The 56,782-nt window shown below is 70.1% G+C and carries 47 protein-coding genes and 1 pseudogene (1 of these 48 only partly in view); 22 read left to right on the forward strand and 26 right to left on the reverse strand.

From position 1 onward, the window contains the following. Positions 1–55 (forward strand): annotated as a pseudogene (locus B5F23_RS03215) (IS256 family transposase) (it extends 1,097 nt beyond the left edge of the window). A gap of 411 nt (positions 56–466) precedes the next feature. On the opposite strand, the gene B5F23_RS03220 reads toward B5F23_RS03215, so the two are convergent. Together B5F23_RS03220 and B5F23_RS03225 are read right to left on the reverse strand one after the other, a co-directional pair. Then, positions 467–2,191, reverse strand: a complete 1,725-nt coding sequence (locus B5F23_RS03220; protein ID WP_087351748.1) for an NADH-dependent [FeFe] hydrogenase, group A6 — start codon at positions 2,189–2,191, stop codon at positions 467–469. Continuing rightward, positions 2,185–4,011 carry an NAD(P)-binding protein gene (locus B5F23_RS03225; protein ID WP_087351750.1) on the reverse strand — a complete coding sequence of 609 codons (1,827 nt, stop codon included), beginning with the start codon at positions 4,009–4,011 and terminating at the stop codon, positions 2,185–2,187. Before B5F23_RS03225 ends, B5F23_RS03220 begins: the two co-directional genes overlap by 7 nt. Before the next feature lie 277 nt (positions 4,012–4,288). Here B5F23_RS03225 and B5F23_RS03230 point away from each other — a divergent pair, with 277 nt between their 5' ends. Beyond that, on the forward strand, positions 4,289–4,864 hold the full coding sequence (locus tag B5F23_RS03230; RefSeq protein ID WP_087351752.1) for a hypothetical protein: 576 nt from the start codon (positions 4,289–4,291) through the stop codon (positions 4,862–4,864). 28 nt (positions 4,865–4,892) lie between these two features. Here B5F23_RS03230 and B5F23_RS03235 read toward each other — a convergent pair whose 3' ends face one another. From B5F23_RS03235 to B5F23_RS03255, 5 genes are all read right to left on the reverse strand, one after another. After that, positions 4,893–7,364, reverse strand: a complete 2,472-nt coding sequence (locus tag B5F23_RS03235) for a homocysteine S-methyltransferase family protein (protein ID WP_087352058.1) — start codon at positions 7,362–7,364, stop codon at positions 4,893–4,895. A 259-nt stretch (positions 7,365–7,623) separates the two neighbouring features. Next, positions 7,624–8,337, reverse strand: coding sequence for a vitamin B12 dependent-methionine synthase activation domain-containing protein (locus B5F23_RS03240; RefSeq protein WP_143786348.1), 714 nt, complete (start codon positions 8,335–8,337; stop codon positions 7,624–7,626). Positions 8,338–8,339: 2 nt separating this feature from the next. Then, positions 8,340–9,209 (reverse strand): methylenetetrahydrofolate reductase, encoded by an 870-nt coding sequence (locus B5F23_RS03245; RefSeq protein ID WP_087351756.1) that lies wholly within the window; start codon positions 9,207–9,209, stop codon positions 8,340–8,342. A gap of 79 nt (positions 9,210–9,288) precedes the next feature. Beyond that, complete coding sequence (locus tag B5F23_RS03250; protein WP_158096106.1) at positions 9,289–10,122, reverse strand: HAD family hydrolase; 834 nt, start codon at positions 10,120–10,122, stop codon at positions 9,289–9,291. Between the two features lie 237 nt (positions 10,123–10,359). Continuing rightward, on the reverse strand, positions 10,360–10,857 hold the full coding sequence (locus B5F23_RS03255) for a prepilin peptidase (protein WP_158096107.1): 498 nt from the start codon (positions 10,855–10,857) through the stop codon (positions 10,360–10,362). 288 nt (positions 10,858–11,145) lie between these two features. Here B5F23_RS03255 and B5F23_RS03260 point away from each other — a divergent pair, with 288 nt between their 5' ends. The 5 genes from B5F23_RS03260 to epsC all read left to right on the forward strand — a co-directional run bounded on the left by B5F23_RS03260 (position 11,146) and on the right by epsC (position 15,624). Further along, a complete protein-coding gene (locus B5F23_RS03260; RefSeq protein WP_087351762.1) occupies positions 11,146–12,246 on the forward strand; it encodes an acyltransferase family protein in 1,101 nt (366 codons plus the stop codon). A 63-nt stretch (positions 12,247–12,309) separates the two neighbouring features. After that, a complete protein-coding gene (locus B5F23_RS03265) occupies positions 12,310–13,488 on the forward strand; it encodes a cation diffusion facilitator family transporter (RefSeq protein WP_087351764.1) in 1,179 nt (392 codons plus the stop codon). Between the two features lie 48 nt (positions 13,489–13,536). Further along, a complete protein-coding gene (pth2, locus tag B5F23_RS03270; protein ID WP_087351766.1) occupies positions 13,537–13,971 on the forward strand; it encodes an aminoacyl-tRNA hydrolase in 435 nt (144 codons plus the stop codon). 106 nt (positions 13,972–14,077) lie between these two features. Next, positions 14,078–14,998 carry a cysteine synthase A gene (cysK, locus tag B5F23_RS03275; RefSeq protein ID WP_087351768.1) on the forward strand — a complete coding sequence of 307 codons (921 nt, stop codon included), beginning with the start codon at positions 14,078–14,080 and terminating at the stop codon, positions 14,996–14,998. Further along, positions 14,995–15,624, forward strand: coding sequence for a serine O-acetyltransferase EpsC (epsC, locus tag B5F23_RS03280; RefSeq protein WP_241145783.1), 630 nt, complete (start codon positions 14,995–14,997; stop codon positions 15,622–15,624). The genes cysK and epsC overlap by 4 nt, the downstream gene beginning before the upstream one ends. An 18-nt stretch (positions 15,625–15,642) precedes the next feature. Here the strand turns inward: epsC and B5F23_RS03285 are convergent, their stop codons facing one another. From B5F23_RS03285 to B5F23_RS03300, 3 genes are read right to left on the reverse strand one after another with little or no spacing between them, the layout of a single operon-like run. Continuing rightward, positions 15,643–16,122 carry a GNAT family N-acetyltransferase gene (locus tag B5F23_RS03285; protein ID WP_087351770.1) on the reverse strand — a complete coding sequence of 160 codons (480 nt, stop codon included), beginning with the start codon at positions 16,120–16,122 and terminating at the stop codon, positions 15,643–15,645. Then, a complete protein-coding gene (locus B5F23_RS03290; RefSeq protein WP_087351771.1) occupies positions 16,112–17,338 on the reverse strand; it encodes an ATP-grasp domain-containing protein in 1,227 nt (408 codons plus the stop codon). The genes B5F23_RS03285 and B5F23_RS03290 overlap by 11 nt, the downstream gene beginning before the upstream one ends. Further along, positions 17,339–18,787, reverse strand: a complete 1,449-nt coding sequence (locus tag B5F23_RS03300) for an alpha/beta hydrolase-fold protein (protein ID WP_158096108.1) — start codon at positions 18,785–18,787, stop codon at positions 17,339–17,341. 174 nt (positions 18,788–18,961) lie between these two features. Here B5F23_RS03300 and B5F23_RS09805 point away from each other — a divergent pair, with 174 nt between their 5' ends. From B5F23_RS09805 to B5F23_RS03320, 5 genes are all read left to right on the forward strand, one after another. Next, the gene (locus B5F23_RS09805) at positions 18,962–19,360 is read left to right on the forward strand and encodes a hypothetical protein (protein ID WP_162607512.1); all 399 of its coding nucleotides are present in this window, start codon (positions 18,962–18,964) and stop codon (positions 19,358–19,360) included. A gap of 70 nt (positions 19,361–19,430) precedes the next feature. After that, on the forward strand, positions 19,431–20,912 hold the full coding sequence (locus B5F23_RS03305; RefSeq protein ID WP_087351776.1) for a DUF1846 domain-containing protein: 1,482 nt from the start codon (positions 19,431–19,433) through the stop codon (positions 20,910–20,912). Between the two features lie 5 nt (positions 20,913–20,917). Beyond that, positions 20,918–21,508 (forward strand): HAD family hydrolase, encoded by a 591-nt coding sequence (locus B5F23_RS03310; protein ID WP_087351777.1) that lies wholly within the window; start codon positions 20,918–20,920, stop codon positions 21,506–21,508. Positions 21,509–21,652: 144 nt separating this feature from the next. Beyond that, complete coding sequence (locus B5F23_RS03315; RefSeq protein WP_087351779.1) at positions 21,653–22,501, forward strand: Cof-type HAD-IIB family hydrolase; 849 nt, start codon at positions 21,653–21,655, stop codon at positions 22,499–22,501. Further along, on the forward strand, positions 22,498–23,508 hold the full coding sequence (locus B5F23_RS03320; protein ID WP_087351781.1) for an asparaginase: 1,011 nt from the start codon (positions 22,498–22,500) through the stop codon (positions 23,506–23,508). Before B5F23_RS03315 ends, B5F23_RS03320 begins: the two co-directional genes overlap by 4 nt. A 123-nt stretch (positions 23,509–23,631) precedes the next feature. Here the strand turns inward: B5F23_RS03320 and B5F23_RS03325 are convergent, their stop codons facing one another. Further along, positions 23,632–25,392 carry a Tat pathway signal sequence gene (locus tag B5F23_RS03325; RefSeq protein WP_241145784.1) on the reverse strand — a complete coding sequence of 587 codons (1,761 nt, stop codon included), beginning with the start codon at positions 25,390–25,392 and terminating at the stop codon, positions 23,632–23,634. Positions 25,393–25,578: 186 nt separating this feature from the next. Between B5F23_RS03325 and B5F23_RS03330 the strand changes: the two genes are divergently transcribed. Genes B5F23_RS03330 through B5F23_RS03345 form a run of 4 tightly spaced genes read left to right on the forward strand, consistent with a single transcriptional unit; the run spans position 25,579 to position 29,810 of the window. After that, a complete protein-coding gene (locus B5F23_RS03330) occupies positions 25,579–26,769 on the forward strand; it encodes an ABC transporter substrate-binding protein (protein WP_143786350.1) in 1,191 nt (396 codons plus the stop codon). Position 26,770: 1 nt separating this feature from the next. Next, positions 26,771–27,823: a FecCD family ABC transporter permease gene (locus tag B5F23_RS03335; protein ID WP_087351785.1), complete on the forward strand. Its 1,053-nt coding sequence runs from the start codon at positions 26,771–26,773 to the stop codon at positions 27,821–27,823. Then, positions 27,820–29,010, forward strand: coding sequence for an ABC transporter ATP-binding protein (locus B5F23_RS03340; protein WP_087351786.1), 1,191 nt, complete (start codon positions 27,820–27,822; stop codon positions 29,008–29,010). The genes B5F23_RS03335 and B5F23_RS03340 overlap by 4 nt, the downstream gene beginning before the upstream one ends. After that, entirely contained in the window at positions 29,007–29,810 is an 804-nt protein-coding gene (locus B5F23_RS03345; RefSeq protein WP_087351788.1) for an SDR family NAD(P)-dependent oxidoreductase, read from the forward strand. The genes B5F23_RS03340 and B5F23_RS03345 overlap by 4 nt, the downstream gene beginning before the upstream one ends. A gap of 30 nt (positions 29,811–29,840) precedes the next feature. On the opposite strand, the gene B5F23_RS03350 is transcribed toward B5F23_RS03345, so the two are convergent. Beyond that, entirely contained in the window at positions 29,841–30,722 is an 882-nt protein-coding gene (locus B5F23_RS03350) for a DMT family transporter (protein WP_206392215.1), read from the reverse strand. A gap of 106 nt (positions 30,723–30,828) precedes the next feature. On the opposite strand from B5F23_RS03350, the gene B5F23_RS03355 reads away from it, so the two are divergent. Further along, on the forward strand, positions 30,829–31,317 hold the full coding sequence (locus B5F23_RS03355; protein WP_087351793.1) for a prolyl-tRNA synthetase associated domain-containing protein: 489 nt from the start codon (positions 30,829–30,831) through the stop codon (positions 31,315–31,317). A gap of 141 nt (positions 31,318–31,458) precedes the next feature. Here the strand turns inward: B5F23_RS03355 and B5F23_RS03360 are convergent, their stop codons facing one another. After that, positions 31,459–31,893: a DUF1016 N-terminal domain-containing protein gene (locus B5F23_RS03360; protein WP_087351795.1), complete on the reverse strand. Its 435-nt coding sequence runs from the start codon at positions 31,891–31,893 to the stop codon at positions 31,459–31,461. A 371-nt stretch (positions 31,894–32,264) separates the two neighbouring features. On the opposite strand from B5F23_RS03360, the gene B5F23_RS03365 reads away from it, so the two are divergent. After that, a complete protein-coding gene (locus B5F23_RS03365; protein WP_087351797.1) occupies positions 32,265–32,750 on the forward strand; it encodes a GNAT family N-acetyltransferase in 486 nt (161 codons plus the stop codon). A gap of 41 nt (positions 32,751–32,791) precedes the next feature. Here B5F23_RS03365 and B5F23_RS03370 read toward each other — a convergent pair whose 3' ends face one another. Together B5F23_RS03370 and B5F23_RS03375 are read right to left on the reverse strand one after the other, a co-directional pair. Next, a complete protein-coding gene (locus tag B5F23_RS03370; RefSeq protein WP_087351799.1) occupies positions 32,792–33,193 on the reverse strand; it encodes a DUF5655 domain-containing protein in 402 nt (133 codons plus the stop codon). Positions 33,194–33,316: 123 nt separating this feature from the next. Then, a complete protein-coding gene (locus B5F23_RS03375; RefSeq protein ID WP_087351802.1) occupies positions 33,317–34,930 on the reverse strand; it encodes a peptide chain release factor 3 in 1,614 nt (537 codons plus the stop codon). Between the two features lie 257 nt (positions 34,931–35,187). Between B5F23_RS03375 and B5F23_RS03380 the strand changes: the two genes are divergently transcribed. Continuing rightward, positions 35,188–35,685, forward strand: a complete 498-nt coding sequence (locus B5F23_RS03380; RefSeq protein WP_087351804.1) for a hypothetical protein — start codon at positions 35,188–35,190, stop codon at positions 35,683–35,685. Positions 35,686–35,698: 13 nt separating this feature from the next. On the opposite strand, the gene B5F23_RS03385 is transcribed toward B5F23_RS03380, so the two are convergent. After that, positions 35,699–36,559, reverse strand: coding sequence for an ABC transporter transmembrane domain-containing protein (locus B5F23_RS03385; RefSeq protein ID WP_087351806.1), 861 nt, complete (start codon positions 36,557–36,559; stop codon positions 35,699–35,701). A gap of 266 nt (positions 36,560–36,825) precedes the next feature. On the opposite strand from B5F23_RS03385, the gene B5F23_RS03390 reads away from it, so the two are divergent. Beyond that, positions 36,826–38,052, forward strand: a complete 1,227-nt coding sequence (locus tag B5F23_RS03390) for a putative ABC transporter permease (RefSeq protein WP_087351807.1) — start codon at positions 36,826–36,828, stop codon at positions 38,050–38,052. A gap of 346 nt (positions 38,053–38,398) precedes the next feature. On the opposite strand, the gene lgt is transcribed toward B5F23_RS03390, so the two are convergent. The 4 genes from lgt to tyrS all read right to left on the reverse strand — a co-directional run bounded on the left by lgt (position 38,399) and on the right by tyrS (position 43,491). After that, positions 38,399–39,220 (reverse strand): prolipoprotein diacylglyceryl transferase, encoded by an 822-nt coding sequence (lgt, locus tag B5F23_RS03395; RefSeq protein ID WP_087351810.1) that lies wholly within the window; start codon positions 39,218–39,220, stop codon positions 38,399–38,401. A gap of 16 nt (positions 39,221–39,236) precedes the next feature. Next, positions 39,237–39,473, reverse strand: a complete 237-nt coding sequence (locus tag B5F23_RS03400) for a NifU family protein (protein WP_087351812.1) — start codon at positions 39,471–39,473, stop codon at positions 39,237–39,239. A gap of 59 nt (positions 39,474–39,532) precedes the next feature. Continuing rightward, on the reverse strand, positions 39,533–42,070 hold the full coding sequence (locus tag B5F23_RS03405; RefSeq protein ID WP_087351814.1) for a U32 family peptidase: 2,538 nt from the start codon (positions 42,068–42,070) through the stop codon (positions 39,533–39,535). A 203-nt stretch (positions 42,071–42,273) separates the two neighbouring features. Then, positions 42,274–43,491: a tyrosine--tRNA ligase gene (gene tyrS / locus B5F23_RS03410; RefSeq protein WP_087351816.1), complete on the reverse strand. Its 1,218-nt coding sequence runs from the start codon at positions 43,489–43,491 to the stop codon at positions 42,274–42,276. 227 nt (positions 43,492–43,718) lie between these two features. Between tyrS and B5F23_RS03415 the strand changes: the two genes are divergently transcribed. After that, positions 43,719–45,899, forward strand: coding sequence for a transglycosylase domain-containing protein (locus B5F23_RS03415; RefSeq protein ID WP_087351818.1), 2,181 nt, complete (start codon positions 43,719–43,721; stop codon positions 45,897–45,899). Positions 45,900–46,009: 110 nt separating this feature from the next. Here B5F23_RS03415 and B5F23_RS03420 read toward each other — a convergent pair whose 3' ends face one another. After that, the gene (locus B5F23_RS03420; RefSeq protein WP_087351820.1) at positions 46,010–46,441 is read right to left on the reverse strand and encodes an arginine repressor; all 432 of its coding nucleotides are present in this window, start codon (positions 46,439–46,441) and stop codon (positions 46,010–46,012) included. A 138-nt stretch (positions 46,442–46,579) separates the two neighbouring features. Between B5F23_RS03420 and B5F23_RS03425 the strand changes: the two genes are divergently transcribed. Continuing rightward, entirely contained in the window at positions 46,580–47,653 is a 1,074-nt protein-coding gene (locus B5F23_RS03425) for a hypothetical protein (protein ID WP_087351823.1), read from the forward strand. Between the two features lie 205 nt (positions 47,654–47,858). On the opposite strand, the gene B5F23_RS03430 is transcribed toward B5F23_RS03425, so the two are convergent. The 5 genes from B5F23_RS03430 to pheS form a co-directional block, all read right to left on the reverse strand. Further along, positions 47,859–49,580 carry a phospho-sugar mutase gene (locus B5F23_RS03430; RefSeq protein WP_087351825.1) on the reverse strand — a complete coding sequence of 574 codons (1,722 nt, stop codon included), beginning with the start codon at positions 49,578–49,580 and terminating at the stop codon, positions 47,859–47,861. 168 nt (positions 49,581–49,748) lie between these two features. Next, positions 49,749–51,968 (reverse strand): THUMP domain-containing protein, encoded by a 2,220-nt coding sequence (locus B5F23_RS03435; protein ID WP_087351827.1) that lies wholly within the window; start codon positions 51,966–51,968, stop codon positions 49,749–49,751. A gap of 111 nt (positions 51,969–52,079) precedes the next feature. Further along, the gene (locus B5F23_RS03440; protein WP_087351829.1) at positions 52,080–52,742 is read right to left on the reverse strand and encodes a hypothetical protein; all 663 of its coding nucleotides are present in this window, start codon (positions 52,740–52,742) and stop codon (positions 52,080–52,082) included. Between the two features lie 97 nt (positions 52,743–52,839). After that, complete coding sequence (gene pheT, locus B5F23_RS03445) at positions 52,840–55,308, reverse strand: phenylalanine--tRNA ligase subunit beta (protein ID WP_087351831.1); 2,469 nt, start codon at positions 55,306–55,308, stop codon at positions 52,840–52,842. Between the two features lie 48 nt (positions 55,309–55,356). Next, on the reverse strand, positions 55,357–56,436 hold the full coding sequence (gene pheS, locus B5F23_RS03450; protein ID WP_087351833.1) for a phenylalanine--tRNA ligase subunit alpha: 1,080 nt from the start codon (positions 56,434–56,436) through the stop codon (positions 55,357–55,359). Positions 56,437–56,782: the final 346 nt, after the last annotated feature.

Here is a 56,782-nt window from a genome sequence, read left to right on the forward strand (position 1 = left end):
CGTCGTCGAGAGCGAATGGGGCTCCCGCCGATACCTGGACGTGACGCTGCTGTAGGAGTGGCCGCACCGTGAGGCGGGCCTATAGGAAAGTTCGCAAGAATCTTGACGGTACCGGGGCGGCAGGCTGCTTACGAATCCGGGGTTATGGCAATGCGGGGTGTTGGGGCTGCTTACGAATCCCGGGTTATGGCAGCGCGAGGCGGCGGAACGCTTAGTAATTCGGGGTTATGGCACTTATCGCCGGGCGAGAAGAACCTTTTTGCTGCTTGAGCCGTGCCACAACCCGGGATTGTTAAGCAGGTTTGGCGCGCTCGCTGCCATAACCCGGATTGTTAAGCAGCTCAGGGGTTCTTCTCGCCATGACGCGGATTCTTTGAGCGCGGCCCAGCCGCCAACACAAAACGGCCCGCACCGCGGGGGGTGACGGTGCGGGCCGAAAAAGACACGGAGGGAACGCCCTCTCACATCAGTGCATGGACCAGGCGAAGTGGTCGGTGTGCAGGAGCTCCTCGGCGCGCTCGGAGAGCGGCTCGCCAAGGTAGTCCCGGTAGATTGCCTCGATGGAGGGGTTCTCGTAGGAGTTGCGCAGCTTTGCCTTGCGGTCGAGCCCCCACAGCACGTCGCCGCGCACGCCGGCGAGCTCCTCGCCGTCGTGGATGGGCTGGCCGCCGCCGCCCGCGCAGCCGCCCGGGCAGGCCATGACCTCCACGAAGTCGTAGCTCACCTCGCCGGCCGCGAGCGCGTCGAGCAGCTTGCCGGCATTGGCCAGGCCGCTCACCACGGCAACGCGAACCGGGGTGCCCGCCAGGTCGAACGTGGCCTCCTTCCAGCCCTCGAGCCCGCGGACCGCGGAGAACGCGTCCGGGCGCGGGGTCTCTCCGGTGACCACGTGGTAGGCCGTGCGCAGCGCCGCCTCCATGACGCCGCCCGTGGCCCCGAAGATCACGCCGGCGCCGGTGGCCGTGCCGAGCGGGTCGTCGAAGTCCTCCTCGGGCAGGGTCGTGGCGTCGATGTGCTCCGCGCGGATCATGCGGTCGACCTCGCGCGTGGTGATGGACACGTCCACGTCCGGGTCGCCGCAGGCGTCGACCATCGTGGGGATGGCGACCTCGGCCTTCTTGGCCGTGCACGGCATGATCTCCACGCAGAAGATGTTGTGGGGGTCGATGCCCTTGAGCTCGGCGAAGTAGCTCTTCGTCACGGCGCCGAACATCTGGCCCGGCGACTTTGACGTGGAGAGCTGCGCGGTGAACTCCGGGCGGACCGCCTTGACGTAGCGCACCCAGCCCGGGCAGCAGCTCGTGAACATCGGGAAGGTGTTCTCGTCTCTGTGCGCGAGCTTGTGGAGCAGCTCGCTTCCCTCCTCCATGATGGTGAGGTCGGCCGAGAAGTCCGTGTCAAAGACGTAGTCCACGCCCATCTGGCGCAGCGCGGCGACCAGGCGGCCGACGGTGGCCTCGCCGCGAGCGAGGCCGAGGCTCTCGCCCCAGGCGGCGCGCACGGCCGGCGCGATCTGCACCACGACGACCTTGTCCGGGTCGGCGAGGGCGTCGAAAACCCTGCCCGTGTCGTCGCGCTCGCGCAGCGCCCCGGTCGGGCAGTGGGTGATGCACTGGCCGCAGAGCGTGCAGTCGGACTCGGCGATCGAGCCGCCGCCGCGCACGTTCACGCTCGTGTGCGTGGCGCGGTTGGCGAGGTCCCACACCCCGAGGCCCTGGATCTTCTCGCACACCTGGATGCAGCGCAGGCAGTTGACGCACTTGTCGTTGTTGCGGATGAGCGGGAAGGACTTGTCCCACGGGTCGTGCATGAGGCGCTTCTCGTAGGGGAGCTCGGAGATGCCGAGGTCGTTGGCGAGCGTCTGCAGCGTGCAGTTGCCGGAGCGCACGCAGCTCGTGCACTCGGAGTCGTGCGTGGCGAGCAAGAGCTCCATGTTCATGCGGCGCGCCACGCGGACCTTGGGGCTGTTGGTGCGGACGACCATGCCCTCGAGCACGGTGTTGTTGCAGGCGGCGACGAGCTGGTCGATGCCCTCGATCTCGACGACGCAGATGCGGCAGGCGCCGATCTCGTTGAGCTCGCGCAGGTAGCACAGCGTTGGGATCTTGATGCCGACCTGGGCGGCGGCGTCGAGGATGGACGTGCCCTCGGTGACGCTCACGGCGCGGCCGTCTATGGTGAGGTTTACCACTGCTCGATCCTCCCCCCGCGGAACGCGCCAAAGCCGAAGTGGTCGCAGCGCAGGCAGCGCGAAGCCTCCTGGTGCGCCTCCTCGTCGGTGAGGCCGTTCTCGACGATGTCGAAGTCGTAGATCCGCTCGTGCGCCTCGCGCTCGCGCATCTCGCAGCGCGCGCAGCTGATCTTGCCCTTGAACTGGACGGGCGGCAGCTCCACGTCAAGCTCGATGGTGTGGTTGAAGCCGAGGTAGTTGTCGATGTTGCCGGCCGCGACCTTGCCCGCGTGGATGGCGCGGATGACGGTTGCCGGGCCGCTCTGGCAGTCTCCGCCGGAGAAGAGCCCGTCCTGGCCGGGCACGGCGCCGTCCGGGTCCGTGACGATGCGGCCCCACTTGCAGGGCACGCCCCGCTCCTCGAAGGTGGCCGAGTCGATGTCCTGGCCGATGGCGACCACCACGCGGTCGCACGGGACCACGACGTCGCCGCCCTCGGCGGGACGCGGCGCAGGGCGCCCGCGCTTGAGGCCGCCGATGATCTGAGGCTCCACCTTGAGCCCGCAGACGTGGCCGGCCTCGTCGACCATGACCTCCTTGGGCGCGTGCAGGTCCATGATCTCGCAGCGCTCGGCCTCGGCGCCGGCGATCTCCTCGTCCTGGGCGGTCATGTCCGCGACGCGGCGACGGTACGCGATGACCACGCGCTCGGCGCCGAGGCGTACGGAGGTGCGGGCCACGTCCATGGCCACGTTGCCACCGCCGACCACGGCCACGGTCAGGCCGCTGAAGTTGGGGGCCTTGTCGTCTCCCATGTCGCGCAGGAGCTTGACGGCGGACATGACGCCTTCGGCGTCCTCGCCCGGCAGGCCGAGCTTCTTGTCGGCGTGCGCGCCGATGGCCAGGTAGACGGCGTCGTACTCCTCGCGCAGGCGGCTCATCTCCTCGCCGTCCACCGCGTGGTTCTTCTCGACCTCTATGCCGCAGTCCAAGATCCACTGGATCTCGGAGTCGAGCTGCTCGCGCGGGAGGCGGTAGTTGGGGATGCCGTAGCGCAGCATGCCGCCGAGGTGGGCGCGCTGCTCGAAGATCTTGACCTTGTGGCCCATGAGCGTGAGGTAGTAGGCGCAGCTGAGGCCGGCCGGGCCACCGCCGATGACGGCGACGCGCTTGCCCGTGGCGGGCTTGATGTTGGGGCGGTAGTCCCCGGCGTGCTCCACGGCGTAGCGCTTGAGGCCGCGGATGTTCATCGGGTCGTCCACCATGCCGCGGCGGCAGTGCATCTCGCAGGGGTGCTCGCACACCAGGCCGCACACGAGCGGCAGCGGGTTGTCCTTGCGGATGAGGCGCACGGCCTCGGTGTAGCGGCCCGCCTCGACGAGCGCGATGTAGCCGGGGATGTCCACGCCGGCCGGGCAGCCGGAGACGCACGGCACCGTCTGGTGCTGCGAGAAGCCGCAGGCGTGCTTGGTGACGTGGTGCTCGAAGTCGTCCCGGAAGCCGCGGATGGCCATGAGGGCCACCTCGCCCGCCTCGTACCCGATGGCGCAGTCGCTCGACAGGTACACCGTGCGCGCGGTGGACTCGATGAGGTCGAGCGTCTCCATCGTCGCGCGGTTGTTGAGCACGTCGTTGAACAGGTGGCGGAGCATCCGCAGACCGTTTCTGCACGGCGTGCACTTTCCACAGCTCTGCGTGGCGCACATCGCCACGTAGGAGGCCGTGAACTCGACGGGGCACGGAGCCAGCGAGCTCACCGAGAGGCGCTTCTCGAGCATCTCGTGCATGCTCGACATGATCGCCTGGGACTCGCTCTGCTCCATGACGTGCATTCTTGCCATAGGCCCTCTCCTTGCACTGTATGGAGTCGTGCCGCATCCCCCCGGATGCGGCGCAGTTAAGTAACGATACGCTGCCTCGCGGGGCCTCGGGCACGCCCATTCGGCGAGAAGCGCGGGCGGGCGGCGAGCGGTCCTCGAGGTTCTTCTCGCCAGGTGAGCGGCATGGGGCCGCGGTCCACCGGGAGGGGCCGTGGCGACCGTCAGCCGAGAGGATGCTCCCCCCTGAACGAAAGCTGACATACTTCCCTCAAGGAAGGGAACTCTAGGAGGAGGACTCATGAAGAGAGGAACCATTCGCGCGCTCGTCGCATCCCTGGCGGTCGTCGTGGCCGTGAGCTGCGGGGTCGTGCTCGGGGGCTGCTCGTCGGCCAACCCCGAGCAGGCGATTCGCGACGACCTCACCGCAACGCTCGACGAGGTCAAGAACGTCGACGACGCCACCATCGAGGAGCTGATGGGCAGCGTCGACACCTCGCAGCTCGAGCCGTACGGCATCGACGGGACCGAGTTCGCGCGCTCGCTGCTCGACGGCTTTGACTACTCGATCGGCGACATCACGGTTGACGGCGACACCGCCACCGCGCAGGTCAGCATCACCTGCAAGTCCGCCATGGACCTCTACGACGAGCTCGAGAACATGATGACCGAGCTCAGCGAGGACCCGGACATCCTGAGCCTGCTCTCCGACGAGGAGGCCTTCAACGCCCGGATCGGCGAGCTTTTGATGGAGGCCATGGACTCGCTCGAGCCGTCCACCAAGGACCTCGAGCTCACCTACACCAACGCCGACGGCACCTGGACCATGGACAGCAGCTCCGCCGCCGAGCTCGGGCAGATATTCGCCACCGCGTAGGGCGCGCCCCGAGCGTCGCGCGGGGCGGCTACCCCAGCACCTCGCCCGCGATGCGCGCGGTGTCCGTGGCGTCACGGGCGTAGAAGTCGGCGCCCACCATCTGCGCGTACTCGGGCGTGAGGACGGCGCCGCCCACCACGACCTTGCACCACGGCGCGCGCTCGCGCAGCAGCTCGATGGTCTCCGCCATGGCGGGAACCGTCGAGGTCATGAGCGCCGAGAGCCCCACGAGGGGGGCGCGGCGCGCCACCACGGCATCCACCACGACCTCGGGCGCCACGTCGCGCCCGAGGTCGACGACTTCGAAGCCGTAGTTCTCGAGCAGCATGCGCACGATGTTCTTGCCGATGTCATGGATGTCCCCGTGCACGGTGCAGATGACGACCGGGCCCCTGCCCGACAGCGTCGCCCCGTCCGTCGAGGCCGTCTCGCGGATGACCTCGAAGCCCGCCTTGGCCGCCTCCGCGGCCGCCATGAGCTGCGGGAGGAAGAACGTCCCCGCCTCGAAGCGCCGCCCTACCTCGTCGAGCGCGGGCACGAGCACCTCGTTGATGGCAAAGAGCGCGTCGTGGGCGAGAAGAACCTCGCGCATGACGTCGGGCATCGCCGCCTCGCGGCCGGTCAGGACGAGCTCGCGCGCGCGGGAGACGGGGTCGGCCGGCGCCGCGGCATCCGGAGCCGGGAGCTTGACGTTCTTCTCGCCGGGCGCGGCTGCGGGCGCGGCGTCGCTGCGGTCCGCGTAGTGCTCCACGTAGAAGCGGGCCTGCTCGTCCTCGCCGGAGAGGACGCGCCAGGAGTCCACCACGTCCATCATGCGTCGCGCGCCCGGGTTGATGATCGCGAGGTCGAGCCCCGCGCCGAAGGCGGCCGAGAGGAACGTGGCGTTGACGAGCGGCCGGAAGGGCAGGCCGAAGCTGATGTTGGACACGCCGAGCACCGTGCGCACGCCCGTGAGCTCGGCCTTCACGGCGCGGATGGCATCCAGGATGGCGCGCGGGGCCGTCTGGTCGGTCGAGGCGGCCATGGCCAGGCAGTCGATGACCACGTCGTGGCGCGGGATGCCGAGCGCATCTGCCGCGGCCACGATCTTGCACGCCACCGCGAGGCGTCCCTCGGCCGTGGGCGGGATGCCGTCCTCGTCCAGCGTGAGGCCCACGACGGCACAGCCATAGTGCGCGGCGACGGGCAGCACGGCGGCGAGGCTCTCGGCCTTGCCGTTGACGGAGTTGATGAGCGCCTTGCCGGGGTAGCTGCGCACGGCGGCCTCGATGACGGCAGGGTCAGAGGCGTCTATCTGCAGCGGCAGCGTGGTCACGCCGAGCAGCTCCGAGACGAGCTGGCACATCACCGCACGCTCGTCGATCTCCGGCAGGCCCGCGTTGACGTCCAGGATCTGCGCGCCGGCGCGCTCCTGCGCGATGGCCTCCGCGAGCGGGTGGTCGTGGTTGCCGGAGCGCAGGGCCTCCTTCATCTTGCGCTTGCCCGTGGGGTTGATGCGCTCGCCGATGACGCCGACCTGGCCGGCCTCGAGCGCCACCAGGCGCTGCGGCCCGCAGACGGCAAAGCAGTCCCGCACGCGGTGCGGCGCCGGGCGGCGGGCGGCAAGAAGCGCGCGCTCAGCCGCGACGTGCTCCGGCGTGGTGCCGCAGCAGCCCCCCACGATGGTGACGCCCGCGTCGAGCATGACCGCCACGGCCGCCGCGTACTCGTCGGGCCCCACGTCATAGACGGTGACGCCGCCCTCCACGCGCGGCAGGCCGGCGTTTGCCTGCGCCATCACCGGGCAGCTCGCCCAGGGGAGCATCCGCTCCACGAGCGGCGCCACGTCGGCCGGCCCGAGCGAGCAGTTGACGCCCACGGCAGCAGCGCCGAGCGAGGAGAGCGTGAGCGCCGCCACCTCGGGCGTGGTACCGAGGAAGGTCCGGCCGTCCTCCTGGAAGGTCATCGTGACGAGGGCGGGAAGGCCCGAGTTCTCGCGCACGGCCAGCAGCGCCGCCTTTGCCTCGGCGAGGTCTGCCATGGTCTCGACCACGAAGAGGTCGGCGCCGGCGGCCTCGGCCGCGCGGACCTGCCGGGCAAAGAGCTCGTAGGCGTCCTCGAAGGCGAGCGGGCCCATCGGCGCGAGCAGCTGGCCGGTCGGACCGATGTCGGCGGCAACGTAGCGCGCCCCCGAGGCCCGGGCGCAGGCGACCGCGGCGCCAAAGACCTCCTCCACCGTGGCCGCGTCCCCCAGCTTGTCCGCGTTGGCTCCGAAGGTGTTGGTGGTCACCACGTCCGCGCCGGCGGCCACGTACGACGCGTGGATCTGGGTGACCTCGTCGGGGTTGGTGAGGCACAGCAGCTCCGGCAGCTCCCCGGCGGCGAGCCCGCGCGCCTGGAGCTGCGTTCCCATGGCGCCGTCAAAGAGCAGGAACCCCTCCCCGCGCAGCGCGGCGGCAAGGGGGCCGCCGGCCGGGCGGCGGGTGCGGTCGGTCGGGTCGGTGACGCTGGCATCAAGCATGGTGCCTCCCATCAGCATCTTTTCTGACATCTCATCGTAGCAGCGCCGGGCGCGCGCCCGGCGCGCGAGAACGTGCTGACTTTGGACGTTCTTCTCGCCCAAAGCGTCCGGGAACTGCACGTTCGAGAAGAACGTGCAGGTTGCGGACGGTTTCGGACGTCAAAGTGACCGGAAGCCGCACGTTCGAGAAGAACGTGCGGGTTGCGGACGGTTCCGACCCCAAAACCGTCCGGAAGCTGCACCGACCAGCCCGCGCGCCTCAGCTGCGACAAACCCGACCGGACCGCCGCAGCAGGCAGAAGTCGCGACACGGGCACGCGGCGCACGAGGCCCGGACCGTCCCGCGCGGGCGCTCGAAGAGGCCCACCACGGCGGTCACGCTCTTGGCGGGGGACATGAGCAGCGACCTGGAGAGCGTGATCCCGAGCGAGCGCTGCGCGTCCAGCGCCGCCAGCAGCACCGGCTGCGTCTCGAGCGGAAAATCGCCGTACCCAGGCGAGAAGCGCGACCCGCAGAAGAGCCCCCGAGCCGCCGCCTCGGCCACAAGGTCCGCCTCCGCGGCGTCCGCGGCCCGCTCGACCACGGCAGAGCCCGCCGCGTCGAGGATGACCTGCGCCACGCGGTCCGTGAGGGAGAGCCTGCGCAGCTCCGCGTCGAGGCCCATGCCCGCCGTCACGGCGAGCACGCCCACGGCAACCGCCCCGTCCAGGTGCTCGTCGATCGATCGGCCCACGAGCTCGAGCGCCGTGCCGGACAGCCGGACCACGGGTGCGCCGTCCCGCTCGTCGCGGCCCGCGACCTCAAAGACGCGCGTCACTCCCCGCGCGCGTGACACGGCAAGACAGCGCGCCACCACCTCGTCGATGCGCGCGTCGAGCCCCTCGTCGATCAGCTGGTCGCGATACCCCAGGTAGCGCAGCACCTCGCCGCGGTCGACCGAGCCGACCTCGTAGGTCCGGGCCGCCCCCGGCACGCTCACGCCCCCAGGTAGCCGCACGCGACGAGAGCCTCGCGCGCCGCGTGCGCCACGCCGGGCTTGTTCATGCTGTAGACGTGCAGGCCGTCGACACCGTTTGCGGCGAGGTCCACGAGCTGCTCGCAGGCGTACTCGATGCCCGCGCGCGCCTGGTCCGCCGGGTCGTCCCCCGCGAGCACGAGGCGCTTCACCACCTTGGCCGGAATCGAAGCGCCGCAGGTGAAGGCCATGCGCTGGATCTGCCGCACGCTCGTGAACGGCATGATGCCCGCCACGACCGGGAGGCGCACGCGGTGGCGCAGGCACTTCTCGCGGAAGCGGTAGAAGTCCTCGTTGTCAAAGAAGAGCTGGGACACCAGGTAGTCGGCGCCCGCCTCCTGCTTCTTGTACAGGCTCTCGAAGCTCTCCTGCTCGCTCGGCGACTCGACGTGGCCCTCCGGGTAGCACGCCGCCCCGATGCACAGGTCGCAGCCGCGCCCGCGAAGGTACGCGATGAGGTCGGAGGCGTGTGCGAAGTCGCGCTCCTCGCGTCCCGGGGCGCGGTCGCCGCGCAGCGCGAGCACGTTCTCTATCCCCGCCCCGTCGAGCGCCGCCACGTACGCGTCCACGTCGGCGCGCGTGGAGCCGAGGCAGGTGAGGTGCGCGAGCGCCGTCACGCCGAGGTCCCGCTCGATGGAGGCGGCTATGGGGACGGTGTTTGCGGAGTTGCCCGAGCCGCCCGCCGAGTACGTGACCGATATCCAGTCCGGCCGGTCCGCGGCCATCTCGCTCGCCACGACGTAGGCGCACTCGAGCGGCATCTCCCCCTTCGGCGGGAAGATCTCGAAGGAAAACGTCTGACCCCCGGCGAGCTTGTCTGCGATCCTCATGCCCGGCCCCTCTCTATGCGACGCGGTTGTGCCCATCTTACCCGTCCGCCGCCCCGGCCGCGCGCCTCGCCCCCGGGCGTCAGCCCATGAAGTCCGGCATCCTCCCGGCGCGCGTCGCCGCGGCGATGTCGAGCAGCGCGCGGGCCACCGACTCCTCCCGCGCCGGCCCGATCCGGTAGCGGGCGCACTCCAGCACCGCCGGCACCGCGTTGGCCACGGCCACCGAGTTCTCGTAGTGCCTGAGCACCGCGAGGTCGTTCTCCGCGTCGCCGAAGCAGCACACCTCCTCCGGGGAGAGCCCGAGCCGCTCCATGAGGAAGTCCCCGCCGTGGTCCTTGCCAAAGCCGTGTGGCGTGAGGTCTATGTGCGGCGTCCCGGGCATCGGGCACACGAAGTCGAGCTCGGCGAGCTCGGCGCCCAGCCACGCGGCCACCTCCTGGCAGCGGCCGAAGCTCCCCACGACGCGCACGTTCGCCTTGTAGCAGGACTCGAGCGGCACCTCGGGAAGGGCGCTCTCCACGCGCCAGAAGTTGTCCGGGTGCGCGAGCACGTACCCCAGGTCAGCCCCCACCGCGACCTTCTCGCCGCCGTACTCCACGACGAGGTAGGCGTCCGGCACGTCCGCGAGCAGCCCCGCCACGGCGACCAGCGCGTCACGCTCGATGGGCACCCGCTCGACGAGCTCCCCGTCGAGGTAGACCAGCTGCCCGTTGCTCGTCACCGCCGTGGCGCACGCCGCCTCGTCGCCGGCGAACATGGCCGGGAGGTCGCGGTAGATGCGCCCCGTGCACGGAACGAAGTGGACGCCGGCCGCCTGCGCCTCGTGGATCGCCTCGAGCGCAAACGGCGTGACCACGTGGTCCTCCCGCCAGATGAGCGTGGCGTCGAGGTCGGAGAGCACGAGCTTGATCACGTGAGGTCCCTTCGAAGCAGGCCGTGGACGGGCGCGTGCGCCGCGCGCACGCCCCATGCCGAGCGCCCGCACACGGCCTGCTGGAAGGAGCAGGCGCGACGGTCGGGGGCCGCCGCGCCCGAACACGTCGCACGCCAGGTGTTGGGGTTCCGGCACGCGACTCATTCTAGATATAACCGTCGGCGAGCGCCACGCCGCCCACAAAGTCGCAGACGGTAGGCCGGGGCAGCCAGAGGGTCACCGGCCTGCCCACAGGGGGAGAAGGACCACCGTGAGGGCGGCTAGGGCGATCGCGGGCGCAAGGGCAATCCCCTCCCCGCGGGGCGCGCCGCGCCCGAGCGCGAGGCTCACTCCCCGCGCCGCCAGCCACCAGAGCACCCCGAGCGCGCACGCCGCCGCGACCACCGCGAGCCCCGCGGCCGGCCCGACCCACGTCGCGACCGCGGCGAGCAGCTTGACGTCTCCGCCGCCCACGCCCGGCTCCCCACGCGCCCGCAGCGAGAGGAGCGCCGCGCCGAGCATGACCGCGAGCACCGCGAGGGCCCCGGCGAGGGCGTGCGCGAGCTCCCCGCACGCCGCAGCCCGGAGCGCGCCGGACAGCGCGGCCGCGGCGACGCAGCCGTTTGGCACGACGCGCCTCTCCAGGTCCGTGGCAGACGCCACGGCGAGCGCCGTCGCCAGCGCGGCGAGGCAGGCCGCGTCGAGCGCGGGCGGCGGCGCGTCGAGTGACGCCACCCGTGGCGCCCAGAGAGAAGCTCCCCACACAGTGACCACCCCCTTCGCGGCGCCCCGCGCCGCACGCGTCGTTCGGGCGATTCTAGGCGCACGCGTGCGCGCGGGTGCGCGCGCCCCCGCCCCGCACGCACCCGCAGGCGCCCGAAACACACGCCGCTACCTGCGACGAGACAGGCCGGGACAGCGCGCGATAGATTCGTGGAAGATTCGGGAACGGTCTATACTTGTCCCCCAGCAGCCCGGCCGCGACGAGCGGCGCGCGGGCCAGACGCCACACGAGAGGACCGCATGAGCCACAGGACCCAGACCCACAAGCAGCGCAACCCCCGCGTCGAGGCGCTGCGCCTGGTCGCCATCGTCGGCATCGCCATCTTCCACACCTTCCAGCCGTGGTTCGAGGCGGCCACCGACGGAAGCTGGGCGGCCAGCCCGCTCACGCTCGTCGCGGTCGGCCTCATCAGCCTGCTCGGCGCCTACGGCAACCACGTCTTCTTCCTCATCTCGGGCTACTACCTCCTGCCGAGGGCCGCGTCGGCGGCCGGAGGCGACCGCTACTGGACCGACCAGGCCCGGCGCACCGTCCGGCGCGCCCTCCCCATCCTTGCCACGGTCGTCGTCTACGCCCTCATCGCCCTCGCCGTGAGCACCTGGGTCACGCCGATCGACCGCGTCTCCCTGCACGAGACGAGCTGGCTGGTCGGGGGCCTCCAGTTCATCTGGGTCTACCTCGCCATCGTGGTCGCCACGCCCGTGATGGGCTGGGTCTGGAGCCGCGTCTCGCGCCCGAGGGCCGTCGTGGCGGCCATCGTGGTCGCGGTCTTCGCGGTCAACGCCTACATCGCCTTCGTCTCCCCCGGCAGCGACTCCCGCGGCCTGCTCGAGTGGCGCAAGCTCATGAGCGCCGTGAGCTACCTCGCGGCGTTCCTCGTCGGGGCGTGCCTCGCCGAGAAGAACCTCTCGCGCCCCGCGGCGCTGCTCGGCGCCTGCGGCGCCGCGGCGCTTCTCGCCGAGGGCGCGGCCGGCCTCACGTCCAACACGTGGCTGCTCGGCGCGCTCTCGTTCAAGTCGACCTCGCTCGTCTCGTTTGCGCTGGCCGTCGCGTCGCTCTCCCTCGCGGTCGCGCGGCCGGCCCCGGAGGCCGTCTCGCGGCCGGCGCGCCTCGTCTGCGCCGTGACCCCCTCGATCCTCGGCTCCTACGTGGCGCAGTCGATCTTCACCGCCGCCTGGCACCCCGCGATGGACGCGCTCTGCGCAGACGCGCTCGCGCTCGGCGGGGAGGCCGCCCTGCTTTTGGTGGGGATCGTGGCGAGCGTGGTTCTTCTCGCCGGCGTGTTTGCCTTTGACCGCCTCGTCAGGATCTCGGTGCTGAGGGCGCTCGGGCTGGCCTGAGGCCCCGCGGCTCCGCGGTGCGCGTATACTTTCCCCTGCCTTGCGCTTTGAGGGGAGTGTCTGATGACGAGCTGGCTTGTGAGGGTGTTCGTTCCCAACGCCGACGACGTGGGCGACCCGGCGGTCCGCACGCGCTACGGCCTGGTGGCGAGCGTCACGTGCATCGTCTGCAACGTGGCGCTGTGCCTGGGCAAGGGCGCGGTGGGGCTTCTCGCCGGATCCGTCTCCATCGTCGCGGACGCGCTCAACAACCTCTCCGACGCCTCGAGCAACGTGGTGAGCCTGCTCGGCTTCAAGCTGGCGAGCCGTCCCGCGGACGACGAGCACCCCTACGGCCACGGGCGCTACGAGTACCTGGCCGGCCTCGTGGTCGCCGTGCTCGTCTGCGCCATCGGCATCAACCTCCTTGGCTCCTCCGTCGAGAAGATCGCGCACCCCGAGCCCACCGAGTTCGGCCCGGCCGTCGTGGTGGTGCTCGTCGCCTCGATGGCCGTCAAGCTCTGGATGTCGACGTTCAACCGGCGCCTGGGGAGGGCCATCTCCTCGGAGACCCTCGAGGCCACGGCCGTCGACTCCAGAAACGACGTCATCTCGACCGCCGCCGTCCTCGCGAGCGCCGTCATCTCCCAGCTCACGGGCTTTGACCTGGACGGCTGGGCGGGACTTGCCGTGGGCGCCTTCATCTGCTGGAGCGGCGTGGAGCTCGTGCGCGAGGCGGTGAGCCCGCTTCTGGGACGCGTGCCGGACCCGGCCTACGTGGAGCGCATCCGCGCGCGCATCATGAGCTACCCGGGCGTGCTCGGCACGCACGACCTCATGGTCCACGACTACGGCCCCGGGCGGCAGTTCGCGAGCGCCCACGTCGAGATGGCCGCGGAGGGCGACCCGCTCGCCCAGCACGACCTGCTCGACAACATCGAGCAGGACTTCAAGGTCGAGGAGGGGCTGGTGATGACGCTGCACTACGACCCCATCGTCACCAACGACCCCGAGGTGCGCGACATGCGCCACTGGATCGACCTCGCCGTGAAGGGCATCGACGAGCGCCTCTCCATCCACGACCTGCGCTGCGTGCCCGGGCCCACGCACACCAACGTCATCTTTGACTGCGTGCGGCCGGCCGACTGCGCGCTCGCCCCCGGCGAGCTGCGCGAGAGGATCGGCGCGCTCGTGCGCGAGCGCTACCCGCGCGCCATCTGCAAGATCACGATCGACGACTCCTACGTCTCCTCCCGGCAGTGATGCGAAGGGGCCGTCCCCTCGCATCCCCCACGCCCAGAAAGGAAAGCCATGCCGTCCAGCAGCTACAGGGCAAAGCAGATGATCGTCATGCGCCGCGACCTCAAGATGCGCAAGGGCAAGATCGCCGCGCAGGCGGGCCACGCGTGCGTCGAGGCGGTCCTCATGGCACTCGTTCGCGAGGGGCGCGGCGCCGACGTCCGCGCGAGCGAGGGCTGGGCGTGGCTCGAGCACGACGAGGGCGACGTCACGCCGCTCACCGACTGGTTCGACGCCGGGGTGGCCAAGGTCTGCGTGTACGTGGACTCCGAGGAGGAGCTGCTCGACCTGGCCGACCGCGGCCGCGAGCTCGGCCACGCCGTGGCGCTCGTGCGCGACGCGGGCCACACCGAGTTCCACGGCGAGCCCACCTACACCTGCCTCGCCTTCGAGCCCCTCCCGGCGGAGACGATCGACCCGCTCACCGGCGACCTGCCGCTGTACTAGCCGCGGGCGCGCGATGCGCCGTGTTTCCGGCGCGTAATTCCTACTTGCTCGCAGGGATTACCAGTGCCACCCTAGGGGTGCCGAGAAGAACGACAAGGGAGGCACCATGCGCGTAGCACGCTCCGTCGAGGACCTCATCGGATCCACCCCGCTCGTGGACCTCTCAGGGCTCCTGGGCAAGGGCTGTGACGTGTGCCTGCTCGGCAAGCTCGAGTCCGCAAACCCCGGCGGCTCGGCCAAGGACCGCGTGGCGCGCGCCATGGTGGACGCCGCCGAGCGCGAGGGCCGGCTCACCCCGGGCGGCACCATCGTCGAGCCCACGAGCGGCAACACCGGCGTGGGGCTCGCCATGGTCGCGGCCGCGCGCGGGTACCACCTCGTCCTCACCATGCCCGACACCATGTCGGTGGAGCGCCGCGCGCTCGCCGCTGCCTACGGGGCCGAGGTCGTGCTCACCCCGGGCGCCGAAGGCATGGCCGGCGCCGTGGCGCGCGCCGAGGAGATCGCCGCGACCACGCCGAACGCCATCGTCGCCGGCCAGTTCGAAAACCCCGCCAACCCGCGCGCGCACTACGAGACCACCGGCCCGGAGATCTGGGCGGACACCGATGGCGCCGTGGGGGCCGTCGTGGCCGGCGTGGGCACGGGCGGCACCATCTCGGGCGCCGCGCGCTACCTCAAGGAGAGAAACCCCGAGGTCCTGGCCTTTGCCGTCGAGCCCGCGGAGTCGCAGGTGCTCGCCGGGGGCGCCGCCGGCCCCCACAAGATCCAGGGCATCGGCGCCAACTTCGTGCCGGAGAACTTCGACCGCTCGGTGGTCGACGAGGTCGTCCCCGTGAGCTCCGACGACGCCGTCACCACAAAGCTGCGGCTCGGGCGCGAGCTGGGGCTTCTCGTGGGCATCTCCTCGGGGGCGGCCGTGGCCGCGGCGCTCGCACTGGCGGGCCGCCCGGAGCTTGGCGGCCGGACCGTCGTTGCCGTCCTGCCGGACACCGGGGAGCGCTACCTCTCGATGGGGCTCTCGTGAGCGGCGAGAAGGACGGCGCGGCCCGCACGGCCACGCCCACGCTGCGCGAGCTCGTCCGCGAGGACGCCGAGGCCGCCTTCCGGCGCGACCCCTCCGCCGAGTCCGTCTCGGACGTCACGCGCTTCTCCGTGGGGTTTCGCATCGTGCGGGCCTACCGCCGGCAGCACTGGCTCTACGAGCGCGGGCACCGCACGCTCGCGCTCTGGCTCGCGCGCCGCTCGCGCATCCGCTACGGGGCCGACATCCACCCGGCTGCGACGATCGGACGGCGCTTCGTCGTGGACCACGGGATCGGCGTGGTCATCGGCGGGACCGCGATCATCGGGGACGACTGCCTCATGTACCAGGGGGCCACGCTCGGCATGACCGGAAAGCACGGCGGCAAGCGCCACCCCACCCTCGGCAGCAACGTCATGGTCGGCGCGGGCTCCATCGTGCTCGGCGCCATCACCGTGGGCGACGGGGCGCGCGTGGGCGCGGGGTCGGTCGTGGTGCGCGACGTGCCCGCCAACGTCACCGTGGTGGGAAACCCCGCCCACGTCGTGCGCACGCGCGCCTGCCCGCTCGTCGGGGACGTGGTCTGCCTCACGGACCGCACCGGTGAGACCTGGATCGAGGAGGGCTAGGCGCGCCGTGCGGCCGCGCTACAGCACCTGCTCGAGGCAGGTCTTCTGCACGCCCATGCCCATCGCCTCGTAGAAGGCGCGCGCACCGGGGTTGCACTCCCATACGTTGAGCGTCACGTTGTGGCAGCCCATCTCGCGCGCGAACGCGATGACGTGTCGGTAGAGCGCGGTAGCCACCCCCTGGTGGCGGCTCTTCTCGTCCACGCAGATGTCGTCCACGTACAGGCTCACGATCGGCTGCATGTTGTTGGAGCCGCGCAGGTCCTGCACCTCGCAGAACGCGTGGCCGAGCACGCGGCCAGCGCCCGGCGCGTCCTCCACGGCAACGAAGACCGGCCGCGCGTCGTCGGCAAAGATGGCGAGAAGCTCCTCGTCGGTGTACTTGCGCGTGCCGGGGCGGAACAGGTCCGGCCTCCCCTGCGCGTGCACCTCGAGCACCTGGGCAAGCAGGCTGCGCACGCCCTCGAGGTCCTTCTCGCCCGCCCTTCTAATCCTCATCGTCCTCACGCTCCCTCTCCTGCACGAATGCCACGAACCTCTCCGCCCGCTCCGGTGTCTCCACGCGCGCCGTGTACTGGAAGTTGCCCATGTCGTCGGAGAGCGCGTCGGGCACGCGCCCGCACGAGACGACCGCGTCGCCAAAGCGTGCCATGACCTCCTCGTGGGAGTGCGCGTAGGCGTGGGCGTCGCGCCGGCTCGCGTAGACGCAGAAGGCGTCCGTGCCGTCCGGCTCCGTGCGACGCTCGTCGAAGCAGACCATGTCCGCCCAGACCTGGTAGACGTTGGTCGAGTGGGCGTAGTTCATCATCTCGGGCGTGGTGCCCCCCGGCGGTCGCACGTTGACCTCGAGGCCCACGTAGGAGCCGGCCGCCCCGAGGCCGGGGTGGTCGCGGGCGAGCCGGAAGAACTCGAGGTGGACGAAGCGGCTGACGAGGCCGAACGAGCGCACCGTGGCGCGCCCGAGGCGGGAGAGCTCCGGGTCGACCTCGGGGCACGAGCGGTACGCGAGGTCGAGGCCGCCGTACACCACGTCGGACATCGACGGCGGGAACTCCTCCTGGTTCTCAAAGAGCACCTCGCCACGGCTGTCGAGGATGGCGTCCCAGGAGCAGATGTCCCCCTCGACGTACTGCTCCACGACGTAGGGGACGGGGTCGGATCCGTCAGGGCCGTGCTCGGCGAGAAGCGCGCGGAGGTCGGCGTCGTTGCGCAGCAGGCGCGTCCCGGCGGCGCCCACGCCCACCTCCGGCTTGGCGAAGACCGGGTAGTGGCCCATCTCGCCGATGAACCAGCGGGTCTCGTCGAAGGTGGTGAGGCAGGTCTGGCGCGGGGCGGGGACGCCCGCGGCGGCGTAGAGCGGCTTCTGCGCCCTCTTGCTCTGCCAGCGGGCGACGTCCGCCGGGCGCGGGCCGCGGGAGACGTTGAAGTCCTCGCGCAGGCGCGCGTCCTGGGCGAGCCAGTGCTCGTTGTTCGACTCGATCCAGTCCGGTTTGCCCCAGCGGTACGAGAAGTACGCGACCGCCCGGTAGACCTGGTCGTAGTCGGCGAGGTCGGAGACCAGGTAGTACTCGTCGAGGGAGGCCCTGACCTCCTCGGCCAGGGCCTCCCAGGGCGTGTCCCCGATGCCGAGCGCGTGGGCGCCGTTGCGGCGCAGGGCCGCGCAGAACTGCCAGTAGACGCTCGGGAACTGCGGCGATACAAAGACGACGTTCATCTACTTCGCGCTCGCGCCGCCCTTCGGCGCCGGCTTGGCGGCGGCGGGCTTGGCAGCGGGCTTCTTCTCGGCCGCGGGCTTGGCAGCGGGCTTCGCGGCGGCCGGCTTGGTGGTCGTGGGCTTCGCGGCCGGCTTCGCGGCGGCCGGCTTGGCGGTCGTGGGCTTCGCGGCCGGCTTCGCGGCGGCCGGCTTGGCGGTCGTGGGCTTCGCGGCCGGCTTCGCAGCGGCGGTCTTGGCTGCGGCGGGCTTGGCTGCGGGCTTCGCGGCCGGCTTGGCGGCAGCAGTCTTCTTCTCGGCCGCCGGCTTTGCGGCGGCAGTCTTGGCAGCGGGCCTCTTGGCCTCGGCCTTTGCGGGCTCAGCCTTTGCCGCCGGCTTGGCGGCAGGGGCTGCCTTCTTGGCGGCGGGGGCGGACTTGGCCGCCGGCTTGGCGGGCTCGGCCTTCTTGGCGGCCGGCTCCTCGGCCTTCGCAACGGCCTTGGCAGCCGTCGGCTTAGCCGCGGTCTTCGCCGCCGTCTTGGTCGCGGCCTTCTCCGCCGGCTTAGCCGCGGTCTTCACCGCGGGCTCGGCCTTCTTGGCCGCCGGCTTGGCGGCAGCCTTCGCCGCGGGCTTCTCAGCCTTCGCCTCGGTCTTCTCGGCGGTCACGGCGTCCGCCTTCTTGCGGGTCGCGACACGCTTGCGCGCGGGCTTCTCGGCCGCCGTGGTCTTCTCGACGTCGTCGAGCACGATCGGGAGGAAGTAGCGCAGCTGCTTCTTCCACCACGGCCAGGTGTGCGTCACGTCGCCGCCCCAGTAGTCGCACCAGGCGTCAACGCCCAGGCGGCGGAGCTCGCCGTCGATCTCGCGCGTGGTCCGGAGGCTGTCGGCCTCGGAGGCGTCCTGACCGGTGCAGAACAGCAGCTGGCGCTGGTTGTAGACGGCCACGTAGGGGTGGTCGGGCGCCATGTGCGGCAGAAACGCGCACGGCGCGTTGTCGTAGAGCGTGGCGTCCATCCACTCGCCGAAGTAGCGGCGCGCGTCGTAGCTGCCCGAGAGGCTCATGCAGCCCTGGAAGAGGTCGGGGCGGCGCAGCAGCGCGATGGCGGCGTGCGTGGCGCCCATGTCAAAGCCGAGTGCGAGCGGGCGGGCCTTGCGGCGGGTCACCTTGTGCACCAGCGGCACGAGCTCGTCGGCCACGTAGTGGTAGAACTGCTCCTGACGCTGGGCGCGGTCGGCCGGGTCCCCCTCGGCCGCCCAGGACTCGTCGTCGACGGTCTGCGTGCAGAAGAGCTGGATGGTGCCCGAGTCGAGGTAGTCGGCCAGCTCGTCGATCACGCCAGCCTCCTCGAGGCTCTCCGGCGCGGCGGCGAGCGTCGGGAACGCGATGACCGGAAGGCCCTTCTTCCCGTACACGTTGACGTGCATGTCCCTGCCAAGCGCAGAGCTCGCGCACACGACGGTCTTCTTGTCCATAAACTCCCCCAAGATTTCCAGGTTCCCCGAATGTGCATCAGCCATCATACCGCTTATGTCCGGTGCCCGTGTTTTCTCTCCGTAAGGGTGATACAAGGCCGAAACGTCCCCGCCCGCCGCCGGCGCGTTGCGCGCCGCGCGCCGCTGGACCACAATGGTGCGGGAGGAGGTTCCATGGACAAACACCGCAACGACGCGACGAGAAGGACCGGCCTGCTCGCGGCGAGCCTCAGGGTGCTGCGCATGGGCGCGGCGGCCGCGCTGGGACTGGGCGTCGTCACGTTCCTGTTCTCGTTCGTCGCCAACGGGATCAGCTGGCAGGCGGGCCTCGACTGGGCGCGCAAGCTGCTGCTCGTCGTGGGCGCGCTCATGCTCGTCACGGGCGGGTGCGGCATCTTCGTCTCCGGGCGCGACCGGCCGGACGGCGCCGCGACCCCGCACGAGGACGACACCTTCCGCGCCTTCTGGCACGAGGTCGGCATGCCGTGGGGCGCCGCCGTGAGCCTGGCGTCGGTGGACTTCCTGGCGCTCGGGACGCTCGCAGACCTCCTGTACTTCTCGCTGGCGCTCTAGGTTGTGCCCGGGACGCGCGCCGGGGCGTGATACCCTGTCAGGTTGGATTCCACACAGAGAGGACGCCCCCATGCGCATAGGATTTGACAACGACAAGTACATCTCGCTTCAGGCGGAGAAGATCCGCAAGCGCATCGGGCAGTTCGGAGGCAAGCTCTACCTGGAGTTTGGTGGCAAGCTCTTTGACGACTACCACGCGAGCCGCGTCCTTCCGGGCTTTGAGCCCGACTCCAAGATCCGCATGCTCGAGAGCCTCAAGGAGGACGTCGAGGCGATCATCGTCATCAACGCCGACAACATCGAGAACGCCAAGCGCCGCTCCGACATCGGCATCACGTACGAGGAGGACGCGCTGCGCCTCATGGACTCGTTCCGCTCGCGCGGGCTCATGGTGGGCGGCATCTGCATCACCCACTTCACCGGGCAGCCGCACGCCGAGGCCTTTCAGCGCCGCCTTGAGGGCATGGGCGTCTCGGTGTGGCGCCACTACCTCATCGACGGCTACCCCTCCGACGTCAACCACATCGTCTCCGACGAGGGCTTCGGCAAGAACGACTACATCGAGACGAGCCGCCCGCTCGTGGTGGTGACCGCCCCCGGCCCCGGCTCGGGCAAGCTCGCCACCTGCCTCTCGCAGCTCTACCACGAGAACAAGCGCGGGATCGCCGCCGGCTACGCCAAGTACGAGACGTTCCCCGTCTGGAACCTGCCGCTCAAGCACCCCGTGAACGTCGCCTACGAGGCGGCCACGGCCGACCTCGACGACCGCAACATCATCGACCCGTGGCACCTCGAGGCCTACGGCGAGGTCACCGTCAACTACAACCGCGACGTCGAGACCTTCCCCGTCCTCAAGGCCATGATGGAGAAGATCGCCGGCGAGAGCCCCTACCAGTCTCCCACCGACATGGGCGTCAACATGGTGGGCCTGTGCATCTCCGACGACGAGGCCTGCCGCGAGGCGGCCAAGAACGAGATCGTGCGCCGCTGGTTCACGGCGGCCGAGGAGCTGCGCCGCACCGGCGAGGGCACCGAGGCGCTCGACAAGATCGAGCTGCTCATGCGCCAGACCGACGTCACCTGCGACTACTCCCCCGCCCACCAGGCTGCGCTCGCCAAGGAGGAGGACACGGGCGGCCCCGCCGCAGCCATGGTGCTCCCCGACGGCACGCTCGTGACCGGGAAGACCTCCGACCTCATGGGCGCCGCAGCGTCGCTTCTGCTCAACGCGGCGAAGCACATGGCGGGCATCCCCAAGCAGACCTACGTCGTGAGCTCCGAGGCGCTCGCGCCGATCTGCCACCTCAAGACCGAGCACCTGCGCAGCCGCAACCCGCGCCTGCACTCCGACGAGATGCTCATCGCCCTGTCGCTCTCCTCCGCCACCAACCCCCAGGCCGGGGAGGCCGTCGACGCGCTCGACCAGCTCGCCGGCTGCGACGCCTACTTCTCGGTCATCATCTCGGAGGCAGACAAGAGCACCTACCGTAACCTCGGCATCAACGTCTGCTGCGAGCCCAAGTACGAGCGCCACGGCTACTACCACCGCTAGACGCCATGGCCTACCAGCTCATTGCCCTCGACATGGACGGGACGCTGCTCGACGGCGCCAAGCGCGTGCTGCCGTCCTCGACCGAGGCGATCGAGGAGGCGCTCGCCGCCAGGAGGCACGTGGCAATCTGCTCGGGCCGCTGCCCGGCCATGGTGGAGGTCAGCCGCGACGAGCTCGCCGGCCGTCCCGCCGAGGACATGCGCGCGCTTCTCCGCGACCCGCGGACCCACGTCCAGAAGATCAACGTCCACTTCCGCGACGAGGCCACCCGCGAGCGCGTCCGCGCGCTCGTGAGCGACCTGGGGCTCGGCCTCGTGGACTTCGAGACGGCGAGCCTCGAGTTCTCCCCCACGGAGGCGAACAAGGGCACCGGCATGCTCGCCCTCGCGGAGCTCCTCGGCGTGCCGCGCGAGGCGACGATGGCCGTGGGCGACGCCGACAACGACCTGCCGATGCTGCGCGACGCGGGCCTCGGCGTGGCGATGGGCAACGCCAACGAGCGCGTTCGGGCGGCGGCCGACGTCGTGGTGGCCGACAACGACCACGGCGGCGTCGCCGAGGCGATTCGCACCTACCTGCTGGGTAGCGCCCACTAGGAGCCCGGATGCCGCACAGGCCCCTCAGGGAGAGGCGTGCGCGGCAGAATCGGGGAGTTGTGCGGTATCGCGCGACGCGGCCGCCACGACGGCGCGCCACCCGCTATCCTGTTGCCGCAGGCGACGCCACAAGGAGGAGGACCCGTGGAATACCAGCTCATGGCAATAGACATGGACGGGACGCTGCTTGACAGCTCCAAGCGCGTGCTGCCGTCCTCGACCGAGGCGATCGAGGAGGCGCTCGACGCGGGCCGTCAGATCGCCATCTGCTCGGGGCGCTGCCCGGTCATGATCGAGATGGACCGTGACGACTTCACCCGAGTCCGCTACGCGATCTGCGGAAGCGGCTCGGCGATCTACGACCTCCACGAGCGGCGCCTCCTGCGCGAGACCACGCTCGACCGCGCCCTTCTCGACCTGGCGCTCGAGGCCTCCGAGGGCGAGGACTACATCTGCGAGGCGTTCTCCGGCCCCGGCTTCTACTTCGGGCCCGACATGGTCGAGCGCATGCCCGACTACTACATGGGCATCTACGTGCCGCTCTACGCAAAGACGGGCACGCCCATGGAGGGCTTCGAGCGGCGCCTGCGCGAGCCGTCGTTCCCCGTCCAGAAGTTCAACCTGCACTTCCGCACCCCCGAGGCGCGCTCGCGGGTGCGCGAGCGGCTCGAGAGCGCCCCGCTCGAGCTCGCCTACTCCGACGAGGCGAGTCTGGAGCTCTCCCCCATCGGCGTCAACAAGGGCACGGGCATGATCGAGCTCGCCGAGCTGCTCGGCATCCCGCGCGAGGCGACGATCGCGATCGGCGACGCCGACAACGACCTGTCGATGCTGCGCGACGCGGGCCTCGGCGTGGCGATGGGCAACGCCAACGAGAACGCGCGCGCCGCGGCGGCCGTGACCGTCGCCGACAACGACCACGGCGGCGTGGCCGAGGCCATCCGCCGCTTCCTGCTGGGCGCGGGCGACGCCCGGGGAGGCGAGCGCGCGTGAGCAAGAGGCGCGTGCTCCTCATCGCGACCGGCGGCACCATCGCCTCGACCGAGGACGGCTCCGGGCTCGCCCCCACGATGACCGGGCCCGAGCTCGCCCGGCAGGTCCCCCTGCTCGACACCCTCTGCGAGCTGGACTTCGTCCAGCCCATGAACATCGACAGCACCAACATGCGTCCGCGCGACTGGCTGTGCATAGCGCGCGAGGTGCGCCGCGCCTACGACGACTACGACGGCTTCGTCATCCTGCACGGCACGGACACGATGGCCTACACGGCCGCGGCCCTCTCCTACCTCGTCCGAGACAGCGAGAAGCCCATCGTGCTCACGGGCTCCCAGCAGCCGATGGCCAACCCCTTCACCGACGCCAAGCTCAACCTCTACCAGAGCGTCCTGTACGCCTGCGACGAGGCCAGCCGTGACGTCTCGGTGGTCTTCGGCGGCAAGGTCATCTGCGGCACGCGCGCCCGCAAGCAGCGCACCATGAGCTTCAACGCCTTCACGAGCATGAACTACCCGTCGCTCGCCTACGTGCGCGGCAGCCGCATCGTGCGTCCCGCCGGCGCGCCTGGAAGCGAGAAGAGCGGCGCGCGCCCGTGCTTCTACGACTCCCTCGACGAGCGCGTCATCGTCCTCAAGCTCACGCCCGAGCTGCGGCCGTCGATCTTCGACCTGCTGCGCGCCGACTACGACGCCGTCATCCTCGAGACCTTCGGCATCGGGGGCATCCCCGCCTACGACGGCTCCTACCAGCGCGCCATCTTCGACTGGGTGGACTCCGGGCGCACGCTCGTGGTGACCACCCAGGTGCCCGAGGAGGGCCTCGACCTCGGGGTCTACGAGGTCGGCCACGCCTATGCCGAGAAGGACGGCATCCTCAAGGGCGACGACATGACCACCGAGGCGCTCGTCGCCAAGACGATGTGGGCGCTCGGGCAGACGCGCGACCCCGCCGAGGTGGCCCGCCTCTTCTACGAGCCAATCAACCACGACCGTATGCCGCGGTGAGGGTCCGGGGGCGTGCGTCCCCGTGCTCAAACAGTCCTATTCGCACGAGGGCCACGTTAAGTGGCCCTCGGCTCATGCGGAACTGCGCGCGGGAACGCACGCCCCCGGACCCGTCGCGACGCCCTATTCGCTCGGTGCGGGGTCGAGCAGCTCGGTTACCGTGGTCGTGGCGGCGCCCTCGTCCTTCTCGGCGCACCTGAACGAGATCGGGTCGCCGGGAGCGTAGGTCACGATCTCGACCATGCCGGGCAGGGCGAAGTCGTAGATCTCGCCCGACGCGTCGCCCTCGAGCGTCACGTAGAAGTGCGAGTTGCCGTCGATGACGGCCTGCGCGACCGTGGAGACGGTCCCGGAGACCTCGCGCGACCCGGCGGCAGCGGCCGCGTCGTCCTCCGAGAGCAGGCCGTCCGACGCGAGCATGGCGAGGTAGCCCTCCTGGCACTCCTCGACCGTGGAGCCCGTCGCCACGCTCTGGTACTGCTCCACGTTGATCATCGCGTACATCTTGACGAGGCCGGCGTCGTCCTTGAGCGCCATGAAGTAGGTGGGCTGCCCCGCCACGTTGAGCAGCAGCGGGTAGGTTGCCTGGTAGCCGAGGTGCTGCACCTGGCCCTCCGCCGAGGCCATCGCCGAGTCCTCCGTGGCGCCGCCGCGCTCGAGCGCGTAGTAGCGCGAGTCGCCGGTGCGCTGGTTCACGAGGATGAAGCCCACGTTGGAGTTGTCCGCCGTCACCGAGCTCACGCCCGTGTAGAGGTAGATGTCCTCGCCCTGAGCGATGTAGTTGTAGCCGAGCTCCCCGTTGGTGCCGCTCGTGGTGCGCACCACGCCCTCCTGGCCGAGCCACGAGTTGAGCCAGCCGTTGCCGTAGGCGCCGCTCCAGTTGTACTGCTCGATGAGCAGGTCGGCCGGGTAGGCGCGGTCGACCCACGTGGGGCAGTCCTCCACGGCGTAGTCTGCCGTCTCCCCCGTGCAGGCGTCGACGAGCACCACGCGCTGGATCGTCGTGCCGCCAAACAGGCCGATCGTCTTTCTCTGGACCGGGTAGACCCACCAGGGGTTGCCCTCGTCGTCCAGCTCGAACGACTTCTGGTCGAACATGTAGGTCGGGTACGAGAGCTGCACGTGGCGGTCGACGTTGCGCGCGAGCGGCTCGGAGTCGGAGTAGAGGATCGGCCGCTCCAGGCGCACAACCTCGGCCTCCTGCGTGACCATGTCCACGAGCACGTAGGCCGGGATGCCGGCGTCGCGGTTGGAGAGCCACTTGAAGAGGTCGGCGTAGGCCAGCGGGCTCACGCGCACCGGACGCCCCTGGTAGTTGATCTGGCTGTAGGTGTCCGCGATCTCGAACTGGCTCACGTACTCGGGGATGGAGCCCATGGCGCGGTTGCCGAGCAGGATGGCGGAGTCGCGGTCGATCACGGGCACGTCGGCGTAGTCGACCTCCTGGATGTCGGAGGCGAAGTCGCCGTCCGAGGTCTGGAGCACGCTCGCGTAGCGCTCGGCGTTGCCCGGCACGAAGGGCTGGCTCAGCAGCAGGCCCACCAGAAACGCCACGATCACGGAGCCGGGGATGACCATGAGCTTCTTGAAGAGCGGAGCGCGGGCGATGCTGCGCGCGGCGGCCACGGCGAGCGCCAGGATGGCCACGAGCGCGATCGCGCAGACCCACGTCCATACGCGTGGGCTCCCCAGGTTGATCGCCGGGTGGAACCACCAGTACAGCACCACGAGCGCAACGGCGAGAAGCACCGCGCACACGACGAGCGCCCGACGGCTCCACGCGGCGATTCGGTCGACGAGCGAGGTGGCGGAGCCGCCGCCGGACCGGGCGTCCCGGCGCATCCGCTCGAAGAGGTCCTTGAGGTCGGGGCCTTGCTGGGGCATCGTCTCTCCTTCGGAGGGGTCGTCAGGACGTCATACGATGATAGCGGCGCTCGGGCGGGGCGTGAACCGTCTCGGCCCAACTCCGCGGTCGCGCCGCCAGGCGGCCGCTCGGAACCGGCGGGCGAGAAGAACGCGCAGCCGCGGCGTATCATGGGTTGCGTCTCGTCACGCAGGAACGGAGCCGCCATGAACACCGCCATCCCGCGCCGCGCCCTCCTGGCCGGCGCACTTCTCGCCGCAGGGGGGCTCGCCGGGTGCACGTCCCCGTCCGACGGGGCGAGCCAGGCCGAAGGCGGCCCCGAAGCCGAGGGCGCCTCCTTCCGCAACCTCGACCTCGGGTGCGACCTGGGCGTCGCCGAGGAGGTGAGGCTCTCTTACGCCACGCACCTCACGTTGGACGCGCTCGACGACGGGCTCCTGCTCGTCTGCATGGCGAGCGGCGACCGGCTGCTCCTCGCCCCCGCGGGGTGGGAGGCGCCCGAGGGGCTCTCCGACGACGTCGCCCTCGTCCGCCTGCCGCTCGACAACGTCTACCTGGTCTCGACCGGCATGATCTGCCTCGTTGAGGCCGTCGGGGCGCTCGACGCCGTCTCGGTCTCGTCCGTGCGCCCCGCCGACAGCCCCTCCCCGGACTTCGCCGAGCGGCTCGAGGACGGGCGAGTCGCGTACGGCGGGCTCTACCGAGCCCCCGACTACGAGCTCATCGCGGCACGCGGCTGCCCCCTCGCGATAGAGAACACCAACATCGACCACGTCCCCGAGGTGCGCTCCAAGCTCGAGGAGCTCGGCGTGACCGTCCTCATGGAGCAGTCAAGCCGCGAGGAGCACGTGCTCGGCCGCCTTGAGTGGATCAGGCTCGTGGGGGCGCTCTTCGGGAGGGACGACGAGGCGCGCGCCGTCTTCGACGAGGTGGCCGCACGCGTCGAGGCGGCCTCTCGCGAGGAGCCCACGGGAAAGAGCGTCGCGTTCTTCTACCTCAACGAGGACGGCGCCGCGGTCACGCGGCGCGCGGGCGACTACCTCTCGCAGATGATCGAGCTCGCCGGGGGGAGCTACGTGAGCTTCTCCGAGGACGGGGCGACCGACTCGTCCCCCACCACGGTCACCGTGGAGATGGAGAGCTTCTACGCCTCGGCGCGCGACGCGGACGTGATCATCTACAACGCCACCGTGGACGACGGCGTCTCCTCGGTCGAGGAGCTCGTGTCGAGAAACGCCCTGCTCGGCGACTTCCGCGCCGTCCGGGAGGGCAACGTCTGGACCTGCGACTCGACCATGTACCAGCAGATGACCGCCATGGCAGACATCATCGAGGACATCCACCGCGCGCTCACGGACTCCGCCGAGCCCACCACCTACGTGTGGAGGCTGAGCTAGCGTGGGCGCCGTCGGCGGGGGCGGCGGAACGCCCGGCGGGAGGTCGCGCGCATCACGGGCGCTCGCCTTCGACCTGGCCGTCCTTCTCGGCCTCCTGGCGCTGTTCGTGGCGAGCCTGTGCGTGGGCAGCGTCGGGACCTCCCCGGCCGAGACGCTCTCCATCCTCGCCGCCGGCCCCGGAGACGCCGCGACGGCAAGCCAGGTCGTCTGGCAGATCCGCCTGCCGCGGGCCCTTGAGGCGCTGCTGCTCGGCGGGGCCCTCTCGCTCTCCGGCCTCCTGCTGCAGACCTTCTTCGCCAACCCCATCGCCGACCCCTTCGTGCTCGGCGTCTCCTCGGGGGCCAAGCTCGTGGTCGCCGTCGTGATGGTCGCGGTGCTCGGAGCGGGGCAGGTCATGAGCCCGTGGGCCTCCGTGGGCTCGGCGCTCGTCGGCTCGCTCGCGACGATGGGGCTCGTGCTCGCCCTCTCGCGGCGCGTGCGCAGCCAGGGGACGCTCATCGTGGCGGGCGTGATGGTGGGCTACGTCTGCTCGGCGGCCACCAACTTCCTCGTCGCCTTCGCCGACGACCAGAGCATCGTGAACCTGGACAACTGGTCGCGCGGGAGCTTCTCGGGCGCGACGTGGCCCGACGTCGCGATCGTCGCGGCCGTGGTCGCGGCCGGCTCGCTGGCGGTCCTCGCGCTCTCCAAGCCCCTCGGCGCCTACCAGCTCGGCGAGCCCTACGCCCAGAGCGTGGGCGTCGACGTGCGGCGCCTGCGCATGCTCATCGTGCTCGTCTCAAGCGTGCTGTCCGCCTGCGTGGCCGCCTTCGCCGGGCCCGTCTCGTTCGTCGGCATCGCCGCGCCCCACCTCGCCCGCCGCGGGGTCGGCTCCTCGCGCCCGCTGCTCGTCACGCCGGCGTGCTTCCTCACCGGAGCCGTCTTCTGCTGTGGGTGCGACCTCGTGGCACGCACGCTCTTCTCGCCGGTCGAGCTCTCCGTGAGCGCGGTCACCGCCGTCTTTGGCGCCCCCGTCGTGATTGCCCTCATGCTCGGGAGGAGGTCGCCGAGATGAGCGCTCCGGGCGAGAAGGACGCGCGGCCGGGCACCGCGCTCGAGCTGCGCGGGCTGTCGGTCGGCCACGGGCGCGCCGCGCTCGTGCGCGACGTCTGCCTCTCCGTGCGCCCCGGGCAGGTCGTGGCGCTCGTCGGACCCAACGGGTCCGGCAAGACCACGATCCTGCGCACGGTAGCGGGCCAGCTGCGCGCGCTCGGCGGGTCCGTCGAGCTCTTCGGGCGCGACCTCGCCGGCATGCCGGGGGACGACCGGGCGCGCACCATGGCCGTCATGCTCACGGGCCGGCCGTCGACCGAGCTCACCACCTGCCGGGACGTGGTGGAGGCGGGACGCTACCCCTACACCGGGCGGCTCGGCGTGCTCGGCGCGGCCGACGACGAGGCCGTGCTCGCGGCCATGGAGGCCACCGGGGTGAGCGCGCTCGCCGAGCGCGACTTCGCGCACGTGAGCGACGGGCAGCGCCAGCGCGTCCTTCTCGCCCGCGCGCTGTGCCAGGAGCCCCGGGTGCTGCTGCTCGACGAGCCCACCTCCTACCTCGACGTCCGCTCGCAGCTCGACGTGCTCGACCTGCTGAGGCGTCGGGCCCGCGAGCGCGGGATAGCCGTGGTGGCCTCGCTGCACGAGATCGGCCTCGCCCAGCGCGCGGCCGACCGCGTGGTCTGCGTCAGGGACGGGCGCGTGCTGTTCCAGGGCACGCCGGACGAGGTCTTCACCGCGCCGCGCATGCGAGAGCTCTACGACCTCGGCGAGGGGAGCTTCAACCCGCTCTTCGGCAGCGTCGAGCTCGCGCGGCGCGCGGCCGCGCCCGAGATCTTCGTCGTGGCGGGAGGCGGGTTCGGGGCGGCGTGCATGCGCGCGCTCGCCCGCGAGTACGTCCCCTTCGCCGCCGGCGTCCTCCACGAGCACGACTCGGACGGGATGCTCGCGGCGAGCCTCGCGACCGAGGCGGTGCTCGAGCGGGACTTCGAGCCCGTCGGCGAGCGCGCCCTCTCCCGGGCGCGCGAGGTCCTTCTCGGCTGCCGGGCGCTCGTCTGCTGCGTGGGGGACTTCCGTCCCGGCAACGCCCGCAACGCGGAGCTCGTCGAGGCGGCGCGCGCGGCGGGCATCCCCGTCTTCCGCGATGCGGGCGCGCTGCTCGCCGCGCGCGGGACGGGTACGGACACCTACGGACAGGAGAGGCCATGACCAGCATCGCAATCGTCACGGGAGCGTCGTCGGGGCTCGGGGAGGAGCTCGTGCGCCGACTTGACGCCGGGGCCTTCGGCCGGCTCGACCAGATCTGGGTGGTTGCGAGAAGCGCGGCGCGGCTGGACGAGCTCGCGGCGACGTGCGCGACGCCCGTGCGAACGTTCGCGCTCGACCTCACCGAGGCTGCCTCGTTCGACGTCATCGAGCGAGCGCTCGCCGAGCGCGACGACGTGCGCGTGGCGCTTCTCGTCAACAACGCCGGCTTTGGCACCTTCGGCGAGTTCGCGGACATGCCGGCGGGTGACAACGCGAGCATGGCGCGCCTGCTCATGCTGGCGCCCGTGGAGCTCACGTACCGCGCGCTGCCACGCATGGCGGCGGGCTCGCGCGTGCTCAACGTGGCGAGCGTGGCGGCGTTCGTGCCGCAGCCGGGGCTCGCCACCTACTCGGCGTCAAAGCGCTTCGTGCTGGACTTCTCGCGCGCGCTCGACGAGGAGCTGGGACCGGTCGACATCCACGTCACGGCCCTCTGCCCCAAGTTCATGCGCACGGCCTTCCTCGACCACGCCGGCGCAGACGACGTGGCGGCCGGCATGGCCCGCCTCACCGGCTTCGAGGACGTGGGGCGGGTGGCCGAGCGCGGGCTCGCCGCGGCCCGGGCGGGCCGGGCGCTGTGCATCCCCTCGCCGGACATGCGCGCGTTCTACCTGGCCGCCAAGCTGCTCCCCTACCCACTCGTCGCCCGCGCCGAGCGGGCGCTGCTCTCCGTCCTGGGTCAGCCGCCCCGCAACGCGTAGGTTGGGGCCGTGCCCCGACGTGCGAGCGTGCTACTCGCCTCGCGGCGTCACGAGCCACGTGCCCGCCGCCATGAGCGCGAGCGCGACGAGAAACGTCGGGGCCGGCGCGGTCCTGAAGAGCGCGAGCGAGAGCAGCGCCCCCACGAACGGGTTCACCGCGTAGTAGGCGCTCGTCCGCGCCGCGCCGATGCCGCGCTGCGCGTAGACGTAGAAGAAGATGGAGAGCCCGTAGGCGACGAAGCCCAGCAGCAGGGCGGCCGCCACGTCCGGGAGCGACGGCACCGCGTCCCCGGCGAGCAGCGCCACCGCCAGCGCGCCGAGCCCGGAGCCGATCCCCTTCACCACCACGATCTGCATCGGGTCCCTCTCGGAGAGGCGGCTCGTGCAGTTGTTCTCCACGCCCCAGCACACGCAGGCGGCAAGCACCATGAGCGAGCCGGCCGAGAAGCTCAGCGCCCCGCCGCCCTCAAGGGACAGCAGGAGGCACGCGCAGGTGATGACCGCTATCCCCGCCCACGTGCGCGGCGCGACCCGCTCGCGGAAGAACAGGAACGCTATCACCGACGTCGCCGCAATCTCAAAGTTGTTGAGCAGCGTGACGTTCTCCGGCGTCGCGTGGGTGAGCCCTCCCATGAGCAGGAGCGGCGCCGCCACGTCGAGCAGCACCATGGCCGCCACGTAGGGCGCGTCGGAGCGCTCGAGCGGGGCCTCGCCGGACGCCGAGGACGCCACGCGCGCCCGAACCGCGGAGAGGACGGCCATCCCCAGGCCGGCACCCAGGTAGAGCAGGCCCGCCATCATGCTCGACCCCACGCTGGCGAGAAGGACCTTGGAAAACGGTGTGCTCAGCGCATAGAGGCACGCGGCGAGAAGCGCCGAGGCGACGAACTTGCCAGCACCCGAACGTCCCAAGCGACACCGACCCTCCGCACGCCCGCCATGACCCACGGCACCGTTATACATCAGACGGCAACGATACAATGAGCCGAAGGGGAAACGATGCCAGGGAGGGTTGCGCATGCTCGACAAGCGCTCCACGCTTGATTTGCTCGAGCGCGAGGGCGTAGCCTTCGAGCTCGCCGAGCACCCGGCGGTCTTCACCGTCGAGCAGGCCCGGCAGGCAAAGATTCCGTTTGCCGCATACGGCGCCAAGAACCTCTTCCTGCGCGACGACCGACACCGAGCCCACTACCTCGTCTGCCTCCCGGACGAGAAGCGCGTCTCGCTCCGCGAGGTCCAGGAGCGCATCGGCTCCCGCAGGCTCTCCTTTGCCTCTGGGACGGACCTCGCCGGGCTTCTCGGGCTCACTCCCGGGTCGGTCACGCCCCTTGGCGCCCTCAACGACACCTCGCACCGGGTCGAGATCATCCTCGACGAGGGGCTCGTCGATCGCGGGAGCGTCGCCGTGCACCCCTGCGACAACACCGCGACCGTCCTTCTCGCCGCGCAAGACCTCATCGACCTGCTTGGGCGTCACGACATCCCGGTTCGCGTTATTCGGTTGTAGTGACAGGTCATGGGCGGCGGCCTGCCGCCCACGACCCAAGCGGCCTCTACTCCTCCCCTCTTTCCGCCCTCGCCTCAATCACTGCCCGACGCGTGGGCTCAAGCGCGTTTGTCAGCTCTTCCTCGGTGGGCATACAGGTCACTAGGGATCCTTGATGAAGTCGTCCGCTGGCGTAGCCGGCTCGGTACGCTGGATCTCCGCCCTGATCGCATCGCGCTTCTCGCTCTTGGTGGAGAGCAGGCGCTCCCGGTAGAACGTCGCGATCTGATGGTCAAGCTGCCGCACCGTCCAGCGTTCCTCAGCCGCAGCGTTCATGTAGAACTCGCGCTGCTCCCTATCGGGGATGCGCATGAGGCGCCGGTAGTGGGACCAGCTCAATTCTTGACGCAGCGTGTCAAGAATTGGGAACGCACGGTAAAACTTCCTCATGTTGGTCAGATTGGTGTAATCGAACCCCTTCCCATACTCAGCCGTCAGGCGCTCGGCGAGATACTCGACCAGGTGCTTTCCGTACTCGGCGCGCTCGCCCGTGGCCTCCACTATCTGGCGGCCAATCTCCCAGTACGCCTCGACCATCGCGCTGTTACGGCACGCTCGACCTTGCCGCGAGCCACCTCGAGCGTCTCGCGCACAGACGAATAGACCTTCTCTTCCCGTTGGGAATCCACGTGCTCAATAGGCTTTTGAGCCATAACGAAGCCCCCGTTTCACTCACGGTCAAAACAACCCTTGCGTGTGAGCTCCGGACTTTGCGGGTGCCGGAAAAGCGGGTGCGCCGCCCGCCCGAGGTCAGCCAGTGTGAGCAGTCCCTGCTACCCCTACCCACCCGTCGGCACGTACCATTGGGGGCCTCCGTGCCGGCTCTTGCTTGACCTTGTACCTTGCGCTACAGTCTATCACAAACAAGAACATGTGTTTCGATAAATCCGAACTTTATTGGAGGCCGCATGCCGCACTCCTGCCACGCCCGCACGCTCACGGAGGCAGACCTCCCGTCCACCCTTGCCCTCTGCGAGTCCAACCCACGCTACTACCAGCACTTTGGCGAGCCTCCCACGCTCGAGAACCTCGCCGACTCCATGCGCGCGCTCCCGCCCGGCTGCACGCCAAACCAGAAGAGCTTCCTGGGCTTCTTCGACGCCGATGAGCTCGTGGCGATTCTCGACCTCGTGCGCGGCTACCCGGACGAGGGCTGCGCTTACGTCGGCCTCTTCATGGTGGCAGCCAGCCGGCAGGGCCGCGGCCTCGGCACGGCCCTCGTCGAGCATGTCCTTGACGGCCTCCGGGACCAGGGCTTTTCTCGCGTGCGCCTGGCCTACATCGAGGGCAACGACCAGGCTCGCTCATTCTGGCTCGCCCGCGGCTTCCATCCCGCGGGAGACCCCGTGACCACCGACCGCTACGTCGCCGTCCCTCTCGAGCGCGCTCTGTAGAGTGGGAACGCGCCCCGATTCACATAAAGCCCGAGGTTCCCTCAGGAGCAACCGCAGCGACGCTTGGCCGGCGAGAACTGGTGGGACTCCTCGATCCAGCCCATGAGCTCGCCGTCCACGTCCTCCGGGCGCTCCACCAGCACGTGGTGCGTCCAGCGCGCCGGGTAGGGCTCCGTCGCCACGGCGATGCGCGGCGACTCCTTGCGATACGCCAGCCCAAACGTCACCACGAGGCAGCGCTCCGGCCAGCCGCGCCGCCGCCTCACCGGAAGCGACGCCCACGCAAAGCCAAACCGGTCCGTGAACGTCACCTGGGTCCTCTGCACGCGCACGTCGACGTCGCCGCACGTCTCGTTGATGCGGTCCTCCAGCGCGTGATAGACCGGCAGCACGTCGGGCATCGCCGAGAAGAGCCGCGCGAGCTCGGCCTCATCCGCGTACATGGCTGCCCCCCGTCCCAGACGCAAGGTCCTTCTCGCCAGGCGAGAAGGACCCTTTGCTCGTGCATAAGTCGAAGTTCCCGACGCGGCGGCCGGCGCGACGCCCCGGCGCGGCCCGTCGCGCGCCTAGAACGTCACGTTGCCGAACTCGGAGAGGCGCAGCTCCGGGTTGTGCTCGATCGCCCAGTCGAGGTTCCACGGGCTCGTGAACAGCAGCAGGCGCTCGCCACGCATGTTCTCCACGCGCAGCGTCTCGCGCGTGAGGTTGAGGGTGCGCACGTCGAGCTCGTCGGGCGGGTTCTCCACCCAGCGGACCTCGTTGTAGGGAAGCGCCTGGCGGTAGACCTCCACGTGGTACTCGCTCTTGAGCCGCTGCTCGAGCACCTCGAACTGCAGCACGCCCACCACGCCCACGATCACGCTCTCCATGCCGGCGCCGAGCTCGCGGAAGATCTGCACGGCGCCCTCCTGGGCGAGCTCCTCCATGCCCTTCACGAACTGCTTGCGCTTGAGCGTGTCCACCTGGCTGATACGCGCGAAGTGCTCCGGCGCGAACGTGGGGATGCCCGCGTAGCGGACGCGCTTGCCCGGCGTGCAGAGCGTGTCGCCGATCGAGAAGATCCCCGGGTCGAAGAGGCCCACGATGTCGCCGGCAAAGGCCTCGTCGACCGTGGCGCGGTCGTCGGCCATCATCGCCGTGCCCGTGGCGAGCTTGACCTTGCGCTCGCCCTGCACGTGCCAGGCGTCCATGCCGCGCTCGAACTTGCCCGAGCAGATGCGCAGAAACGCGATGCGGTCGCGGTGGTTCCTGTCCATGTTGGCCTGGATCTTGAAGACGAAGCCCGAGAAGACGTCGCTCGCGGGGTCCACGAGCTCGCCCGTCTCGGCGTCGACGTGCGCGGAGGGCGCCGGAGCCAGGCGCAGGAAGTCGCGCAGGAAGGGCTCCACGCCGAAGTTGGTGAGCGCCGAGCCAAAGAACACCGGGCTGAGCTTGCCGGTGCGGACGGCCTCGAGGTCGAACTCGTGGTCGGCGCCGTCGAGCAGCTCGATGTCGTCCATGAGGTTGCGGTGGTTCTCCTCGCCAACAAGCTCGTCGAGCGCCGGGTCGCCGAGCTCGGCCTCGACCTCCTCCACGCGCTTGGTGGCGTTGGCGCGGCCGTCCCCCTCGAAGGCGAGCACGTGGCGGCTCGCGCGGTCAAAGACACCGCGGAAGGTGCGACCGTTGCCGATCGGCCAGTTCATGGGGTAGGTCCCGATGCCGAGCACGCTCTCGATCTCCTCCATGAGGTCGAAGGGGTCGCGCGTCTCGTGGTCGAGCTTGTTGACGAAGGTGAAGATGGGGATGCCGCGCAGCGCGCACACCTTGAAGAGCTTGACCGTCTGCGCCTCCACGCCCTTGGCACCGTCGATCACCATGACCGCGGCGTCGGCGGCCATGAGCGTGCGGTAGGTGTCCTCGGAGAAGTCCTGGTGGCCGGGGGTGTCCAGGATGTTCACGCAGTGGCCCTCGTAGGTAAACTGCAGCACCGACGACGTCACGGAGATACCGCGCTGCTTCTCGATGTCCATCCAGTCGGACACCGCGTGCTTGGCGCTGCTCTTTCCCTTGACCGAGCCGGCCGTCTGGATGCTGCCGGTGTAGAGCAGCAGCTTCTCGGTGAGCGTGGTCTTGCCCGCGTCCGGGTGCGAGATGATGGCGAACGTTCGCCGAGAGGAGATCTCCTCAGCGAGGCTTGGCATGGGCTTCCTCCGTTGCAGACGTCTTGAGCCCAGCCATTGTAGCGAAAAGCCGAGAAGAACCGCGCACTTCTCGCCCGCGCGTGGCTTTGATACGCACTCGACTGCGTATCAACTTCCCTAGGTCGAGGCGGGGCCGCGCACCCACCTGGCCTTTCTTCTCGCTTAGAGGATTTATTACACACTCCACTGCGTACCAACTTCTGCCCATGGATATACTGAGAAGGACCTCGCGTCCGCGCCAGCCCAAAGGAGCTGCCATGTTTCGTCGGAGCGCCGCCCTTGTCCTCGCCGCCATGCTGTCCCTCTCCCTGGCGGGCTGCTTTGGGCTGGAACGGATCGGCGACGCCGTGGACGCGGCCACGGACCTCGCCGACCGGGCGACCGAGGCGGCAGACGCGCTCTCGAGCGTCGAGTGGGGCAAGCTGAGCCGCGCCGTCGTACGCGACGCGGCGTCCAGCGAGAAGATCGCCGAGGTCACGGACCAGTCCGCCATCGGGTCCGCCTTCACGGGGCTCTCCGGGGAGTGCGGGCTCGCAGCGACGCCCGACGCCGCGGAAGAGTACGTGATCGAGGTCTGGCAGCCCACCACGGCCACGGTCGCAAACGGCGGCGACACCGAGGAGATCCAGGTGCTCGAGGTCATCACCTACGAGGGCTCGGACGTGGTCACGCTCGAGGTGACGCCCGTCGGCCTCACGCTCACGCTCGACGCGCCCGCCGGCGCCGCCGACGACCTGCGCGCGCTCGCGGGCTAGCTGCGGCAAGGCGCTACGCGCCGGCGGCCAGCAGGACGATGGCCAGGCACCTGCCCACGCCGACGGCACCCTCGGAGAGCTGCCAGAGCGCGACGCCCATGCCCGCCGCCGCCCCGCCGTACGCCACGAGGTCCATGATCGTGATGGAGTTGAGCTGCATCGTGAGCACGCGCATGGTGATGCGCCGGAACTTCTCGGCCTGCTCGTTCATCTCGGCCTGCTTGAAGTCGTCGGCCTGGTAGATCTTGAGGGTGGTGAGGCCCTGGAGGTTCTCGAGGAAGGTGTCGCCGAGCTCGGTGTACTGGCCCCAGTAGCGGCCGAGGAGCCTCTTGGCCCAGGTCTGGACCGCGGCGATGGACACCGGGATGAGCGGCACGCACACGAGCAGCACCACCGCGGCCGGCACGCTGACGAAGGCGAGGGCCACGAAGAGGGTGAGCGGCGCGAGCAGGGCGTAGAAGAGCTGCGGGAGGTAGGCGCCGAAGTAGGTCTCAAGCTGGTCGACGCCCTCAACGGCCACCTGCACCACCTCCGAGGTCATCGCCCGCTCGCGGTAGCCGGGGCCCAGGCGCAGCAGCTTCTCGTAGATGAGGTGGCGCAGCCGGGCCTTGACGGCGCGGCTCGAGAGGTGGCTCGCGCGGGCGGAGCCGACGGTGCAGGCCGCGCGGACGACGACCGAGGCAGCCGCCGCGACGGCCGCCGCGACGAGGTCCCCCGCCGTGGCGCGCCCGAGCCAGAGCGCCTCGAGCAGGCGGCAGAACGCGAGGATCATGGCCATGTTGGCGAGAAGCGCCACCCACTGGCACGCCACGCCCGCCGCGACGTGCCTTCTGCTCTCCGGCACGGTGCCGACGAGCCGTCTGTCTATCATCATGAACGGTGTCCCTCTCCCGCCGTCCGAACGTCATTGGTTAGCCATAGTAAACTATTTTCGGACTTCCGTTAGCCGAGATTAACTTTTCCGCACGGGCGGGCGCGGGGACGGTCGGCGCGGGAGGGACAAGGGCGGACGGCGGCGCCGGCGACAAGGACCAGGATGCCGCCCGGCCCTGCGGTTCTTCTCGCCGAGGACGCGTCGTGACTAGCCGAACACCCCCGGGGGTAGGATAAGAGCCACACCCAAGCCCGTAAGGAGCGGCCATGAACGACGCCCCGTCCCCCACCGAGTCCTCAGCCAAGACCAGGAAGATCCCCCTGCTGCTCAAGCTCTACGCCGTCTACTGCCTCGTCACGGCGGGCGTCATCCTCGTCCTGATGGGGCTCATCCTGGTCCCGCTCGTGCGCTACGGCGTCGACCTCTTCCGCGAGAGCCACGACGTCACCCTCGCGATGTCCCTCACGGTCGTGGAGGTGGTGAACCTGCTGGTCGGGGCGGTGGGCTACGTCGCCTTCGGCGTGCTCACGCTGCGCGACCGCCGCCGCCACGTCGCCCAGATCGCCTACGGCCTCGTCGCGGTCAACGTGGTGGGCATCCTGCTCGAGATCATGGTCCACGGCTTTGGCCCCAATCTCATCTACGCCGGGGTGCGCCTCGTCATCCTCCTCGTCATCGCCACCACCATAGACCCGACGCTCGTGAGCGAGCGAAGGCTCCAGCGCCGCCTGCGCGACATGGAGACCGAGGAGGAGGCCGAGGCCGGCACCCTCGGGCGCGCCAAGGGAGACCGCGGGTTCATCGAGCTCGACTTCTTCAACCTGTTCTGGGTGTTCGTGGTCTGCAGCGTGCTCGGCCTCATCATCGAGGTCGTCTTCCACATGGTCGTGGTCGACCCGGGCCACTACCAGGACCGCGCCGGCCTGCTCTTCGGGCCCTTCTCGCCCATCTACGGCTGCGGGGCCGTGCTCATGACCGTCGCGCTCAACCGCTTCTACAAGGCAAGCCCCGTCGTCATCTTCCTCGTGGCCGCCGTGATCGGGGGGCTCTTCGAGGCGGCGGTCTCCTGGTTCATGCAGGTGGGCTTTGGCGCCGTGGCCTGGGACTACTCCGGCGCCACGATCTTCGGCCTCTTCCCCGACCCCGTCGCCGAGCTCATGGGCGGCCGCACGAGCACGCAGTTCATGTGCATGTGGGGCGCGCTCGGGCTCGTGTGGATCAGGCTCTGCCTCCCGTGGCTGCTGCGCCTCATCAACCTCATCCCGTGGAAGGCCCGCTACTCGTTCACGACCGTCTGCGCCGCGCTCATGCTCGTGAACGCCGTCATGACGATGCAGGCCCTCGAGTGCTGGTACCAGCGCGAGAGCGGCATGCAGCCGACCCTGCCGATCGAGCAGTTCTACGCGCGCAACTTCGACGACGCCTACATGGCCAACCGCTTCCAGTCCATGACGATCACGCCCGAGAACTCCGCGCGCGTCCCCAACTCCTAGGCGGGAAGAAGCGCCTCTGCTCGCGGCACGGGGCCAGACACGCGCCCGAGCAGAGGCCCCGCGCGCGCAAACCACGTGCGATTGGGTGGCATCTTTGATGTCACTTCTCGCCCTGCACGCTAATTTGGCCGGATGCTCACCGCCCACCAGCCAAAACGCGTAAAAAAGCCGGCGAGAAGAACGTCCGGATGGCGCCCGTTCTTCTCGCCACATCAAACATGCCACCCAATCGGGGGCGGTTTTGGGCAGATGAGGCCATCTGAAAGACGCGGGACGGCTCCGTGCGCCGCCCCACGTCCTCGTGACAGATCAGGTTCTTAATCTTGTGAGCCGGAGTGCGCCGCGCCTACTCCACGTAGCCGACCTGCGGGCGGCCCAGCCTGTGCGCGCCCACCAGGAGCGCCACGCCTATCACCACGAGCGGCAGGCTCAGGAGCTGGCCCATCGTGATCGGGCCGAAGAGGTATCCGAGCTGGGCGTCCGGCACGCGGACGAACTCCACGAGGATGCGGGCCACGCCGTAGAGCGTGAGGAAGGCGCCCATGAAGGTGCCCTGCGGGCGCGGCGGCACGCGGCGCGACATGACGTAGAGCACCGCGAAGATCACCAGGCCCTCGAGGATGGCCTCGTAGAGCTGGGAGGGGTGGCGATACACGGCGCCGCCCGTCTCGAACATGACGCCCCAGGGCAGGTCCGTCTCCTTGCCCCAGAGCTCGCCGTTCACGAAGTTGGCGCAGCGGCCGAAGAACAGGCCGATCGGCGCGCCGATCACCCCGAGGTCGCAGATCGTGGGGATGGAGATGTGGTACATCCGGCACACGATCGCCCCGCCCACGACGGCGCCCACGAGGCCGCCGTGGAAGCTCATGCCGCCCTCCCAGGTGGCGAAGATCTCGAGCGGGCTGGAGAGGGACTCGCCCGCCCCGTAGATGTAGAAGATCACGTAGAACAGGCGCGCGCCGATGATGATGCCAAAGACCACGCCGATCACGATGGAGAAGACGTCGTCCACGCTAAGCCCGAGCTTCCAGCGCTTCTGGGTGCGGTACATCACCACGCCCGCGCAGATGAACCCAAGCAGGTAGGCGATGCCGTACCAGCGCACGGTGAGCGGCCCCAGCGTGAAGGCCACCGGGTCGAGCGCGTGGTAGAGGTCGTTCAGGAACACGTGCTTCTCGCCTGGCCTAGAACGCGGCGGGCTGGACGCGCGTCACGCCCGGCACGTGCTCCTTGAGGATGCGCTCGATGCCCTCGGACATGTCGAGCGAGGAGAGCGGGCAGCCGGCGCAGGCGCCCTGCATCTCGAGGGTGACCACGCCGTCGTCGGTGCAGTCGATGAGGGCGACGTCGCCGCCGTCGGCCTGGAGGCTCTGGCGGATGACGTCGAGGGTGGCGTCGAGAAGTGCGCGGTCAACGGCCATGGTGGTTCCTTTCGTCACGCGCGGGTGAAGCCCCGCGCTCGCGGTGTCCGCAGAACATGTTACCCAATGCCCGCGAAAAGATGCCCGGAAGTGGCACCGGGGAGGCGCTTGGCGGGGCGCCGCCCGTCGCGCGCCGCAGCCACGGCGTCGGCGACGCGCGCGACGGCCTGGGCGACCTCTTCGGGCTCCATGAGCGTGCCGTCCACGAGCAGCCGAGAGACGCCCGCGGCGAGAAGCTCGGCCACCTGCGGCGTGGCGTCGAGCGGGCGCGCCGTCCAGATGCGCGAGCGACCGTTGACGTCCGTGCGCACGGGCAGCAGGTTGCCGTCGATGTCGCGCAGCGAGAGGCGCCGGGCGCGCTCGGGGCAGCGCGCGCAGTCGTGGCGGCAGCGGCCGAGCGCCTGCAGGACGCAGTGCTCGCTCGTCATCACGCGCTCGCGGCCGAGGACGGCGAGGCCCACCGGCACGCCGGCCGCGCGGGCGAGCGCGCACACCTCCTCGAGCGTGAGCTCCGGCGAGAGCCACACGCCCGCCGCGCCCGCGCGCTCGAGGGCCGCGAGGCAGCTCTCGTTGTGCACGGGGACGCAGGAGCGAACCTCGGGGGCGGCCCCACGCTCCACGGCCAGCGCCAGCTCGGAGACGTTGCCCACGGCGCAGGGCTCGCCGGCGCGCACGTGCGCGTCCAGGCGGGCGTGGTCCGCCTCGCGGCAGACCTCGTCGAGCCAGGGGATGACGCCCCCGGGCCAGTCGCCGCGTGCGAGGTCGTCCGCCGTGGCGTAGACGCGCGCCGCCCCGGCGTCGAGGGCCACGCGGGCAGCCTCCGGCGTGGTCACAAATGCGCACACCTCGGCGGCGCGCGGTGACGTCCCCTTCGCGTCCTGCGCGCGCGAGCTGACACGAAGGGACTGTCCCTTCGCGTCCTCTGCGCCCCTCTCCGCGTAGGGGGCGAGAAGCGCCTCCTCGAGACGCGCGCAGGCCTCCGCGCGCACCTTGTGGACCGCCGAGAAGCCCATGCCGCAGCCCTCGTCGAGCTCGACCTCCCAGCTCACCGCCTCGAACGGGCTGCCACCCATGCGACCGACGTGCTCCACGAGGTCCTCTCCGCTCACGACGCGGGTGCGCGCCGCCTCCACCACGAAGCCCTCGGCGCGCGCCGCGGCCGCCCCGTCCGCGCACGCGAGCTCGACCGCGAACGGCCGCCCGATCCGCGCGACCACCCGCACGTGCACCGCGCGGCGGCGCACCACGTCCTTGTCGGCGAGGCGCGCCGCATCGTCGAGGGCACGCTGCGAGCGGATCACGCGCACGACGGAGCCCGTCGGCATCGCCCGCGCTGCGCGGCAGACGATTTCCTCCCCCGCCGCGGCATCCGCCGGCGCCGGTGCCGTCAGGAACTGCGTGGGGTCGTCGACCGGGCGGATCTCCAGCAGGTCGCCCGCCTCCACCGGCGCCGAGAGCCGCACGCTCACGTCGGCGCGGGTGAGCCGGCGCATGCGCTCGCGCCCGCCGTTGCCTCCGCCGCGCCGCACGAGCGCGTCCTCGAGCTGGCGCGAGCCCGTGACCTCGCCCACGACCTCGCCGCGGTTGTTGGAGCGCTCGTAGCTCATCATGTCGTTGTCCGAGCGACCCCAGAGGTAGCTGTCGGTGAAGTCGCGGTTGAAGGCGCGCTTGAGCCGGCGGTGCAGGGCGGCGCCCGCGCGCGCGTCCTTCTCGCCCACGGAGAGCTCGTCGAGCGCGTCACGGTAGGCGCCCACCACGGAGAGCACGTAGTCCGGGGCCTTCATGCGGCCCTCCACCTTGAGCGAGCCCACGCCGGCGTCGCGCATCGCGGCCAGGTGGTCCACGGTGCAGTAGTCCTTGGGGCACAAGAGGCGCGTGCCGCCCACCCCGCGGCTCCTCTCGGGGAGGCCGGCCGTGGCCACGCCCGGGATCTCCATGACCTCGCCGCGCTCGTCTACGAGCTCGTAGGGCAGGCGGCACGGCTGCGCGCAGAGGCCGCGGTTGGCCGAGCGTCCGCCGTTCATCGAGCTCATGAGGCACACGCCGGAATAGCAGAAGCACAGCGCCCCGTGCCCGAAGCACTCCAGCTCCACGCCCTCCTCGGCGATGCGGGAGATCTCCTCCAGCGAGAGCTCGCGCGAGAGCGTCACGCGGTCCACGCCCCAGACGTCGCGGCACCACGCCACGCCGCGCGCGTCCTGCACGTTGGCCTGCGTGGAGACGTGGGTCTCGATCTCGGGCCAGCGCTGCCGGACCTCCGAGAGAAGCCCCCAGTCCTGGATGATGAAGGCGTCCGCGCCCAGCCCCCACGCGCGGCGCACCAGCTCGAGCACGCGCGGCATCTCGGCGGTGGAGACGGCCACGTTGACCGTCACGTAGACGCGCGTGCCCGCCAGGTGCGCCCGCCGGCACGCCGCGGCGAAGGACTCGTCGTCAAAGTTGTCCGCCCCGCGGCGGGCGTTGAAGTCGTTGCCCAGGCCGCAGTAGATGGCGTCGGCCCCGGCCGCGAGCGCCGCGTTGAACGGCGCGGGACCGCCGGCCGGGGCCAGGAGCTCCGGCACACCGTGCGTCTCCAGAAACGTGGGTCGTCTCGTCATGTGACCTCCCCGCCGCGTCGCAACTCGGCATCCGCTCAAATTAATCCACATTTGGATTTGTGAATCGGACAAAACCCCAGTTGAGCTTTTCGCGCAGGGCCTGAAATGTGGGTTATTATCCCGACCCTTCGCGCGACCGCCCAAAAAAGCGGGCGGAGCCGCACCGCACGACCCCGCCCGCACGTCGCATCCAGGCCCGCGGCCTACACCAGGCGCGCCCAGCGCTTCTTGCCGGACTGGACCGTCGTGCCGGCCGAGAAGAGCGACGCCTCGACGTTGTAGCACTTGGGCGCCACGGCCTCGCCGTTGATCTTGACGCCGCCGCCGTCGACGAGGCGGCGTGCCTCGCCCGCGGACTTGGCGATGCCCACCTCCACGAGCAGCTTGCCGAGGTAGACCTTGCCCTCGTCGTTGACCTCGGCCACGGAGAGCGGGAACTCCGGCATGTCCTCGGGGGCCTCGGCGCGCTTGAACTGCGCGTCAAAGGCCGCGCTCGCGGCCTCGCCGGCGCCCTGGCCGTGATAGAGGTCGCAGATGTTGGCGGCGAGCTCGCGCTTGAGCGCGTAGGGGTCGGCGGTGCCGTCGGCAAACGCCGCGTCGATCGCGTCGAGCTTGTCCATGTCCGCGGTGGAGCACAGGCGCCAGTAGAGGGGCACGAGCTCGTCGGTGATGGACATGACCTTGCCGTACATGTCGGCCGGCTCGTCGGTGAGGCCGACGTAGTTGCCGTAGCTCTTGGACATCTTCTTGTGGCCGTCGGTGCCCACCAGAAGCGGCATCGTGAGGGCCACCTGCGGCTCCATACCCATGGCGCGCATGAGGTCGCGGCCGGCGAGCAGGTTGAAGATCTGGTCGTTGCCGCCCATCTCAAGGTCAGCCTTGACGACCACCGAGTCGTAGGCCTGCAGCACCGGGTAGATGAACTCGTGCAGCGCGATGGACTTGCCCTCGGTGTAGCGGTTGTGGAAGTCCTCGCGCTCGAGGATGCGGGCCACGTTGAACTGGCTCATGAGCTTCAGCATCTCGGCGAGGTTGAGGCCCTTGAGCCAGTCGCCGTTGTGCACGATGGTGGTGCGCTCGGGGTCGAGCACCTTCATGGCCTGCTCGACGTAGGTCTTGGCGTTGGCCTCCACCTGCTCCTCGGTGAGCGGCGGGCGCGTGGAGTCGCGGCCGGACGGGTCGCCGATGAGCGCCGTGCCGTTGCCGATGATGAGCGTCACGTTGTGGCCGAGGTCCTGGAACTGGCGCATCTTGCGCAGCGGGACCGCGTGGCCGAGGTGCAGGTCGGGGCTCGTGGGGTCCACGCCGAGCTTGATGTTCAGGGGCGTGCCCTTCTCGAGCTTCTTCTTCAGCTCGTCGAGCGGCACGATCTGCATCGTCCCGGACGTGATGACCTTGAGCTGTTCGTCAACTGGCAGCAATGCTCTGTCCTCCATAGGCTCTTCGCGTGACCAAGCCGCGCTTAACGCGGCCGCGTAACTGCTAAGCATACCGCAGGAGCAGGGACAACGCAGCCACGAAATGGGGGCGCGGGAGGACCTCGTCCACGGACTCACCACGCGCTCGCCCCCTTGGCGAGAAGGACGTGCGCGCAGCACCTATAATGTTGTCTGACTGTGGACGCATGCTCCCTGGACAGGAGGAGTACATGGGGATCAGAACCCGCAGGGCGCGCACGCACTCCAAGACGCACTTCGTCGCCTTCGGCATCGCGGGCGTGTTCGGATTCATAGCGCTTCTGGCCGTGACGCTCGCGCTCTCGCTGGGCGCCGTCGTCTCGACCTGGCTCGAGGACCTGCCTGACTACACCTCTGCCGACGCCTTCCTCGTGGCCGAGCCCACGCGCGTCTACGACGCGGACGGCAACGAGCTCGTGGCCTACTACACGCAGAACCGTCGCTCCGTCACCCTCGACGAGATCTCGGACTACGTGAAGAAGGGCGTGGTCGACACCGAGGACGCCCGCTTCTACAGCCACAACGGCATCGACGTCGAGGGCATCATGCGCGCCGTGGTCGTGCAGTTCCTCGGCGGCTCCGAGGGCGGCTCCACCATCACCCAGCAGCTGGTGAGAAACACGGTCCTGTCCGACGAGCAGTTCGAGAACTCGCTGCGCCGCAAGGTCCGCGAGGCCTACATCGCCATCCAGATGGAGAAGACGTACACCAAGGACCAGATCCTCAACATGTACCTCAACACCATCTTCTACGGCAACGGCGCCTACGGCATCGAGGCGGCGAGCATCACCTACTTCAACAAGCACGCGAGCGAGCTCACCCTGAACGAGGCCGCGACGCTCGTGGGCATCCCCAACTCGCCGACCTACTATGACCCCTTCACCAACTACGAGAACTGCAAGAGCCGCCGCAACGTCGTCCTGCAGCGCATGCTCACGGCGGGCACCATCACGCAGGAGGAGTACGACGCCACCGTGGCCGAGGAGATCCCGCTCAACCCCGGTCAGCTCACCGACTCCACGAGCACGTACCCCTACTTCACCGACTACGTGCGCGACCTGCTGCTGCAGGACTTCTCGTCCGACATCATCCAGCAGGGCGGCCTCAAGGTCTACACCACGCTCGAGCCCGACAAGCAGCAGGTCGCCGAGGAGGCCGCGGCAGACACGGTCAGCTCGATCAACGACCCCGACGTCTGCGGCGTGCTCGTCTCCATCGACAACTCAAACGGCCACATCGTGGCCATGGTCGGCGGCCAGAACTACGGATACGACGAGGAGGCGGGGCAGAGCGTCATCAACATGGCGGTCGAGCCGCGCCAGGCAGGCTCGAGCTTCAAGACCTTCACGCTCATCGCCGCCATGCGCGAGGGCATGAGCCCCACCGTCATGCTCGACTGCAGATCGCCCATGCAGATCACTTCCGAGTGGGCGCCGCACAACTTCAACAACAACCAGTACGGCATCATCACGCTCGCCCGCGCCACCGAGCTCTCCTCCAACACCGCCTACGGCCAGGTCATCGAGGCCATCGGCGTTGACAAGCTCCAGGAGACCGCGGCGCTCATGGGCATCGACACGCCCATCAACCCCTACCCCGCGTCCTCGCTCGGCTCCACCGAGGTCACCCCGCTCGAGATGTGCGAGGCCTACTCCACGCTCGCGAGCGGCGGCGTGCACCGCAACGCCGTGGCGATCACCCGCATCGAGGACCGCAACGGCAACGTGGTCTACGAGCACGAGGACGACGCCGAGCAGGTGCTCGACTCCGCCATCGCCGCGGACGCCATCGAGGTCCTCGAGGGCGTCTTCAACGCGGGCTACACCACGAGCTACGTGAACGCCTACTTCAACGCCAACCAGCCCGTCGCCGGCAAGACCGGTACGGCCGACGAGGCCGGCGACCTCTGGTTCTGCGGCTTCACCCCGCAGTACACCACCGTCACCTGGGTCGGTCGCTACAGCGGCAACAGCGCGGTCTACGTCTGGGGCTCCTACGCCTCCACGGCAAACACCGCCCAGCCCATCTGGACCGCGTACATGAACACGATCCTCGAGGGCGTCGAGCGCGGCTCGTGGCCGGAGTCCGACCACGAGGCCGAGTACAAGGACAACAGCTCCTGGACCTTCGTGGGCACCTCCTCCGAGGTGAACCAGCCCGGCTGGACGCGCGAGGAGGAGACCGAGGAGGAAGAGGAGCAGACCGAGGAGCAGACCGACCAGGCCCAGGACTCCGAGACCACCGAGACCCCGGAGACCCCCACCACGCCCGAGACGCCGACCACCCCCGAGGAGCCCACGACGCCGACCGAGCCCACAACGCCCACCGAGCCCACGCCAACCCCCAACCCGGAGCCGACGCCCTCGGGCTAGTCTCCCCACGGGCTGGCGAGAAGAGCCACGGCATGCCAGGAGGCCCCCGGGACGTCCGGGGGCCTCCTCTCTTTGTGGTCGGGATTGCCGCCGCGGCGCCGCGCGGGGCCCTAGCGCGCGTTGGCGAGCTTTGCCACGAGCGCCTGAAGCGACTCGGCGGCCTGGGAGCTGTCCGCGATCACGAGGACGGTGTCGTTGCCGGCCACGGAGCCGAGCGCGTGGGCGAGGTCGGCGTCGTCGATGGCCGCGGCGACGCCCGAGGCCGTGCCGGGCTGGCAGCGCACCACGACGAGGTTCTCGGCCCGCAGCACCCTCACCACGAACTCCGAGAGCATGCGCTGGAGGTGCAGGTCCTCCGCGAGCACGTAGACGCCCTCGGCGAGCTTGCACAGCCCCATGTCGGCCACGTCGCGCGAGACGGTCGCCTGCGTGCAGGAGAAGCCGAGCGCGCGCAGCTCGTCGACGAGGGCGCGCTGCGTGCGGATGGACTTGTCGCGCACGATCTCCCTGATCGCGTCCTGCCGGTTGTTCCTGCGCCTCATGTGGGCCGCCTTTCGGGAGAGCTTTCGTTTTTTCGCATACCGCTCCCCGATTATACCGTCCGGCCGCAAATACCGCGCAGCTGCCCGGGCGTATGATGCGATAGGTACCATGACCGTGCGGCACACCCTGGAGGAGCCATGACGTACAGCGATCGCAGCGGACGGCCGCGCCCGGGCTCGGGCTCGTCGAGGCAGGGCTCGCGCCCACCGGTCTCCTCCCAGGGAACCTACCACGGCCCCCGCGGCACCCGCCAGCGGCCGGGGAGCGGAAGGCTCTCGGGGCCGCGCGGCGGCGGATACCCGCTGCGCTCCCGCAGCATCAACTTCCAGAGCGGCCGCGCGCGCAGGCTCGCGGGCAACCGCCGGCTCCTCATCCTCGCCGCGCTCGCCCTGGTGCTCGTCATCCTCCTCGTCGTGGGCATCTCGAGCTGCGTGCGCGGCTGCTCGTCCGACCAGTCCTCCGGCGAGACCAACGCGGTCGACGCGCGCGTGGCCGCCGGCGTCTCGGAGGACCTCACGCGCCGGTTCTCGACCGAGCTCGACCGCGGCGAGAAGCTCGCGCAGATCGCGGCCAACGCGAGCGCCTACTCCGACCAGGCCCTCCTCGAGCTCGCGCTCTCCGAGCCCGCCGCGATCGACTTCGTCGCGGCCTACCCCGAGTCCGACAAGACCGCCCAGCCCTACGAGGACGCCGTGAGCCAGGGCACGGTCCCCCAGCTCTGGTGCTGGGACAGCCGCTGGGGCGGCGTGGACTACGCGGGGCACCCGCTCGCGGTGAGCGGCTCGGGCCCCACCGCGCTCTCCATGGCCTACATGGCGATCACGGGACAGGGTGACCGCACCCCCGCCGACATGGCGACGCTCGTCTCCGACGCGGGCGCGGCGAGCGGCGACTCCGGCATGGCAGGGAGCTTCCTCGAGGGCGACCTCAGCAGCCTGGGCCTCTCCTGCACCGCCTACACCTCCAACGCAGACAACCTCACGCAGGTGCTCGACTCCGGAACCTACCTGCTCATGGAGGTAACGGCCGGCTCGCTCACCGACAGCGCCCACTGGGTGGTCGTGGTCTCGGAGAACGAGGACGGCTCCGTGGTGGTCTACGACCCCACCTCCCCCGACGTGAGCTCGCACAGCTGGGACCCCGCAACGGTCGCCTCGGCGTCAACCACCCTCTACGCCCTGAGCGCAGGGGACGCCTCAGAGGGCGAGTAGCCCGGCCGCAAGGCACCGCAAGCGAAGACCCGCCAGCCGCCCCGTCCCGATCGCCCCGGGACGGGGCGGCTTCTCATACCACCACCCCTCCCCGGTCGAGGAGCCGACCGACAGCCGGAGGCCCCGGCAGCTTCCTAAGCGGGACTTTCGCGAAGCACAGTCCCGTGTGGAAGCTGCCGGGGCCTCCCCAGCGGCTGAGATCGTGCTACGAGAGGATCTTCTCGCTTGCCTCCTGGAGCTTGGCGCGCACGGCCGCGGACTCGGCACGCGTGGCGCCCTTGGAGAAGAGGTACGCCTTGACCTTGGGCTCGGTGCCGGACGGGCGGAAGATGACCTTGTTGTCGTCCTCGAGGCGGAACTCGATGACGTTGGCCGTGGGCAGGACCTGCGCCTCCTCCTTCTGCAGGCCGGAGACGCGCGGCATCTCGGGGCCGGTGGCGTAATCGGTCATGCCGACGACCTTGTAGCCGGCGATCTCGGCGGGCGGGTTCTCGCGCAGCCCGGTCATGATGGCGGCCATCTTGTCGGCACCGGCGGCACCCGGGAAGCTCGCGTTGACGGTGCCGTTGAGGTAGTAGCCGTACTTCTGGTAGAGGGCGTCCATGGCCTCGTAGAGGTCCATGCCCTTCTCGGCGTAGTAGCTTGCCATCTCGACGCAGAGCATCGTGGCGACGATGGCGTCCTTGTCGCGGGCGTGCGTGCCCACGAGATAGCCGTAGGACTCCTCGAAGCCCATGAGGAAGCGGTCCTCCTCGCCGGCGTCCTTGAGCTGGTCGATCTGGTCGCCGATGTACTTGAAGCCGGTGAGCACGCGCCTCATCTCGAAGCCCCAGTCACGCGCGAGGGCGTCGGGCATGGAGCTGGAGACGATGGTGGAGACGGCCACCTTGGAGGCCACGTCCTCGCCGCGGTTGCGCGCCATGGTGGCGAGCCAGTCCATGAGCAGGACGCCCATCTCGTTGCCGGAGAGCAGCACGTAGTCGCCGTCGTGCGGGATGGCGGTGCCCATGCGGTCGGCGTCGGGGTCGGTGGCCACGAGCAGGTTGGGCTTGACCTCGTCGGCGAGCTTCAGGCCCAGCTCAAGCGCCTCGCGGAACTCCGGGTTGGGGTAGGTGCAGGTCGGGAAGTTGCCGTCGGGCTCGGCCTGCTCGGGCACCACGGTCACGTTCTCGACGCCGATCTCCTTGAGGATGCGCGTCACGCACTCCATGCCGGTGCCGTTGAGCGGGGTGTAGACCACGGAGTAGTCGTCGGAGGCCTTGAAGCCGGGGACGGAGACCTTCTTGATGTTCTCGATGAAGCTGTCGAGGACCTCCTCGGGGGTCCACTCGATGAGGCCCTTCTCCAGGCCCTCCTCGAAGCTCATCATCTTGACGTTGAACGGGTCGGCCTTGGCGATGTTGTCAGAGATCTCGGCCGCGGCCTCGTCGGTGATCTGGCCTCCGTTGTCGTTGTAGACCTTGTAGCCGTTGTAGGGCGCGGGGTTGTGCGAGGCCGTGAGCACGATGCCCGCGGAGGTGCCGAGGTGGCGCACCGCGAAGGACAGCGTGGGGACGGGCTCGATGCGCGGGTACACGTAGACGTGCACGCCGTTGGCCGCGAGCACGCCGGCGGCCACGCGCTGGAAGTCCTCGCCCTTGTTGCGCGAGTCGCGCGCGAGGGCCAGCGTGGGGTTCTCGTAGTGGGCGTTGAGGTAGTCCGCCACGCCCTGGGTGGCCTGGGCGACAACGTAGACGTTCATGCGGTTGGTGCCCACGCCCAGGGTGCCGCGCAGGCCGGCGGTGCCGAAGGCGAGGTCGCGGTAGAAGGCGTCGAAGAGCTTGTCCTCGTTGCCGGGCTTGACGAGCTCGGCGAGCTCCTCGGCGAGGTCGGCCTCCTTGACGTTGTCCTGCCACGTCTTGACCGTGGCCTCGATGCTTGCGTCCATTGACGTTCCCCCACTTTCGACTCGGGGCGCGACGGCCACGCCGCGCCGACAAACACACGTCAGAGTTGATTCTAGTATCGGGGGCACGCGAGTTAGCCCGACTCTACGCGGACGGATGGGCAGCGGCGGCAGACGGGGCGAGAAGAACCTCTCGCCCCGTCGCGGTCCCTAGACGCGGGTCACCACGTAGGCGTGGTGAATCTTCCTGTTGCGCGAGAAGTCCTCGGGGATGGTCTCGTCCGTGATGTCCTCCAAGGCCACGCCGGCGCGAGCGAGCTTCTCGACGTCCGGCCTGAAGCTGCGCAGGTTGCACGAGAAGATCGCGGACCCGCCGCGCACGAGCAGCCTCGACACGCCGATGATGAGCTCGGCGTGGTCGCGCTGCACGTCGAAGGAGGCCTTGCGCATGCGCGCGGAGTTGGAGAACGTGGGCACGTCGCAGAAGATGAGGTCCCAGCGGTTGCGCGTGTGGCGCTGCTCGCTCACCCAGGCAAGGACGTCTGCCTGCACGAACTCGTGCTCCGGGCCCGTGAAGCCGTTGCGGGCCATGTTGCGCCGCGCCCAGTCCAGGCTCGGGCGCGAGAGGTCCACGGTGGTGGTGAACTTGGCGCCGCCGTCTGCCGCGTAGCAGGTGGCCGTGCCGGTGTAGGCAAAGAGGTTGAGGAAGCGCTTGGAGCCCTGGGTCCGCTTCATCATCTCGCGGATGCGCGAGCGGGTCTCTCGGTGGTCGAGGAAGATGCCGCAGTCGTGGCGCGCGTCGAAGTTGACCTCGAAGGTGAGGCCGCCCTCGTCCACGAGGTGAGATCCGGCCGGCAGCTCGACGTCCCCCTGCCGGCGAGAAGAGCCTCGGCGTGCGCGCTCGCTCGTGCGGGCCTCGTCGGCGTACTGGGAGCCGCCGCGGGAGCGCGTGCGCACGCGCACGCTCACGTCGCCCGGGTCGACGCCCAGGACGCGCGGCGCGATGGCGGCCACGTCGAGCAGGCGCCTTCGGGCGAGCTCGGGGTCCACGCCGCGCGGCGCGGCGTACTCGGAGATCTGCAGCCAGCGCCCCGGCGTCTCGGAGCCCTCGTAGAGCTCGATCGCCACCGCGTAGTCGGGCAGGTCGGCGTCATAGACGCGATAGCAGCTCACGTCCTCGCGCCGTGCCCACTTGGCGCGCTGCCTGGCCACCTTGGCGAGGCGGCGCGCAAACTGGTCGGAGGCCGGAACGAGCACGCCCACGCGGGCCGCAGGCCCGCCGCCGGCGACGGGCACCTCGACCGAGGCGATGGGCTCCACCTCGTCGCTCGCGGCATAGGAGCGAAGCGTCGCGGCGTCGCGGCCCACGATGAGCTCGGTCACCGCCGAGGGCTCGGCGCGCAGGGCGGCGTCGGGCGTCGCGTCGCGGGAGAGGACGACGGCCGCCCTCCCCGCGAACGAGCCGAGCGCGGAGAGCGCGGACGCCTGCGTCGCGACGGCGTCGGCGCCGACCCAGGAGAGGTCGCAGGTCATGAGGTCCGCCTCGACCGGAGCCGACCCCCCGTCGACGAGCAGGTCGGTCGAGAGGCCCGCCGCGCGCACGGCCTGGCGGCACGCGGCGAGCGCGCCGGGACGCGGGTCGAAGACGGCAAGCGAGCAGGGGTTCTTCTCGCCAGAGGCCGCACGCTCCCTCGCCTCCCGGACCAGGCGGTCCCAGCAGGACGCGTCGTGGCCCGCCCAGCCGGCAAAGCCCCAGCGGGCGCGCAGCAGGCCCGGGGCGCGGTCGAGCGACGCCTGCGCGGCCTCGACCAGGACGCTGCCCTGGCCCGCGTAGAGCGCCGCGAGCGTGGAGGCGCCCGACCCGGGCCACCCGAGCGCGGTGAGCAGCGCGGCGGCGTAGTCCGCCCTCAGCGGGGCCACGCGCGCGTCGGTGCGCGAGTCGTAGCCACGGCGGAACAGCGGCTCGCCCGCGAGGTCAAGGGAGACGGTCGCCCTCTGCCCGGAGAGGCGCACCGAGACGGTCACGTCCGGGTGCGCGGTGTCGGTCAGCGGCCGGGCGCCGCGGGCGCGGACCACGCGGTCGACCACGGCGTCCTTGGTGCGCAGGGCCAGGAACTGGGTGTTTCTGAGCTGGGCGTTGGTTCCGTGGGCGTCCACGGCGAAGGTCGCGCCGGGCGCGAGGTGGTCCTCCCACGCAAGCGCGAGGACTCCCTCGTAGAGCGCGTCCGCGTCACGCGCGTCAACACGCCCCAGCACCAGCAGCACGCGAGACGCGAGGCGCGACCACAGGCACGCGCGATACGCGTCGGCGAGGTCGGCGCCAAAGGCCACCTGACCCAGGAGCGGCCGGACCTGCGGCACGCCCATCCCGGACAGCTCGTCCGCCAGCAGTCGCTCAAAGCCCTTGGGGCACGTCGCCACAAACTCCATCGGGTCACCTCTCGCCCGTCAACCTCGCGTGTCGTCCCATTCTCACACGAAACGCCCCGCACCAGGCGAGAAAAGCGTCCCTCCGCGCGATGTCCGCAGCCTGCCCCGGGCCTACCGGAGCGCGGCGCGGCTTCTCAGCCCAGCCGCAATCGCCTCGTGGGCCTCCTCGCGCGCCGCGGCGAAGAACTCCGCCGTGAGCAGCTGGTAGGACGGCTCGCCGTCCACGTGCTCGGCGCGGTTGCGCTCCACGATGCCGCGCGCCACGTCCACCGCGGCCCGCACGTCCTTCTCGCCGATCGAGTAGGGCCCAAACGCCGCGCACTGGGCGAGAAGGGCCTCGTCCACGCGCGGGACGAGCGAGATGTCGAGCGTGCGGCCAAAGAGCGCGAAGTCCGCCTGCTTGCCCACCCTGGCCTCCTCGCCCGGCTCCATCCCGATGCGCTCGAGGTACGCGCGCGTGTGCCGGTTGTAGACCTGGTCCGCCACGAGGTGCGCCCAGGCGCCGAGCGTGAGGTCGGTCGTCTCGGGCCCGCCCTCGACGTAGAAGTCCCAGAACTCGTCGGCGCGCGGCAGGGGGATGTGCTCGCGCATGGCGTGGTGCGTGAGCTTGTAGTCGATGCGGTGGCTGGTGCTCGGGACCATGTAGCCCACGTAGACGTCGGGCGCGAGGTTGCCGAAGAGGAAGGCGTTGACGTCGGTCACGCCGAGGGCCTCGGCCCCCTCCTCGCGAAGGAGCCTCTCGACGTGCGCGGTATGTATGTTCCAGCTCGGCATGTGCGTATCCTAGCACGAAGCGGCCCGGGGACGCCTCGTGCGCCCCCGGGCCGAAAAGCCGCAGGCGGACTATGTCGTCCCAGTCTCCACGCTAGCGCTAGCTGCGGACCTCGCCGCCGGTGGACTTGCAGACCTTGGTCACGAGCTTGGCGTGCGCCTTCTCGACCTCCTCGGAGGTGAGGGTGCGGTCCGCCGCGCGGTAGGTGAGCGAGAAGGCCATGGACTTCTTGCCCTCGCCCACGCGCACCGGGTCGCGGTAGACGTCGAAGAGGCGAACGTCGGAGAGCAGCTTGCCGCCCGCGGAGCCGATGCGCTGCATGAGCGTCTCGCAGGTCACGGACTCGTCGACCACGATGGCAAGGTCCACGTCCACGCCGGGCAGCGTGGGGATGTCCTGGTAGGAGAGCTGGTCGGCCGCCAGGCGCAGCAGGGCCGCCTGGGAGAGCTCGAAGGCCACCACCGGCGCCTCGACGCCCATGGCGCGCAGGCCGCGCGGGTGGACGTTGCCCACCCAGCCCACGACCTGGCCTCCGCCGGCCACGACCTCGGCCGCGCGACCGGGCTGGAGCCACGGGTACTGCTCGGGGTCGGCCGCCTTGAAGCGGACCTTGGTCACGCGCAGGGCGTCGAGCAGCTCCTCGACCACGCCCTTGGCGTCGAAGAAGTCGTACTCGTCGAAGCGCTGGTTCCATGCGTCGTCGGCGCGCCTGCCGCACAGGACGCCGCAGACGTAGCTCGGCTCGTCGGGCAGGCTCTTGCTCTCGTGGCCAAAGAAGACGCGGCCGATCTCGTAGAGCGCCACGTTGGAGACGCCGTGGTCGAGGTTGTAGGCCACGGAGCGCAGCAGGCCCGGCAGCAGGTCGCGGCGCATCTCGGACTGCTCGGCCACGAGCGGTCGGATGATCTTCACGGGCACGCCGCGCCCCGTCTCGGGGATGCCCAGGCGAGCGAGGTCGTCCGTCGCGGCGAAGCAGTACGTGGAGGTCTCGGAGAGGCCGCAGGAGCGCAGCACCTGGCCGATCCTGCGGACGCGGCGCTGCTCGGGCGTGAGGCCGCCGGCGTGGTTTCTCGCCGCCGGGATGGTCGGCGCGATGTCGCCCTCGCCCCACAGGCGCACGACCTCCTCGATGAGGTCGACCTCGCGCGTGAGGTCGGGGCGGTTGGTCGGCGCGACGACGGAAAGGGCGTCCTCGCCGGCGCGCTCGACGGAGCAGCCCAGGCGGCGCAGGCGGGCCACCATGAACTCCTCGGGGATGTCCGCGCCGCCGATGAGGCGGGTGCGGCTCGGGCGCAGGGTGATCTGGACGGGGGCGTCGTCGGCCTCGCCGGGGTAGACGTCGACGATGCCGGGGCACACCTCGGCGCCGCAGCACTCCTCGAACAGCGCCGCCGCGATCTCGGCCACGTTGGCGCAGTTGGTGCCGTCCACCTTGCGCTCGTAGCGGATGGAGGCCTCGCTCATGAGGTCGAGGTTGCGGCTGGTGCGCGAGGTGTGGCCGGACGAGAAGTTCGCGCTCTCGAGAAGGACGTCGGTCGTGTCCTCGGTGATCTCCGAGTCCAGCCCGCCCATGACGCCGGCGAGCGCGACGGGCGTGTGGCCGTCGTCGGTGATGACGCACATGTCGGGGGTCAGGGTGCGCTCCTGCCCGTCGAGCGTCACGAGCTTCTCGCCATCCCCCGCGGCGCGCACCACGATGTGACGCCTGCCGTCGCGCTCGGTGAGCTTGCCCAGGTCGAAGGCGTGGAGCGGCTGCCCGGTGAGGTACATCACGTAGTTGGTCACGTCCACGACGTTGTTGATCGAGCGCCCGCCCGCGGCGGCGACGCGCCGGGCGAGCCACTCCGGCGAGGGGCCGATCTTGACGCCCCGGACCACGCGGGCGGTGTAGCGGGAGCACAGCTCGGGGTCGTCGATCGTCACGTCGACGAGGTCGGCGGCGTCAGGGCCCTTCTCGGCCTTGACGCTCGGCAGCTCGACGTGGGTGTCCTCGTCGAGGATGGCGGCGACCTCCACCGCCATGCCGGTCATGGAGAGGCAGTCGGGGCGGTTGGGCGTGATCTCGCAGTCGATCACGGTGTCGGAGGTGCCGAGGTAGTCGGTGAAGTCCATGCCCACCGGGGCGTCCTCGGGCAGGATCATGATGCCCTCGTGGTCGCTGCCGAGGCCGAGCTCGCGCGCCGAGCAGTTCATGCCGCAGGACTCCACGCCGCGCAGCTTGCTCTTCTTGATCTTGAAGTCGCCGGGCAGCACCGCGCCGATCATGGCGCACACGATGTGGTCGCCCTCGTTGAAGTTCTGGGCGCCGCAGACGATCTGCAGCGGCACGGGGTTGCCGTCCGCGTCCACGTTCTTGTCGCCCACGCTTACCTGGCAGAGCCACATGTGGTCGGAGTCGGGGTGGGGCTTCTTGCTCACGACCTGGGCCGTGACCACGTGCTCCAGGTTGGCGCCGACCTTCTCCACCGCCTCGACCTCGGTGCCGGTGCGGGTGAACTCCGCCACGAGCTCGGCGGGGTCCTCGGGCACGTCCACCATGGACTTGAGCCACTCGTATGAGATGCGCATGTTCTTCTCCTTTGTGCGCGATAAAGTCTGAAACGTTGGTCCGCCGGTCTAGAACTGCGAGAGGAAGCGCATGTCGCCGGTCATGAGCATGCGGAGGTCGGGCAGGTCGTAGCGCAGGCACGCGATGCGCTCGACGCCCATGCCAAAGGCGAAGCCGGTGTACTTCTCGGAGTCGATGCCGCAGTTGTCCAGGACGTTGGGGTCGACCATGCCGGCGCCGAGGATCTCGAGCCAGCCGGTGCCCTTGCAGAAGCGGCAGCCCTTGCCGCCGCAGACGCCGCAGGAGACGTCGACCTCGCAGCTGGGCTCGGTGAACGGGAAGAAGTGCGGGCGGTAGCGCGTGGCGCGGTCCTCGCCGAAGACCTGGCGCAGGAAGTAGTCCATCGTGCCCTTGAAGTCGCCGAAGGTGATGCCCTCGTCCACGACGAGGCCCTCGATCTGCGTGAACTGGGGCAGGTGGTTGGCGTCGGCCGTGTCCGGGCGGAAGACCGTGCCCGGGCAGATCATGTAGATGGGCGGCTTGCTCCGCTCCATGACGTGCACCTGGACGCCGGAGGTCTGGGTGCGCAGCAGGATGTCGGACTCGCCCTGGACGTTGGTCTCCTCGGCGTGCGACACGGTGCCCGGCGCGTTGTCCACCACGTAGAAGGTGTCCTTGGCCGAGCGGCTGGGGTGGTCCTCCGGGGCGTTGAGGGCGGTGAAGTTGTACCAGGTCGTCTCGATGTAGGGGCCGTCCTCGACGGTGTAGCCCAGGCCGCAGAAGATGTCCTCCACCTCCTCGCGGATCTGGGAGATGAGGTGCTGCGTGCCGGGCGTGAGGCGGCGTCCCGGCAGCGTGACGTCGCAGGCGTCGGCGGCCATCTTGCGCTCCATGAGCTCGGCGGCGAGGGTCTCCCTGCGGGCCTTGAGCGCGGCGTCAACGTTGGCGCGCACGGTGTTGGCGAGCTGGCCCATGGCCGGGCGCTCCTCGGGCGCGAGCTTGCCCATCGAGCGCATGATGGCCGTGAGCTGGCCCTTCTTGCCAAGGACGCTCACGCGCAGCGCCTCGAGCTCCTCCATGCTCTGTGCTGCGGCCACGCCCTCGGCCACCTGCGCCTCAATCGCCTTGAGGTCGTCGGACATCGACATGCGAATTCCCCTTTCCAAACAAAAACCGTCCCCGGGCGCCAGTTGCCCAAGGACGGAGTGATCCGCGGTACCACCTCGGTTGACGCGTGGGTTTTCTCTCCCGCGCGCCCGCTCTTCTCGCCCCGTTCCGTGGGGCCGACGGCTTCCCTACTGGGCTGGCGAGAAGAACCTCGCGCCGTTCAGGTCGCGGCTGGTGGAGTGAACTCCGGGCCTCTGCCTTGGAGGGGGCTCTCAGCCGGTGACCCCCATCTCTTGTCCGCTGGCAACGCGACGCCCGAACCTCTCCGTCATCGCCTGTTGGGACATGGTAGCACACGCAACGGCGCAGGGCGAGAAGAACGCGCGG

Origin of the sequence: Olsenella sp. An188, from assembly GCF_002160255.1 — a bacterium.
In the GTDB taxonomy this organism is placed as follows: Bacteria; Actinomycetota; Coriobacteriia; order Coriobacteriales; family Atopobiaceae; genus Thermophilibacter; species Thermophilibacter avistercoris.

What these genes read in the sequence shown, in the direction of transcription:
- B5F23_RS03225 (WP_087351750.1), bottom strand. Translation starts at nt 4,011, where the DNA reads ATGGCAAGAATGCACGTCATGGAGCAGAGCGAGTCCCAGGCGATCATG.
- B5F23_RS03230 (WP_087351752.1), top strand. Translation starts at nt 4,289, where the DNA reads ATGAAGAGAGGAACCATTCGCGCGCTCGTCGCATCCCTGGCGGTCGTC.
- B5F23_RS03235 (WP_087352058.1), bottom strand. Translation starts at nt 7,364, where the DNA reads ATGCTTGATGCCAGCGTCACCGACCCGACCGACCGCACCCGCCGCCCG.
- B5F23_RS03245 (WP_087351756.1), bottom strand. Translation starts at nt 9,209, where the DNA reads ATGAGGATCGCAGACAAGCTCGCCGGGGGTCAGACGTTTTCCTTCGAG.
- B5F23_RS03260 (WP_087351762.1), top strand. Translation starts at nt 11,146, where the DNA reads ATGAGCCACAGGACCCAGACCCACAAGCAGCGCAACCCCCGCGTCGAG.
- B5F23_RS03265 (WP_087351764.1), top strand. Translation starts at nt 12,310, where the DNA reads ATGACGAGCTGGCTTGTGAGGGTGTTCGTTCCCAACGCCGACGACGTG.
- pth2 (WP_087351766.1), top strand. Translation starts at nt 13,537, where the DNA reads ATGCCGTCCAGCAGCTACAGGGCAAAGCAGATGATCGTCATGCGCCGC.
- cysK (WP_087351768.1), top strand. Translation starts at nt 14,078, where the DNA reads ATGCGCGTAGCACGCTCCGTCGAGGACCTCATCGGATCCACCCCGCTC.
- B5F23_RS03285 (WP_087351770.1), bottom strand. Translation starts at nt 16,122, where the DNA reads ATGAGGATTAGAAGGGCGGGCGAGAAGGACCTCGAGGGCGTGCGCAGC.
- B5F23_RS03290 (WP_087351771.1), bottom strand. Translation starts at nt 17,338, where the DNA reads ATGAACGTCGTCTTTGTATCGCCGCAGTTCCCGAGCGTCTACTGGCAG.
- B5F23_RS03300 (WP_158096108.1), bottom strand. Translation starts at nt 18,787, where the DNA reads ATGGACAAGAAGACCGTCGTGTGCGCGAGCTCTGCGCTTGGCAGGGAC.
- B5F23_RS09805 (WP_162607512.1), top strand. Translation starts at nt 18,962, where the DNA reads ATGGACAAACACCGCAACGACGCGACGAGAAGGACCGGCCTGCTCGCG.
- B5F23_RS03305 (WP_087351776.1), top strand. Translation starts at nt 19,431, where the DNA reads ATGCGCATAGGATTTGACAACGACAAGTACATCTCGCTTCAGGCGGAG.
- B5F23_RS03310 (WP_087351777.1), top strand. Translation starts at nt 20,918, where the DNA reads ATGGCCTACCAGCTCATTGCCCTCGACATGGACGGGACGCTGCTCGAC.
- B5F23_RS03325 (WP_241145784.1), bottom strand. Translation starts at nt 25,392, where the DNA reads ATGCCCCAGCAAGGCCCCGACCTCAAGGACCTCTTCGAGCGGATGCGC.
- B5F23_RS03330 (WP_143786350.1), top strand. Translation starts at nt 25,579, where the DNA reads ATGAACACCGCCATCCCGCGCCGCGCCCTCCTGGCCGGCGCACTTCTC.
- B5F23_RS03340 (WP_087351786.1), top strand. Translation starts at nt 27,820, where the DNA reads ATGAGCGCTCCGGGCGAGAAGGACGCGCGGCCGGGCACCGCGCTCGAG.
- B5F23_RS03345 (WP_087351788.1), top strand. Translation starts at nt 29,007, where the DNA reads ATGACCAGCATCGCAATCGTCACGGGAGCGTCGTCGGGGCTCGGGGAG.
- B5F23_RS03355 (WP_087351793.1), top strand. Translation starts at nt 30,829, where the DNA reads ATGCTCGACAAGCGCTCCACGCTTGATTTGCTCGAGCGCGAGGGCGTA.
- B5F23_RS03360 (WP_087351795.1), bottom strand. Translation starts at nt 31,893, where the DNA reads ATGGTCGAGGCGTACTGGGAGATTGGCCGCCAGATAGTGGAGGCCACG.
- B5F23_RS03365 (WP_087351797.1), top strand. Translation starts at nt 32,265, where the DNA reads ATGCCGCACTCCTGCCACGCCCGCACGCTCACGGAGGCAGACCTCCCG.
- B5F23_RS03370 (WP_087351799.1), bottom strand. Translation starts at nt 33,193, where the DNA reads ATGTACGCGGATGAGGCCGAGCTCGCGCGGCTCTTCTCGGCGATGCCC.
- B5F23_RS03375 (WP_087351802.1), bottom strand. Translation starts at nt 34,930, where the DNA reads ATGCCAAGCCTCGCTGAGGAGATCTCCTCTCGGCGAACGTTCGCCATC.
- B5F23_RS03380 (WP_087351804.1), top strand. Translation starts at nt 35,188, where the DNA reads ATGTTTCGTCGGAGCGCCGCCCTTGTCCTCGCCGCCATGCTGTCCCTC.
- B5F23_RS03385 (WP_087351806.1), bottom strand. Translation starts at nt 36,559, where the DNA reads ATGATGATAGACAGACGGCTCGTCGGCACCGTGCCGGAGAGCAGAAGG.
- B5F23_RS03390 (WP_087351807.1), top strand. Translation starts at nt 36,826, where the DNA reads ATGAACGACGCCCCGTCCCCCACCGAGTCCTCAGCCAAGACCAGGAAG.
- B5F23_RS03400 (WP_087351812.1), bottom strand. Translation starts at nt 39,473, where the DNA reads ATGGCCGTTGACCGCGCACTTCTCGACGCCACCCTCGACGTCATCCGC.
- B5F23_RS03405 (WP_087351814.1), bottom strand. Translation starts at nt 42,070, where the DNA reads ATGACGAGACGACCCACGTTTCTGGAGACGCACGGTGTGCCGGAGCTC.
- B5F23_RS03415 (WP_087351818.1), top strand. Translation starts at nt 43,719, where the DNA reads ATGGGGATCAGAACCCGCAGGGCGCGCACGCACTCCAAGACGCACTTC.
- B5F23_RS03420 (WP_087351820.1), bottom strand. Translation starts at nt 46,441, where the DNA reads ATGAGGCGCAGGAACAACCGGCAGGACGCGATCAGGGAGATCGTGCGC.
- B5F23_RS03425 (WP_087351823.1), top strand. Translation starts at nt 46,580, where the DNA reads ATGACGTACAGCGATCGCAGCGGACGGCCGCGCCCGGGCTCGGGCTCG.
- B5F23_RS03430 (WP_087351825.1), bottom strand. Translation starts at nt 49,580, where the DNA reads ATGGACGCAAGCATCGAGGCCACGGTCAAGACGTGGCAGGACAACGTC.
- B5F23_RS03435 (WP_087351827.1), bottom strand. Translation starts at nt 51,968, where the DNA reads ATGGAGTTTGTGGCGACGTGCCCCAAGGGCTTTGAGCGACTGCTGGCG.
- B5F23_RS03440 (WP_087351829.1), bottom strand. Translation starts at nt 52,742, where the DNA reads ATGCCGAGCTGGAACATACATACCGCGCACGTCGAGAGGCTCCTTCGC.
- pheT (WP_087351831.1), bottom strand. Translation starts at nt 55,308, where the DNA reads ATGCGCATCTCATACGAGTGGCTCAAGTCCATGGTGGACGTGCCCGAG.
- pheS (WP_087351833.1), bottom strand. Translation starts at nt 56,436, where the DNA reads ATGTCGATGTCCGACGACCTCAAGGCGATTGAGGCGCAGGTGGCCGAG.